We start from the raw sequence: 53,301 nt of genomic DNA, 5'->3' as shown, positions 1-53,301 counted from the left end.
TCCGGTGTGGACTACCTCTCCGTCGGCGGGCTCACGCATTCCTCGCCCGCTCTCGATCTCGGGATGGACCTGCGCTAACCCTGTCGCCGCGGCCCGCTCTCCACTAGAATCTCCTTGTCCGACAAGGGGAGGGGGTCGCGGTGCGGGGAATTGCCGCCGGAGCGGTGGCCGTGCTCGTGGCGCTCGGCCTGCCTGGCACGGCGACCTCGGCCCGGGCGGCCGCGTGCGCGAATCCGTCCGATCCGTACACCGGGCCGGTGCCCTGGGGCCAGCGGCTGGTGAACCCGCCGCGGCTGTGGGCGCTGACCAAGGGCGAGGGGCAGACCGTCGCGGTGATCGGCACCGGCATCGACAAGCAGAACGCGCAATTCGGGCCAGGACAGGTGCTCGGCGGCGCGGGCACCGCGGATTCCGACTGCGACGGCCGCGGCACGATCGCCGCGGGCATCGTCGGCGCGCAGCCGGCGAACCAGACCACGTTCACCGGCGTCGCACCCGGGGCGAAGCTGCTTCCCTTGCGCTACACCGAAAGCAACGGCTCCTCCTCGGACGGCGGCGGCGATCCCGGTGCGCTGGCGGGGGCGATCGACACGGCGGTCGACCGCGGTGCGGGAGTGATTCTCGTGGCGGTCCCGGCGGGTTCGGACAGCCCGGCGCTCGGTGCGGCGCTTGAGCACGCGAAGTCGCGCGGGGCCGTCGTGATTTCGGCCGCGGCGGCGACTCAGCAAGGGGCGCACACCTATCCGACCGCTTCGAAGGGCGTGCTCGCGGTCGGTTCGACGGACGAATCCGGCGCGCCGGTGCAGTCCGAAGCCGGGGATTACCTCGGAATCGCCGCGCCTGGCGCGAATCTGGTGAGCACTTCGGCAGGCGGCGGGGGCGCGGTCGCGCATCGCTGGCCGATTACCGACCCGAGCCTGGCCGCGGCGTATGTCGCCGGCGTGGCGGCGCTCGTGCGTTCGGCGCATCCGGAACTGAAAGGCGAGGAAGTGGTGAACCGGTTGATGCTCACCGCTTCCCGCCCGCCGTCCGGAGCGCACGATCCGCGCCGCGGCTGGGGAATGCTCGATGCGTACGCTGCGGTGTCTTCGACGTTGCCCGCTGACGCGCCCGGTCCGAGCGCGGCTGCGGTGCGGTCTGAGCTGCCCGCGGTGGTTCCGGCCGCCGCGGCGGCTCGGCCGACGTCGGATGTGGCGGCGGGAGTCGTTGCGGTGGGCGGGGTCGCGGCGGCTGCGGCGGCGGGAATTGGGGTGGCGGCGTTCCGGCGGGGGCGGCGGCGCGGGTGGCGGCCGTCGCGGTTTCGGGCTTGAACCTCGTGAGTGGCAACGCCGGTTCTAACCGGGATCAGCACTCACGAGTCGGGCGTGCGAGGGGTTGGCTGCGCTGTTTCGGCGGCGGGTGGTGCGGGAGGTCGTGAGTGGCAATGCCGGTTCTAACCGGCAGCAACACTCACGAGGCGCGTCGAGCCGATGATCGCCACGCCGCGTCCGTCGCGCGCGATGTGCACGCTGAAATCCGCGCCCTCACGGGAAAACCGGGCGATCACTTCGCGGTAAGTGCTGCGGTCGTACGATTCCCAGCCCGCCGCTTCCAACGTCGGCCGCACCGCTTCGGCCAGCACCCGCGTAGCGGCCGGGCTGTCCTCCAGCCGGACCCCGTACTGCCAGCACACCGAATGCCCCGGCTGCGCGGGATCGCAGTCCAGCTCACCGTCCACTGTGGGCACTGCGCGAGGGCCGAACGCTTCGGCGACACTGTCGATGACGTTCGTCAGCTCGGCAGCCAGATCCTTCAGTTCGCGCGTGATCACGGCAGCACCGCCGGAACCGGCACAGGCGCCTCAGTGACGTGACCGCCGGTCAGGACCCCGTAGATGTTCTCCCACGAATCCGAACCCGGTTTCAGCACGCCGCTGTGCGAGGACAAGCCCCACTGCACGTTTCCGGCGGCGTCGCGGCCGGTGGTGAGCTCGGTGACGCCGGGGAAGGTGTCCGGGTCGGCGCCGTGGCCGATGCCGGTCCATTCCAGTGCCCCGGCGTTGCCCTGGGCGAGGATGATCGGGTCCAGCGGGGCGGTCATCGAGTACCGCTGCACGCCCGCCTGGCTCGGCGGCAGGTCCGCTGGGCTCCATACGCCGTGTCCCATGCCCGCCGACTCTACGTGCAGCACCCGGTCCACTGGCAAGCCTTGCTGGTCAGCGAGCCCGACGGTGGCGCCGCCGTAGCTGTGGCCGATCGCGGTGATCGTGGCCGCGCCGCCGGTCCGGGAGTCGACCTGGCCGCGCAGTTCGTCGCCGAACGCCTTGAGGTTCGGGGCCATCGTCTGCGCGTAGCCGGCGTCGGCGCCCTCGGTGGTCACGTTCTGCGGGAACACGCCGTCGGCCCAGACGACCATCGCGGTCCGGCCGCTCGGGTCCGCGGCGACGAGGCTGCGGCCGAGGTCGGCGTAGGACTGGAAGGTGTCCATCCGGGTGTGCACGCCGGGCACGAACAGCCCGACGTTGCGCGTGCCCGGCTGGATCGTGCCGACCAGTTCGGCGATCCGGCCGTTGCCGGACGGATCGAACCGCAGGATCTGCCGGTGGTCGTCGATAATGCTTTGGTACAACGCGATTCGCCGCTTCGAGCGGGCGATGGCGTCCGGATCGGACAGTCCGGCCAGGCGGGTCCGTTCGGCGGCGAGCGCGTCGGACACCTTCATCCGGTTGGCCGCGATGGTCCCGGCCCAGCCGCCGCCGGCCGCGGATTTTCCGGCGGACGGCACCGGGTCTTCGGGCAGCAGCGAACGGTACATCGCCGCCACCTGCTCGTCGGCGCGCCGGTAGCCCGCTGACGAAGCCGTGAGTCCGTCGCGAAGGACCTGGGCGCGAACGACGCGCTGGTCGACGTCCGCCGCGAGTGCGCCGAGCGTTTTCGCGAGCCCGGCAGCACATCCGGAGGACGCGGACATCTGGCCGAACGCCGCGGCGGGCACTCGTTCGCCCGCCACGGCCTGCTGCACGGTCCGGAGCGCGCCGGCGCGAGCGTCCAATTCGGACGCCGCGCTGGCGAGTTTCGCCGGGGCGACCCGGTAGCCGTCGGTCACGGCTGGTCGGTCGGCTCTTCGCCGATGACCGAGGGCGCGACCGGAGCCTGCTGGCCCCACACGTTCTCGGTTTCGACGAGCCACGCGGGAATCCGGCGCCCGGAGCCCATGTCGCCGCCCGCTCCCATGCCGCCCATCGGCATCATGGGCATCATCGGCATGGCGCTCTTGGCCGCCGCGCCCGCCGCGCCGGCGGCACCGCCCGCGAGTCCGCTGAGGACGTTCGACTGCGCGTTCCCGGCGAGCCCGGAGTGCGCGGCCGGAGCTTCCCCGGCGCCGCTGAGACCGCCGCCGGAGGGAATGCCGCCGCCGTCGATCGACGGGGCGTCCCCGCCGCCGACCGGGATCCCGCCGCCGCCACCGCCCGCGGGACCGGCCCCGCCGCCGAGCTTCGTGCCCGGAGGCGCGTCCTGCTCCTTGTCCTTGCCGTCCTTGTCTTTGTCCTTGCCCGAGGCCCACGGCGGAACCTTCGGCATGATCGAGCCGAACCGGCCGAACGCCGCCGCGGACGCGGCCGCGAGACCGGCGGTGAACATGTCGCCGAACAGCGGGCTGCCCGGGTTCTGCGCCGGGTGCCCCGGTTCGGAGCCGGGAACCTGCGTGCCGTCGGCAGGCAGTGGGTGCGAATCGACCGGGGTGCCGACCGCGGTGCCGCCGTCCGGGCTGTTGCCGATCGGGCCGGTGGCGCCACCGGTGGAAGCGCCGCCGCCGGGGACCGGCTTGGGCGGCGGGGCGGCCGCGTTCGGCGAGACCGGGATCGAGTCCTCGGCGGTGTCGTAGTTCGTCGCGAGGTTGTTCATCACGACGATCGCCTTCGCGTGCGCGGAGCCGGCGGCGTTGGCGGCCTGCTGCTGCGCTTCGACGTTGGCGATCGCCTGCTGCCGCTGCTGCGTCGCGGCGATGATCGTGGCGGGCGGGGTGTCCGGCGGAAGCAGCGGCGGGTTGACCGCGAGCGCGACGTCGGCGGGGGAGACGTCCGGCACCGCGACCGGCGGCGGCATCTCGGCCTTCGCCTTGACCAGCGCGTCCGCGGCGTCCTCCAGCATGTCGCGCATGCCCTGCGCGGTGACCGCGACCTTCCGGATGCCGCCGACCAGGTCGGTCATCATGGTCCGGTACTGGTCGGCCGCGCCGCCGGTCCACGAACTGGAGAAGTCGGTGAGCTGGTCCGACAGGTTCTCGGCCTGGTCGTACAGCCCGCGCGAGGCCGAATTCCACTGTTCGGCCGCGGCGCGCGCAGTGGTCGGGTCGCCCGCCTGCAGCATCGCGTAAAGCTGCTGATGGGTGTAGCCGGCGAAATTGGTGCGAGGCCCGCTCATGCGTTCTTACCCCCTGCGGAATCAAGGCCCAGCAACGAAAAAAGCGGGTCCAGCAGACCGGTCTGCTGACCCGATTGGTGCAGATCGCCCGCGACCGACTGGTCGGCCTGGGCGTATCCGTCGGCGACGGTGGTGGTGACGTCCTGAGCGAACGTGATCGCCCCGCGGACCTGCTCGAGCAGGCCCTGCATCTCGGCGACCGCGGCGCGGTGGGCGTCGGCGAGCGAAGCGGCTTCCCCGAACTCCCCGAACAGCAGCGGATGCTCCCCGAGGGTGCGCAGGAAGTCGTTCGGCCGGGACATCGCGTGGATCTGGGTTTCCAGCTCCCGGACGAAGTCCGTCAGCGATTCCAGGTGGACGTAGTACGACTGGTCGGGCATCGGCCGGTGACCTCTCGTGCGGCAGGACGCGGGAAAGCCGGCCGTCCGGAGCGGGCGGGGGGTGGTCCCGCCCCGGACGGCCGGCGTCGGGGCCGGATCAGGCGAACAGGCCCTGGTTGCGGTTCTCCAGCTGGTGCTGGAGATCGTGGGCGTCGCCGACCTTGGTGCCGAACTGCGCGATGATCGCGACGATGTCGGCGGTCGCCTGGCGGAGCCGGGTCTCGGACGCGCGCGCCGCTTCACCGGCGGAGCTGCCCGAGGCGTACCAGGTCTGGGTGATCGGCTGCAGGTTCTGGTGCAGCTGCTCCAGCTGGGAGGTCAGCGCCTTCGCCTTGGCGGCGAGCGACGCGGAGCTGTGCTGCAGGGCCCCGAAGCTGATTTCTACGACGTCAGCCATGGTGTCTTGTCCTCTCTCAGGGGTTGAGGCGAGGGATCACATTGCCCTCGACGGTGTGGCTGACGCTCTGGAAGCTCTGGTGCACGTCGGAGTCGCCCGAGTTGTAGTTCGCGTGGCTGGTGTGCACGAGCTGCGACATGGTGTCGAGCTCCCGGACGGCGGCGCCCATCTTCTCCTGGAGCCTGCGCTGCAGGTCCCAGAAGGCGACCGCCTGGTCGCCCTTGTAGTTCCGCAGCGTCTCGGTCAGCTCGGACTCCAAGCTGGCCATGGTCGTCTTGGCGTTCGAAGCGGTTTCCTCGAAGCCCTGGACGGCGCGCGTCATGGCAGCGGAATCTGCCTGGAATCCCGGACTGGACATCTGACGGGCCACCTCCTTCCCTCTCGTGGAAAATCCCGGTGCGCGGCGGGCCGCGCGGTGTGAATGTCACGCTAGAAAAAGAGCGGGTGTGGTCAAACGGCACAACTGCCGGTCGCTTTGACGGCACTATTACCCACAGGTGGGGTGCTCCCTACCCCCAAGACGGGGGACGACGCCAGTGTTCGCGCCCCCGCGCGCGGCCAGGCTGTCCCCATGACTTCCTGGGGATTGCGACTGTTCCGGCTGCACCGCCCGCTCGGCGTGCTGGCCGGGGCGATGGCGGTGCTGCTGATCGCGTGCGTGTTCGGGCTGCTCCTGGATGATCGCACGCTCGTCAACGCGCCGCTGTGGGCGAAGCCGTTCAAATTCGCGGTTTCGGTGGCGTTGTACGCGCCGACGCTCGCGTGGCTTCTCTCGCTGGTGAAGCGCGGCCGCCGGGCCGGCTGGTGGATGGGGACGGCGTTCGCGGTGGGCATGGGCACGGACATGGGCCTGCTGGTGTGGCAGGTGCTCGTTCAGGACCGGCCGCTGCACTTCAACCACGCGACGCCCGCCGACGTGACGATCGGCAACATCCTGGCCACCGGCGCGTTCACCGCGTGGGGCGCGACCGCGGCGGTGGTGATTCTGCTGCTGTTCCAAAAGCTGCCGGACCGCGCGCTGACGTCCGCGCTGCGGTGGGGAACCGCGCTCGCGGCGGGCGGAATGGGCCTGGCGCTCATGATGTTCTCGGCCAGCCCGGCGCAGCAGCGGGTGCTGGACGGCGGCGGCAAACCGGCGATGATCGGCGGGCACACGATCGGGCTCGAGGACGGCGGGCCGGGGCTGCCGCTGCTGGGCTGGAGCACGGTCGGCGGGGACCTGCGGATCACGCATTTCGTGGGGATCCACGCGATCCAGGCGTTGCCGCTGCTGGCGCTCGCGCTGGTCGCGCTGTCCCGGCGGTATCCGGTGCTGTCGAACGAACTCGTGCGGCGCCGGCTCGTGTGGACCGGTGCAGCCGGGTACGCCGGGGTCATCGTGATCACCGCGTGGCAGGCGATGCGGGGGCAGTCGATTGTGCGGCCGGACTTGTGGACGCTGGCCGCGGCCGCGGGGTTGGTCGCGGTGGTGGCGCTCGGCGGCTTGGTGTCGGTTCGCGCGGCGAGCGTTCCCGATGAGCGGCATGCGCTGAGGGGATTCTGAGATCTCTCCGGTAGGCCTTGGCGGGTTGGCCCGACGGGAGGACGGTGTGATGGCTTTTCCCCAAGACCTGCTGGATTCGCTGCGGCGCGCGCCGGACGCGATCGCGTTCGAGCACGGGGACCGGCGAATGCGCCGGGGCGAGGTGCTCGACCTGATCGGCCGGTTCGCCGCCGGGCTGAGGGCGGCCGGGATCCGGCCGGGGGACGGCGTCGGGCTCGCGACCGGGGTGACGCCGGAAGGCTGGGCCGCCCAGATCGCGGTGCAGACGCTGGGGGCTCGGGCGGTGGGGGTGCGGGCCGGGTTGCCCGCGGCGCATCTCGACGCGGTGCTGGACGGAGTGGCCGCGGTGGTGACCGACGCGGAACCGCCGGAGCCGGCGGGAGCGCGGACGCTTCCGATCGGCCCGGAACTCCTTGCCGCGTATGAAGAACCGGTGCCGTGCGGGAAACCGTCGGACATCGGCTGGGTGGTATTCACGAGCGGGAGCACGGGGGTGCCCAAGGGGGTCGCGTACCGGTTCGACGCGTTGGGGGAGTTCGGTCTTGAACAGCGGGCGGGGGATTCGGCCGAGGACTATCGGCGGTTTCTGCTGTTCGGGACTTTGAGCAGCGCGGTGATGGTGTTGCATGTGCAGGCTTGTTTGCTCGCCGGCGGCACCGCGGTGATCCCGGAGGGGTTGCCGGACTTTCCCTGGATTCTGCCGCGGCTGGACATCACGGCGGCGCTGGTGACGGTTCCGCGGTTGTATCGGATGCTGGATGTGCTGCGCGAGGAGGAAATCGATCTTTCCGGGCTGCGAATGCTGACGGTCGCCGGGTCTCCGGTGGAACCCGGGTTGCTGGCTGAGGGATTCGCGCGCATCGGACCCGCGTTGCGGCAGGGGTACGGGCAGACCGAGACCGGGAAATTGACGGTGCTGGACACGGCGGACGTGTCTGCGCGTCCGGAGGCGATCGCTTCGGTCGGATTGCCGGTCGAGGGGGTCTCGCTGGAGGTGCGGGACGCTTCGGGCCGTGCGGTTCCGGTGGGGGAGACGGGGGAGGTTTTCGCCCGTACCGCAAGGGCTTTCGCGGGGTACTGGCGCGATCCCGCGCTGAGCGCGACGGTGCTGGCCGACGGCTGGGTCCGCACTCAGGACATCGGGCGACTCGACGAGCACGGTTTTCTGTATTTGACCGGTCGCGCCCGGGACGTGGTGATCGTGAACGCGGTGATTCATTACACCGGGCCGATCGAACGTGCGCTCGCTGCGCACTCCGCGGTGGACCAGGCGTATGTCGTCGCGGTTCCGGACGAACGGACCGGGGAAGCGGCGCACGCGTTCGTGGTCGCCGCTCCGGGGCGCGATCCGGATCCGGGGGAATTGCGGGCGGCAGTGGCCGCGGAGTTGGGCGAGGCCGCGGTTCCGGCTTCGTTCACGGTGCTGGACGAGGTTCCGGTCGCGGAGTCAGGAAAACCGGACAAGGCCGCGCTGCGCGCCCTCGCCGGGTGATCGCCGCGGGGTTCCGGCCTGCCGTGCAAGGGGGCGGCAGGCCGGAACGCGCGGATCAGACGCCCGCGGTCTGCTTGATCCAGTCGCGGCTGTTGGCGACGCTGGCGTAGTTCTGGGTGCCGTGCTCGTCGCTGCCGGAGTTTTCGCCGGTCGAGCAGACGCCCACCTGGACGCCGTCGGCCAGCTGCGGGCCGCCGGAGTCTCCGTGCCACGAGGATCCGGTGACGCCCTTGCTGGCGATGGCCTTGCCGTTGAAGGCGTCCGTGCTTTCGCCGGTCACCTGGACGTCCGCGGTCTTGAGGGTGTCCGAGGGCGGGCTCTGGTCCTTGGTGCGGCCCCAGCCGTAGATCTGGTTGGTGGCACCGTTTTCCGGGTCCTTGTCGGCCAGCTTCATGAACGTCGTGTCCACAGCGGACTTCAGGTGCAGCAGGGCGATGTCGCCGTTGGGGGAGGCCTTCTGCTCGTCGACCGCGGCCTCGGTGCCCTTGCCCAGCGCGACGTCGCCGACCTTGACGTGCATGCCGCCCTTGTTCAGGCAGTGCTGCGCGGTGAGCACCCACTGCGAGGCGATGATCGTGCCGGAGCATTCGAAGCCGCCGTAGTCGGTGACGTCGTCCCAGAACACCTGGGCGCCCCACGGGGCCGATTTCACAGTGCCGCCGCCGATGATGTGCGTGTCGGCACTCGCCGGGACTGCCGCCCCGGCCCCGAACGCCATCGCAGCCCCAGCGACTACGGCCGCCGCTTTCGCGTAACGCATGGAAAATCCCTCCGCCTCGGTGGTGATTTCCCGACCGTAGGCGGCATCTGGAAATCCGGTAACCTACGGAAGTCGGTCTTCGAACCACGTTTCGCGGAGCGTGCCGTCCGGGTCAAGCCGCCGATGGAGGGTCTCGGCTTGCTCCGCACGGGTGAGCGCGGCGACGGCCTCCTCCTGCTGAAGGTGCAGCGCGTGCACGGCGACGCGGAGCTGGCGGATCCGGCCGGGGGTGCGGAGCCGGGCCCGCCACGGATGCCAGAGGACGGCGAGCAGGAGGCCGGTGGTTTCGGCGCGGTAGGACTGGGCGGCTTGGGTCAGTTGCTCGGCATTGGCGCCGGGGACGCCGCCGAGCCGTCGGTCGACGGTGGTCGCTGTCGCGGCTTCCAGGACGCGTTCGTGCGCGCCCGCGGCGAAATCGGCGACGCGGCGGGGAATCCCGGCGACGAGCACCGCGGTGAGCAGTTCGGAGAGGGCTTCGCGGAGGGCGCGGTGGGCGTCGGTTCCGTCTTCGAGGACGGCGACGATCCCGAGCGCGTCGGCGAGGGTTTTCCGGCTGGGCAAGGTGTTCGGGGGCAAACCGATCCGGATTTCGCGCACCCCGCCGGAGACCGCACGGGCCGCTTCGAGCCGCCGGTAGACCTCGGCCCGGAGCTGGCGGCGTTCCTGGACCTTCGTGAAGTAGTTCGTCAGCGCGGCGCCGACGACGCCTCCGCCGGTGGTGTAGGCCAGTTCGACCAGACCGGGCATCAGGGCTCCCCTCGCTCGTGGACTGCATATGCTGGCAGCAGCAGACATACCAGGGAGCGGGATGCACACGGTGACGTTCGGCGCGGCGCGCGGAGATCGGCTGGTGATCGCTGTGCACGGGCGGATGCACCCCGGCGCGGACGATTTCTGGGACGGAAACTGGCTCATCAGCCCGATCGAGATCGTCTCGGGCGGGTTCACCGCGCGGCTGGACGCTGGGTTGCGGGCCAATGAACTGCAGGAGTTCCGGCAGCAACTGGCGACGTGCCCGAAGTCCGGCGGCAGCGCGCGGCTGACTTCGCTGGAGGATTGGCTGGACTTGACGGTGACCGTCTCGGACGGACGGGTCGAGGCGGAAGGCGTCGCGGTCGCGGATCATTCGAGCGGGAACCGGTTGTCGTTCCGGCTTGAGGGGCTTGAGTACGCGCAGCTGGCTGAGGTGGTGGCTGGGTTGACGGAGATCGAGGCCGGTTATCCGGTGCTGGGGCTTCCCGGCGAGGTCCCGGGTTGACTTCCGCGGCAGTGCCATGGCCCGGCGAAACTGTGCTCGACTGCCCACGGCGTTTTGCCGACGAATGGCTTGCGGCGGACGAGAAGTCCGTCGCTCCGATCGCCGCCCCGTCGAGAGTGGACGACGCGGTTCTGGACCGGCTGCGTACGGGCGCGCGATTCGTCGGCGCGACGGAGGTGCTCCGCTGCGGTCTCGGACCAGGGTCTGTTACGGAGCCGCTGGCAGTGGGCTCCATGCTGACGAGCAGTGGTTCAGTGCTGTTCGTCGTGCCTGACTTGTCCGGCGCGGTTCTCGCTGGCGGCGGGGGATATGCGCTGGTGGCGGGCACCCGGTTGGTTTTCTCCGGTGCCGTGCCCGGAGGCGTCGACGACGCCCGGGCCCGGTTCGGGCGGACGGCGCGGCGGAGTACCCGCCGGTGGAGCATGCTTGGGCGAAGCGGAGCGAGGCGCCTGCGGAATCGGGAGTGGGACGGCAGGTGGCGGCGATGGAGTCGTTCGCTCGCGGGGAAATGACCGGGCCGGAGTTCGCGAAGACTTGGCATGCGGCCCGGAGGCTGTCCCCGGAACGGAACGAGCGGTGGCGGGATCCGCTCGGGCAGGTGCTGAATCACCTCTTCTTCGTGCTGGAGGACTTTCCGATCGACCCCAAGCTGCGCGAACCAGGCGACACGACTGACGACGAACTGCTCGCCGAGGCACGTGCGGCCCTGCATCGGCTCGCGTGATGGGGTACGAGATCCGGTTGTACTGCCGGACCGGCGGGCTCGGCGCCGCGGCCGGGTTCGAGGCGTTGACGGCGGAGCTCCCGGTCGAGGATCGGTGCGACGGCGAGGGATGGGTGTCTGCTGACGTCGGCTGCCAGCTCGAGTTTTCCGCGGGGGCACCGTTGGTCGCGACGATGATCGCGGAGGCGTCGGACCGGGTCGCCGCGGCTGACGCGCTGGTGACGCTGACGCTCAGCGGCGACGTCGCGTGGTCAGCGGTAACGGCGGTGTGGCGGGCGGCGAAGTCGTTGTGGGACGTGGTTCCGCACGACGACGGCTCCGGCTTCGCGGTGGACCTCGACGAGAGGGGGACAGAGTGAGCTACATCTTCGACGTCGGCGACGAGACCGTCTGGAGTCCGGCGCTTCGGGTCGGCCGGCTGTTCGTGAGCATGGCGGAGACGCTGGCGGTCAACTTCGACATCGACCTCCGCACCGCCGGGTTCACGGCGACGGCCAGCGACTTCTGCTCCGTCGACCCGCCCCGGCTCGCCCTGTTCGTCCGGGCGATGCTCGACAGTTCTGTGCTGACGCATTCGGAATACCGGGAACTCGCGCGCGGGTTTCTCGGGATCTGCCTGGCCATGCTGGAATGGTCCGGCCGTCCGGCCGAGGACGTGCCGCCGGATCTGGCCGAGGCCCGCGACGCGGTGCGGATGAGGTCCCGGTGACGGGCTGGACGCGGCTGGAGCGAGTTCCTGCGACTGCTGTTCAACGGGTCGCGAGCCGGACTCGGCCCGGACGGGAGCGACGATCCGCCGTGGTCGGAGGCGGAGAAGGAACAGTATCTGCGCATGGCCTGCGACGTGCTTTCGTTCGCGGAGGCGTGCGAGCTGATCGGGGCGGACGAAATGCTGAACCGGCAGCTGTTCCTTTCGATCTGGCTCGTCGAGTTCGGGTTTTTCGTTGCCGGACAAGGGGTATGGTCCGGAGGCCGCCGTTCGGCGGATCATGACTGTGCCCGAGCCTGAGCGGCCCGTCAGTTTCTGGGATTTCCACCGGATCTCGGACATCTTCGCCTGGCCCACGCGCCGGAAGTCGCTCCCGGTGGAACGGCCGGAGATCCAGTGGCGGTCCCTCAAGATCATGGCGGAATGGTGCGCCCATCCGGTGTGGTTCTTCAATCCGTACACGCACGACGTGACCACCGCTGTCGACCCCGCGTCGCCGGAGCTGGGGCTGAGCCCGGAACTGGCTCGCGACCTGTCCGCGTGGCAGGACGAATGGGACGCCACCCTGGACAACGCCGACCCGGTGCCCGCGTTCCCCTCGGAGGAAGCCGGGCGGCGTTTCGACGAGCGGGGCTGGGAACTCGCCCGGCGGGTGCGCCGTGAAGTGCCCGCGGACTGGGACGTCTCCTACCTGAGCCATCTGACCCGCCGAGAGGTCTTCCTCGACTGAACCCGCTCAGTCCTCCACCGGCTTGGTCCACGCCACCTGCACCAGCTCCGTCCCGTGCCGGCGCGACACCAAGGTTCCCCGGCCAGCAGGCTGCGGCGAAGGCTTCACATCGCCCAGCAGCGCGCCTTCCTCCTTGCCGCCGGACATGACCAGGCCTGGCGAGCCCAGTTCCCGGACTCGCTGGATCACCGCCTCGTACAGACCCCGTCCGGCGCCGCCGGAGGAGCGGGCCAGGATCAGGTGCAGGCCGATGTCTCGTGCTTGCGGGAGGAATTCCAGCAGGGGCAGCACGGGGTTCCGGCCCGCGGTGGCGACCAGTTCGTAGTCGTCGATGACCACGTACAGGTCCGGGCCGCGCCACCAGGAGCGGTTGCGCAGTTGGTCGGGCGTGACGTCCGGGCCGGGGAGGCGGTTGCGCATCGCGGTCGCGCATTGGTTCACCAGGTCGGTCAACGTGTTCTCGGCGCCGGCGTAGCCGAGCAGGTGCGGTTGGTCCACCACGCCGAGCAGGCCCCGCCGATAGTCGCCGACCAGGATCAGGGCTTCGTCGGGGGTGTGAGTCGCGCAGATTCCGGTGACGATCGCACGCAGCAGCGAACTCTTGCCCGATTCGACGTCGCCGAAGGCCAGGAAGTGCGGGTCCGTCCGGAAGTCCAGGTGGACGGGGCGCAGCGTCGACTCCGCCAGGCCCAGGGTGATCCGGCCGTGCGGGGCGGCGGGGAAGGAGTCCAGCGGGACTTCCGGCGGGAGCAGGCGGACCTGGGGAGCGCGCGGGCCGGTCCAGGCGGCGGAGACTCGGCGGACCAGGTCCAGGCCGCCTGCGCCGACGGTTTCCGGGCGTTGGTCGGAGTCGATGCGCGGGAGGGCCGCGAGGAAGTGCAGTTTGTCCGCGGTCAGGCCGCGGCCGGGGCGGTCGGCGGGAACGTTTTGCGCCACCTTGCGGTCGATCGACGAGTCCGCTGGGTCGCCGAGACGCAGTTCGAAGCGGGTGCTGATGGCGTCGCGGAGCTGGGCGCGGGCGCCGATCCACTGGTTGAGCGAGACCAGGACGTGGATGCCGAAGCCGAGACCTCGTTGGGCGAGCGCGGTGATTTGTTCTTCCAGGCGTTCGTATTCGGACCGGATGGTGGTCCAGTTGTCCACGAACAAGAACACGTCGCCGAATTCTCGGTCGTCGTTGCTTTCGGTGAACTCGCCGCGGCGGCCGCGGAAGGCGGCCATCGACTCGATTCCGTGCGCGGCGAAGAATTCTTCCCGCTGTTCCAGCAAAGTCACGAGTTCCGCGACGACCCGGCGGCAGCGTTGCGGGTCGCGGCGGGTGGCGTAGCCCGAGACGTGCGGGAGACCCGCGATCGGGGCCAGTGCGCCGCCGCCCATGTCGAGGATGAAGAACTGCACCTCGGCGGGGGTGTGGGTGAGGGCGAGCATCGCCGCGATGTCCTTCATCAATGTCGACTTGCCGCTTTGCGGTGCGCCGACGATCACCGCGTTGCCCGCCGCGCCGGAGAAATCCGCCCACAGCATGTCACGGCGCTGTTCGAAAGGCTTGTCCACCAACGCGACCGGGATGGTCAGCTTGCCGTTGCCGCCCCAGCCGAGCGGGCACAAACCGCGGCGCGGGTCTTCGCCGATCGGCGGCAGCAATTGGTCCAAAGTGGGCGGTTCGGCCAGCGGCGGCAGCCAGATCTGGTGCGCGGCCGGGCCGCGTCCCTCCAAACGGGACAGCATGGCGTCGATGATCGTTTCGCCGGTGCCCTTCGCGGGAGCTTCGGCGGCGGGTTGTTCGGCGACGGGGACCTCGACCGGGCCCAGGGTGAAGGGCAGTACGCCGAGTTGCTGCCCGTCCGAACGCACGATGCGGCTGCGCGGCGGCAATTCGCCGGACACGTAGGCGGCCTTGAGCCGGATCAGCGTGTCGTTGTCGGACTTCAGGTAAGCCGAACCGGGTACCGGCGGCAGTTGGTAGGCATCGGCGACGCCCAGTACCGCACGGCTTTCCGCGGCGGAGAACGTGCGCAGGCCGATCCGGTACGACAGGTGCGAGTCGAGCCCGCGCAACCGGCCTTCCTCAAGCCGCTGCGACGCCAGCAGCAGGTGGATCCCGAGCGAACGGCCGAGCCGGCCGATCGCGACGAACAGATCGATGAACTCCGGCCGCGAGGACAGCAGTTCGGAGAACTCGTCGATGATCACCAGCAGTGAGGGCAACGGCTGCAGCGGCGTGCCGTCCGCGCGCGCCTTCTCGTAGTCGCGCACCGACGCGTAGTTCCCGGCTGCGTGCAGAAGTTCCTGCCGCCGCAGCAGTTCGCCGTTCAACGCGTCCGCCATGCGGTCGACGAGCGCGAGGTCGTCGGACAGGTTCGTGATCACCGCGCAGGTGTGCGGCAGGTTGGTCATGCCGGCGAACGTCGCGCCGCCCTTGAAGTCGATCAGCGCGAGGTTCAGCTTCTCCGACGAATGCGTGACGGCCAGCGCGGTGACCAGGGTGCGCAGCAGTTCGCTCTTGCCGGACCCGGTCGCGCCGATCACCAGCCCGTGCGGTCCCATGCCGCCCTCGGCGGATTCCTTGAGGTCCAGTTCGACCGGGCGGCCGTCGGGGTTCACGCCCAACGGGATCCGCAGCCGGTCGCGCGCCGGGCGCGGGGCCCAGGTGACGGTCGTGTCGGTGTCGCGCGGGTCGCCGATGCCGAGCAGCCCGGCGAGCCCGAACGTCGAGGACATCGGCTGTTCGCTGACCACCGCGCCGCCTTGGTGCAGCGGCGTCAGCATCCGGGCCAGCGCTTCGGCCGCGCCGTGGTCGAGCCGGTCCGGCAGGCCGAGGAACCCGAGCCGCGCTTCGGTGCCGTCGAGCACCACCATGCCGAGCTGGTCCGGTGCGACGTGCAGGCTCAGCAACCGGTCGGTCGACGTCGCGCGCGGCTGGTCGCCGCCGATCTCCAGCACCGTGACGCCCAGCCTGCCTTCCTCGGCCAGCAGCCGCGGTTCGCCGTGGGAGTCGCCGCCGTCGACGACGAGCACGATGTGCGGCAGATCCGCGGCCGCGCCACGACGCGAGAACGCCGGGCGGTCGCCGAGATCAGGGCCGAGCAGCTTCGCGAGTTCCGCGGCGCTGTCGGCGAACAGCCGCCGCGGGCCGGTCGCGTCGGAGTGCACCGGCGCGGTGGCGTGCGGCAGCCACTTCGCCCATTCCCAGTCGTGCGAACGGTCCGGCGCGACGCAGAACGCGACGCGCAGGTCGGTCGGGGAGTGGAACGTCACCAGCTGCGCCAGCACCGCGCGCGTCATCCCGAGCACCTCGAACCGGCGGCCGGACAGCGTCGCGGCCGCGTACGAGCGCAGCGAGATCGAAACCGGCAGGCCCTCGACGGTGGAGAACGTCTGGATGAAGTGCTTGAGGTTGGTGGAGGAAACCGGGTCCAGCTCTTCCAGCGGCGCGATCTGCGGCGCGCGCAGCGGAGTCGCGAGCGGCTGCGGGCCGGTGGCCGCGCGCACCATCGCGAACGAGCGGTCGCCGCGGCGGCGGTCCCAGTGCTGGTCGGTTTCGACGTACGCCCACAGGTCCGCCGGATCCGGCTGCTGCGCGATCAGCGTGGCGCGCTGGGAGTCGGCGACCGCGCGCACGCGCGTGCGCAGACCGGCGAGATACCGCTGGTAGTCGCGGCGTTCCTCGTTGATCTGGGCCTTCTTCGCCATGCCGCCGCGGCCGAGCGACATCACGATCATGCCGCCCATCGCGGTGACGAACAGCGCGCCGAAGATCCAGGTCATCACCCCGCCGTCGCGTCCGATGTAGACGAACGACATCGCGCCCATGCCGAGCATCATCGGCAGGAACATCATGAGCTGCATCACGCCGCCGGAGCCGCTCTTGGGCAGCATCGGCGGGGACTGCAGCATGATCTCCCCAGGCTGCTCGCCGAGCAGGCCGAGGCGGTCGCGGGTGGAACTCATGCCCCGTATTTTGGCCGCCCGTTGTCCGGTCGCGGTGGGTACTTTTGCCGTCCGCTCGCCCGGCGGCGCGAACTTACGCTCTGCGCAGACGCCCCGCACCGGTGCGTCGTTCGCGGGAGACCGGGAGGGAGCGCCATGGGCACGACCGGCGAGTACCGGGCCGAGCCGGAGGCCATGCGCTCCACCGTCGGCAACGTGGGCGGCATTATCGCCCACGGCATCAACGCCGTCGCAGACCTGGAAAAACTCGTCCTTCAGCCGACGACGTTCGCCAGTTTCGGCAGTGTGGTCGCGGCGGCGAACGAGGCGCTGCACTCGCAGCAGGTGACCGCGGTGCGCTCGCTGCTGCAACTGCTGCAGGAGATCAACGGCCTGGTCAAGCACAGCGCGGACGCTTACCAAAGCGCCGACGAAGCGGTTTCCGACGGCTACGGCGGGGGCGGAGGGCATTCGGCGCCGTCGCAGACGTCGATCTGGGGCACCCCGCACGCGGCGCACCTGGCCGAGGCGGCGATCACCGACAGCGCCGGCGCGCACGGCGAACCCTCGTCGGTCGGCAACGTGCTGCGGTACCTCGGCGACGCGGACCTCGGCAGGCTCGCCGAGCATCCGCTGACCGACGCCCGGTTCCACGGCGTCGCGGACTTCAACGACTGGCTCGCCGGCGACGCCGACAACCAGGCTCGCGTCGGCCTGATCGAGGTTTATTCGGGCACCGCGCGCACCTTCGGCGACGTGCCCGGCGGCGTGCACAGCGGCGACGTCGTCGTGGTGGAACCGCTGCTGCTCGCCGACCACCATCCGGTGATCGGCGTCGCCGGGGACGGCGGCGCCCTCTACAACCATGGCCTGCTCGATCCGGGCCTCGGCGGACTGGCCAAGGTCAGCGTGTACCGGCCCGCCTCCGTCTGACCCCGAACCCCGACCAAGTGAGGTCCGATGCTCTTCCCGAACTCCAGCGCGATGGACGCCACCGCCTCCGGCGGGGGCCCGATCACCGTGCTGCCGCAGATCGTCACCGGCCAGCCGGAGCAGATCGCGAAGCACGTCCTCGACCTGCTGCACAAGGCAGCCGAGCTGACCTCGCTCTACACCGAGCTCAGCAAGGCCGCCGATCAGCTCGGCAAGGTCTGGTCCGGCGGGGCGTCGGAATCGGCGCTGCAGAAGATCTCCCACTCGCTCGACCAGCTCACCAAGATCATCAACGTGATCGAGAAGGGCGCTGAACTGCTCGGCGTCTCGGGCACACTGGTGAAGGCGGCGCAGGAGGCGTACCGGTCGGTGGTCGCCGCGGTGAACCCGACTGTCGCGTCGCTGATGTCGAACTGGTGGACCTACGGGGCCGCGGTCGCGCTTTCCACTGCCACGAGCGCCACGCTGCGCGGATTCATCACCGCGGTCGGCGGACTGCTGAAGGCGCTCGGCGCCGGCGACCTCGCGAACCAGATCAGCCAGGTCGCGACGATCATCGGCGACATCGAAAAGCTGTTCCACCACGGTTCTTCCGACGCAGGCGGCGCGGCGGGCAACGCGGCGGTCTCCGGCACGCCGGTCACCGCGCCGCAGATGCCCGCGCCGGTCGCGAGTGCGTCCGGGCAGGCGGCGATCGGCGGCAGCGGCGGGGGAGTGCCCGGAGGCAATCCGTCGTTCACGAACTACACGCCGCCCGCGCTGTCCCATGGCGGCGGATGGCCGACTGGCAGCGGGACCGGCACTGGAGCCTGGCCGTCCGGCGGCGGTGCAGGAGCGGGTGCGAACCCGGGCAACAGCTGGATCCCGGTGGACCCGGCTCCGGCGCCCGCGCCTTCGGTGCCCGCTCCGTCGACCGGTGCGCACGAGGTCGTGATCCACACCGACCTGAACACCGGCCAGTCGACCGTCGAAGCCCCGGCCGGGCAGGACGTGGACATCGATGTCGACGTCACCTACCAGGGCAAACACTTCCAGCAGCACGTCGACATCGACGCGAAGGGCGCGTAGCCGGTGGCCGTGGACGCGTCCGGAGTCGTCAGCTCGGTGCTGTCGAACTACCGGCAGGTGCTGGTCGAATACCAGCGCCGGGTCACCGGCGACCCGGCGGCGCTCGAGGCGGCGGCGAACCGCTGTGGCACCAGCGCGTCCACGATTACCGGCAAAGCCACCGAAATCGCGGACGCTGCCACGGCATTGCACGCTGACTGGGACGGTGCTGCGTACGCCGCATATGCGACAGCAGCGTCCGATGTCGCACACGCGTTGACCGAAGACGGCACGAAGCTGGCTGAGCAGAGCAAGCGGCTGTCGATGGCTGGACAGCTATTGCGATGGGCGCGTTCCGGGGTCGATTCGGTCATCTCGCAGTTCGATCAGTACGGCGCGCAGCTGATCAACCAAGCACGGTCGGCGGATCCGAACGCGGTGGGCGCTTTTATCGCCGCCGCAAGGGATTTGGGCGAGCAGGCGGTCGCAGCTGCCGGGCAGGTCGCGGACGAGCTGTCGGACGCGCTGGCGGAGTTGTTCCCCGCGCCGTGGGCCGGGCCGATGAGCAAGCCGGGCAAGCTGGGCAAACGCGGCTACGGCCCGTTGTCCTGGGTCAACGGCGACACGCTCGACGGACGGAAGCGGCCGCGTTCGGCGCCGTCGTGGTTCGGCAATTCCGGCTGGAAGAAGCTGACCTGGAACGGCCTCGAAGGCACCCGCGCACCGAAGAAGGCGGACACGCCGTTCGGGCAGCCGAAGCTGAAGAGCGAGATCGCCCGCGCCACCGAGATCACCTACCTCAAGACGGCGCACGAACAAGACGGCTTCATTCCGGAGTACGACGGGAAAATCTCGTCGCAGGGCTGGGACGCGAAGGCGTCCGGCCACGCGGAACTGGGGTTCCGGGAGGACATCGGGACCAGCGGAAGCTACGGCGTCGCGCACGGCAGCGCTCGCGGTTCGGCTTTCGCGGGCGGCGAGGTCAGCGCGTCGGGACAGCTCGGGCTGCACGGGCTTGGCGTGCATGCCAACGCTTTCGCGGGCGGCAAGCTGGAGGGCCAGGTCGCGGCGGATGTCGCGGGGGTCGGCGTCGGCGCGAGCGGGAGTGTCCAATATGGAATCGGCGCTCAGCTCGACGGGCAGTTCGTGTATGACAACGGGCACCTGAAGATGAACTTCAAGGCGGGTGCCGCGCTAGGGCTCGGCGCCGGGCTCGGCGCGAAGATCGACATCGACCTGCCGAAGGTCGGCGCGGCGGTCAGCGAGTACGGCGGCGCGGCGATAGACGCGGTCGGCGACGCGGCGGGCGAGGCGGCCGACGCGCTGGGCGGGGCTTGGGACGACGCGGCGCAGTATGTGGGTTCCTGGTGAGCGCCATGGCCGATCTGGTGACGCTCCCGCTGGGCTTCGACGTCCCCGAGGGCTGGACGCCGGTGCCGCCGATCGCGCCCGGTCTCGTTTTCGTCGCCGTGCACCCGAATCCGAAGGCGGATTTCACGCCGAACATCACGCTCGGCATCCAGCAGCGCCAGGATTGCTTGCCGATGAAGGACATCGCGGACGAGGCCGTCGAACGGCTCGGCCGGACGATGGCGTTGCTGGACGTCGCCGACCGGCAGGAGGTCGGCGGCCCCGCCGCGCCCGGCTGCACCCAGACCTTGCGGATGCGCACCGGCGAAGGCCAGGATCTGCTGCAGATCCAGGTGTTCCTGACCGTGCCCGGCCCGGCCGGGCGGGTCGTGCTGGAACTGGTCTGCACGGCCGATCCGCAGGACGCGCGCACGCTCGTCCCCGACTTCCGGAAGTTCGTGGCCAGCGTGCACGTCCGCCGGGAAACCCCGCAGGAGAAGGAGAACGACGGTGACTGAACCGTATGCCGTGCCGGACATGGACGAATTGCTCGCGCAGGTCCGCAAGCAGACCGAAGAGGTGCAGCGGATCCAGCGCACGGTCGAGGCGATGGAGGTCAAGGCCGCCTCGCGGCAGAACGAGGTGACCGTGACGCTGCGCGGCGACGGCCGGTTCACCTCGGTCGACATCGACCAGCGCGCGATCCGCGAGTACGACGCGCGCACGCTGTCGGAGATCGTCCTCGAAGCGGTGAACGCCGGTCTGCAGAAGCTCGCCGAGGCGAGCAGCGCGAAGTTCGCCCCGGTGATCGAGGCGTCCAGGTCCCAGCAGTGAGCGCGCCGGCCGTCGCCGGGTCGACCCGGCGCGTCACGATCGTCACCCCGCGCGCCAGGGTGGACGTCGCGCTGCCGCAGCAGAGCACGTTCGCCGAACTGGTGCCGCAGCTGGTCCGGCTCGCCGGGGCGGCCGGGCAGGCGTCGGCCGAGCATCCGGGCTGGGTGCTGTCGCGGCTCGGCGGCGCGCCGCTCGCGCTCGGGCTCACCGTGGCCGCCGCGCAAGTGCGCGACGGCGAGGTGCTGCACCTGACCCCGCGCGAACGTCCGCGCGGCCCGCTGCTGTTCGACGACGTGGTCGACTCGATCGCGAGCGTCGGCGAATCCGCGTCGACCGCGTGGGGGCCGAAGGTCGCGCGGCGGGCCGGGATCACCGCGGCCGCTCTGCTGTTGTTCGCGGGCGGGCTGCTGATCCAGGCGTCGCTGGCGGGCAGCGTGCTCGCGCCGATCGGCACCGGGCTGCTCGCGATAGTGCTGCTGCTCGGCGGCGGTGCGCTGAGCCGCGCGTACGGCGACTCGGGCGCGGGCGCGGCCGGGGCGCTGGCGGGGGTCGGCGTGGCGTTCCTGTCCGGGATCTCGTTGCTGCCGCCGCATTCGGTGTTCTCGCTCTCCGCCGGACCGCTTGCCGCGGGGCTCGCCGCGGTGACTGTTTACGGAGTGCTGGCCGCGGTTTCGGTGGCGGACCGGCTGCCGTTCTTCGTCGCGGTCGTCGGTTCGGCCGGGATCGGCGCGATCGCGACTGGTGTCGTGCTGCTGACTGGCGCGAAGCCGGTTGCCGCCGCGGCGGTCGCGGCCGTCCTGGCGACTGCGTTGGCTGCCGTCGCGCCGATGCTCGCGCTGCGGCTGGGCCGGATGCCGCTTCCTCGGGTGCCGGACGACATGGAATCCTTCCGTGCCAACGAACAGCCGTCGCTCGGTGCCGAAATGGCCGGGCGGACGACGTACGCGCAGGCCTTGCTCACGAGCTTGCTGGTGGCGCTCGGACTCGTGGTCATCGGCTCGTCGATCGTGCTCGCCACCGGCGGACCGTGGGAAGCCGGGCTGGCGGCGCTTGTCGGGACGGCGTGGATCCAGCGTTCGCGCGCGTACGCGGGCCGCACGCAACGGCTGGTGCTGGTCGGCTTCGGCCTCGTCGCGTTGCTGACCGCGGGTTTCTGGCTGATCGCGGACAACCAGCGGATCGCGCTGCTCGCGGCCGGGCTGGCATTGGTGCTGGCCGCGGTGGTGTCGTTGTTCTACGCGACGCGGGTCGCCCGCGGGGTGCGATCGCCGTATTGGTCGCGGTTGCTGGATATTTCCGAGTTCCTGGTGCTGCTGTCGCTGGTGCCGTTCGTGGCGTTGATCGCCGGGGTGTACGAGGCGGTCAGCGGCTGAGCGGACTGGCGGCTTTGAGCGTCCGCAGGACCGGCGCGGTTTCGCAGGAGCGGATGCCGGGCAGCGCGCCGAGCCGGTGGGTGAGGTAGCGGTGCAGGGCAGGCGGATCGGCGCAGAGCGCGTGCGCGAGGAGGTTCGTCGGCCCGGTGGTCGCGGCGACGACGGCTAGCTCGCGATGGGTGGTGAGTTCGGTGGCGACGGCGTCGAGATCGGCTGGGGCCACCGCCATCCACAGCAGCGCTTGCGTGGTCGCGCCGAAGAGCCGGGCGTCGATTTCCACGTCGAAGTAAAGGGTTTCCGCGGCGCGCAGGTCGGCGATCCGGCGGGCGACGGTCGCGGCGGACCAGCCGGTGACGGTCGCCAATTCGGTCTGGCCGAGGCGACCGTCTCGCTGCAACGCGGTGAGCAAGGGTTTGTCGGCTGCGGTCGCTTCGGCAGCTGTGGCGCGGGTTTCCGGTTCCAGCTGACGGCGTTGAGCGTCGGTGAGGACCTCGGCGCGACCTAGCCAGGCGGCAGGTCCGCCGTGGTACAGGTGCAGCAGCTGGTGCGCGGAGACGGCGGTGATGCCGGTCGTGCGCGGGATGTCGTGCAGCAGCAGGCCGTGCTCCGAGTTGTTCGCGCTGTGGACGATGACGCAGATTTCCGTGCCGCCGCCGGCGAGTTTGACCCAGGTCGTATCGGTGCGGCGGACGAGCGCGTCGGCGACCCGTTGCGCGACCGCCGGGACGACGGTGAGCCGCACGAGCCACTGCGTCTGCCCGGCGCGATGGGGTGCGGCCAGCCCGACGACGCGCAGTCCGGCTTCAGCACGCAGCCGCCGGTAGCGGCGCGCGACGGTCTGTGTCGAGACGCCCAGGACGGTGCCGATCCGCGCGAACGCGGCGCGGCCGTCGATCTGGAGCGCGTGGACGAGGGCGTGGTCAAGCTCGTCGAGCATGGCTTGATTCTGCACTAAGCTGTCCTGAGTGGAAGATTTCTGCTCGTTCGCGCTGGTGGCTGGAATGTTGCCTGGCCGCTGCCCAGGCTGGCAGCATGAACGATTCACGCCGCTGGGCCGCGCTGGCGGTCCTGCTCGTCGCGGAAGCGATGAACCTCCTCGACACCACGATCGTCCAGGTCGCCGCGCCCGCGGTGCACGCCGAACTGGGCGGCGCGATCTCCTTCTACACTGTCGGATACACGCTGCCTTTCGCGCTTTTGCTGATCACTGGCGGACGCCTCGGCGACGTTCTCGGCCGACGCCGCACTTTCCAGTTCGGCATGGCCGGTTTCGTCCTCGCCTCGGCCCTGTGCGCGGCCGCGACCACGCCCGGGTTCCTGCTTGTTTTCCGGGCCCTGCAAGGAGCTTCGGCCGCCCTGGTGATCCCGCAGACGATCGGGCTGATCCGCGTCCTGTTCGACGGCGCGGCCCGGGCCCGGGCGCTCGGCCTGATCGGCCCGGTGATGGGACTGGCCGCGGTGAGCGGTCCGGTGCTGGGCGGACTGCTGACCGACGCCTGGTCGTGGCGGTCGGTGTTCCTGGTGAACGTCCCGCTCGGACTCGCCGTGCTCGCCGCGTCCGGGCTGCTCGGGGAAGACCGATCCGCCGTCCGGCCGCGGCTCGACCTGCTCGGGACCGGCCTGGTGGTGCTGGGGGCCGGGCTCGTCGTCTATCCGCTCCTCTCGCAGTGGAACGGCTGTCTCGTCGCCGCCGGGGTGGTGGTGCTGGTGGTTTTTGCTCTGCAACAACGGTTTCGCGGCGGTCTGATCGAGCGCAGCCTTTTCCGCGGCTTGGGTTTTCCCGCCGGGTTGCTGACGTCGGTGCTGTTCTTCGCCGTGATGACCGGGCTGACCCAGGTCGTTGTGCTGTTCCTGCAATTGACCCAGCATGCCGACGCCCGGACCGCCGGACTCTCGTTGCTGCCGTGGTCGGGCGGGCTGGCGGTATCGTCCTTTGTGGCCGGACGCTGGTTCGTTCCGCGTTTCGGTACGCGGATTCTCTTTGCTGGCATGGTTTTCCTGGCTGCGGGGATCGCCGGGATCGCGCTCGGCTGGCCGCTGCTGCTCCCGCTGGCGATCGCGGGAACGGGAACGGGATTGTTCACCGTGCCGTTCTTCACCGCGGCGCTGGCGCTTGTCCGTCCTTCGGAGACGGGTTCGGCGGCTGGGTTGCTGAACGCGGTGCAGCAACTCGGCGGAACTGCCGGAGTCGCTGTGCTGACCACGGTTTTCCTCGCCACTGACGTGACGGTCGCGTGCTGGACCGCGGTCGGCCTGACTGCCGCGGCGGGGTTGGCCGCGCTCGGGCTCATCCGCGGAACGCGCGCCGATAGTCCGTCGGAGCGGTCCCCAGCCGGAGTGTGAAGTGGCGGCGCAGGTTGGCCGCCGAACCGAGGCCGCTGCGTTCGCCGATCAGGCCGATCGGCAGGTCGGTGGATTCCAGCAGGCTGCGGGCGCGCAGGACGCGCTGGTCGAGCAGCCATTGCAACGGCGTGGTCCCGGTGGCCTCGTGGAACCGGCGGACGAACGTGCGCGGGCTGACCCCGGCTCGGCGGGCCAGCTGCTCGACCGTCAGCGGCTGGTCGAGGTTGCGCGTCGCCCAGTGCAGCACCGGGCCGAGGCCGGCGTCGTCGGTTTCCGGCACCGTCGCGGAGACGTACTGCGCCTGCCCGCCGCCGCGATGCGCGGGCAGCACCATCCGGCGCGCGACCTCGTTGGCGACGTGCGCGCCGAGGTCGCTGCGCACGACGTGCAGGCAGAGGTCGATGCCCGCGCTGCGCCCGGCGCTGGTGAGCACCTGCCCGTCGTCCACGTAGAGCACCGACGCGTCCACCTCGACCCGCGGATGCAGCATGGCGAGCGCGGCGGCGTACATCCAATGCGTCGCCGCGCGGCGGCCGTCCAGCAGCCCCGCAGCCGCGAGCGCGAACGCGCCGGTGCACAGCGAGACAATCCGCGCGCCTTGGGCTGCTGCTTCCTGCACGGCGTTCACCAGGGGCACCGGGATCGGTTGTCCAGTTTGGACACACGCATACGGCAGCGCGGGAACCAGCACGGTGTCGGCGTCCCTGAGCGCGTCGAGCCCGTGACTGGCGTGCTGGCGGAAGCCGAATTCGGTGCGGGTTTCCGGCTTTTCCGCGCAGAACCGCAGCTCGTACCAGGGGTCGGCGAGGTCGGTCTGGGACGGCCCGAACACCTCGGCGGCGATGGCCAGCTCGAACAGCGGCATGTCGTCGACCAGCGCGACCGCGACGGTTCGCATGGATCCGAGGATACGGCAGGAATTGTGCGGAAGGTGTCAGTCCTGCCACTCGATCTCGCCGCGGCGGGGTGGCAGATTCGCTGCCGTGACCGTCGTGGAACTCCGCCAGTACACCCTCCGGCCCGGGCAACGGGACGTCCTGATCGACCTGTTCGACCGCGAGCTGGTGGAACCGCAGGAGGCCGCGGGCTGCACCGTCGTCGGCCAATTCCGCGACGAGGACGACCCGGACCGGTTCGTGTGGTTCCGTTCCTTCCCGGACATGACGGCCCGGCACGCCGCGCTGACGGCGTTCTACCTCGAAGGCGAGGCCTGGCGGACACACCGCGACGCCGCGAACGCCACCATGCTCGACAGCGACGACGTCCTGCTGCTCCGCCCCGAAACCGACTTCCCGCCGATGTCCCGGCCACTCGATCCCGTCGAGTCGTCCTCGCGAATCCTGGTGCTGATCGGCCCGCCTGCCGCGGATTTCGCCGAGCCGTTCGCTTCCTTCGTCACCGAACCCGCGGAGAACACCTTCCGCGCGCTGCCGGTGCGGGAAGGGGAGAACGTCCGGGCCGGGGTCTGGGTTTTCCCGGATCTTGAGTCGTTGCGGGCGTTCGAATCCCGGCTGGCTACCGCTGACTACGTGCAGCGGCTTCGCTTGGCTCCGACGTCGCGTTCTTCGCTTCGCTGATCCGCCGCGCGACGAGCCGGTCGATGCGCTGCCACGCGGGGCTGTCGAGATGCGCGGCGAGAAGCTCGACGACCTGGCGGGGCACCTTCCGGAAGTCCGGCAGATCAGACGGCAACGTCATCCGCTGGCCGAGCTCGGCGGCCGCGTCGGCGATCGCTTCGAGCCTGGGATCGTCGGGACTCCACTCGATCGCCTCGTCGTACGCGCGGAGAACGGCGACGTACTCCGGATCGTCCAGCAACGCAGTGCGGCTGACGACAATGGCGCGGGCGACCTCCGGGGCGAGCGCGCAAGCAAGGATCCAGCCGTCACGGATCGCGTTCTCGTGGCGCGCGGAGAGCCCGAGCGGCTTCAGCCGGTCCATGAACGCGATGGCTTCGGGCGGCAGACAGAGCCGGTCGGGCCGATCGAGGTCCCGCAGCCGGGCACGGCGTTGTTCGAGCTGCCGGATCCGGTCGCGCAACTCGGCGTCGATCCGGGCGAGCGCGGTCTCGTCGGCGTCCAGCACCTCCGGGATGCGCGCCAACGGGACCCCGGCCTTGGCGAGCGTGACGATCCGGGCCAGGTCGACGACCGCCTGCGCGTCGTAGCGGCGGTATCCGGAGGCGTCGCGCACGGGCTCGGGCAGGAGCCCTTTGGCGTGGTAAACGCGGACCGCCTTGGCCGAAACCCCGGCTTGGCGCGCGAGCTGGCCGATGGTGAGCATGCCCCAGTATCGCGCTTGACCTTGTCCCAGGGGCAAGGTCGGAAGCTGGCCGCATGCACGATTACGACACCCTGCGCGCGCTCGCCGACGAGGGGAACGAAACCGCACTGGACCGCCTCGCCGACCTCGCCGACGGCCGCGGCGACCTGGCCGAACTGTCCGAACTGCTCGACGAGGGCAGCGAACACGCCGGACGCTTGCTGACCCGCAGGGCGGTGGAGAACCGCGATCTGCGGGAGCTGCAACGGCTCGCGGACGCGGGAAGCGACGATGCGGGCAACGAACTGGAACGACTTCTCCGGGGCGATTCCTCGATCTCGTGAGGGAATTCCCTCGCGAACTTCCCTCGGGCTTGGGGCTCAGGTGAGCGCGAGCGGCAACGTTCGCCGCACCGCGGCCCCTTGCTCGCCGTGCAGCGGAACCACCGAAACCCCTTGCGGCACCGGTGCTTCCTCCGCCCGCGTGCCGACTCGGATGGTCAGCTCGAGCTTCTCCCGCCCACCCGGCGTCCGCCGCAAAGTCGCGGACGTCGCGGTGAACGCCGTTCCCGGCACCGCCACCGCCAACGTCCGGGCGAGGCCGCGCGAAGACCGCGGCGAGTAGCACGTCTGCGTGAGCCCGCCCCACTTCCACGCGCGCCAGAAATCCCCGTCGGCCTCCGGGTTTCCGGTCGAAACGCCCAGCGCCACCCGAAGCTCGTTGGTCAGCTCGCCTGCCTCCAGCACGGTCGACGGATAGCCCGCCTCCGCCAGCGCCACCATCAAGCTCAACGCCGCACTCGCCGTGCTCCGCAGCGCTCCCAGTTCGCCGCCGCCGCGGGCGAGGGCGGCGATAGGCGCGTCTTCCGGCCGGTAGCGCACCGCTAGCCAGCGCACCCGATACACCCGCGAATCCCTTGGCACCGCCCACGTCAGCAACTGCACGGCGGCCAGCGGGATGTCGGTGTTCTGGAAAGTGGTGCGGAGGATGGCCAGCAGTTCGTCGGTCGAAGGCTCCCCGGCGCCAGGTGTGAGACGGACGATCGCGCTCCAGTCGCCGTCGACCTCGGCGACGCCGAAGCGGTTGCCCGCGCGGTCGACGTGCTGCCGCACCTTCACCGGACCGGCGATACGCAGCAGCGCGTCCGGACTGTCGCGGCGGCTGTCGTGGCGACGCAGGCGATGCGCGAGCCACGTCCACGCCCAGCCGGCGAAATGCCGTCCGGAGACCCGTACCGACGTCGTCGCCACCAGCAGTCCGGCCAGCGCGGCGATGGTGATCCGCATCGGCTGGGCCAGGCCGTGCACGGTGAACGCGAGCAGCAGCGCCAGCGCGGCGATCTCCCATCCGGCAGCCTGCAACGGGCGGATCGGCAGCAGCCACGGCCACGGCGCGGCGCCTGAGATCCCGGGCGTCCCGGGAGCGCGGGCGTGAGCCGGGGCAGGCGGCGCGGACACGGACAACGCATTCCCCTCTTCCCCGGGCAGCGACCCGGCCCCGCGAACGCTAGCGTCCCCGCGCGGGCGCGTGGGCGTAAAAATTACCCTCGTGCGCCTCTCGGGAGCTGTCTAGCCTGCGCGAGAAGCGGATGTGATCTCCAGGGGGCCGGGACAGCGTGTGGACGCAGCGGGACCAGATCCAGGCGTACCAGTTCCTGCGCCGCCGTCTCGTGTCCGCGCTCGTCGCGGCGGACGCCAACCATCCGGTGTCGCCCAGCCGCCGTCTCGTGCTCGGCACGCTGCTCGGCGTCGGCGCGGCCCTGCTCGTGACCGCGGTGTTCGGGGTGATCGGCCTGGTCAGCCCGTCCGGCGGGAAGGACTGGCTGGCCGGCGGCAAGGTGATCGTCGAGGAGGACAGCGGGGCGCGCTTCGTGCTCGGCGCGGACGGCGCGGTGCACCCGGTGCTCAACTACGCTTCCGCGCGGCTGCTCGCGGGCGGCAACGGCCAGGAGACCGTCACGGTGCCCGCCGAGAAGCTCGGCACGGCCCCGCGCGGCACCCAGATCGGCATCGTCGGCGCGCCGGATTCCTTGCCCAGCACGCTGATCACCACCCCGTGGACCAGCTGCAGCCGCACCACCCAGGACGCGCCCGCGTCGGCGGAACCGCTCGTCGCCGTGCTGCTGGAACCGGCCGCTTCCGGGGTCGAGCTGCCGCGCGATTCGGGCGTGATCGTCCGCGTCCCGCAGGGCGGCCGGTTCCTGCTCGCGGGCGGCCACCGGTACCGGCTGAGCGACGAAGCCGCGGCGGCCCTGCAATTCGACAGCTACCCGACGATCACCGTGTCCGCGCGCTGGATCGACACCGTGCCCGCCGGCCGCGACCTCGGCGAGATCCCCGTCGACGGCGCGGGAAACCGCGGCCCGCGCGTCGGAACGCAGGAGACGCGCGTCGGCCAGGTGCTGTCGGTCGTCGACCCGATGGCCGGGCCCGCCAACGCCTCCACCTACTACCTCGTCCGCCCGGACGGTCTCGAACCCGTCGGCCAGACCGAGGCCGCGCTGCTCGTCACGACCCCGGCGAACGAACCGGCGTACTCGGGCCGTCCGGAACCGGCACGGGTGCGCGCCGCGGACGTCGCCTCGGTGAAGAAGGTGAGCGAACCCCGCTCCGGCGGCGCGGATCCGGCGGCGTACCCGGACCGGATCCCCGGGAAAGCGCCGATCACCGGCAGCGCGGTGACCCTGTGCGCGCAGAACGGCCGCGTGACGGTCTCGGCGGACCTGCCGGTCCCGCCCGGCGCCCGCGCGCTGCCGGTGCAGAGCCGGACCGACGCCCGGGTCGCCGACGTCGTCTACGTTCCGCCCTCGCGCGGCGCGGTCGCGACGGACCCCGGGTCCGGCACGATTTATCTCGTCACGGACACAGGACGAAAATATCCGGTGGCGAACGGGACGGCGCTCACGTCGCTGGGCTACGGTTCTGGGTCCGGGCATCCGGTCGCGGGCGGGCTTCTCGCGCTGATGCCGACCGGTCCCGCGCTCGATCCCGCCGTGGCCGGGCAGCCTGCGGGAACGGGGTGAGCGAGCCGGTGACCACGACAGCGCAGCGACCCAGCGACGTGCCGGACCGCCCCGACTCCCCGGCTCCCGGCGCCGTTCAGGTCGCCGTCATCGAAGACCATCCGCTGTACCGCCGCTCGGTGGAACGCGTCCTCATCGAGGCCCCGGACGTCGAACTGGGCGCGGTGGTCGATTCGGTCGCCCGCTTCCACGTCGCGCGCCAGCCCGCCGGAAGCGTCGTCCTGCTCGATCTCGGCCTGCCCGGCGTCGCCGGCGCGGCCGCCGTGCTGGAGGTCGCCGAACTGGGCCATCACGTGCTGGTCGTGTCCGCGCAAGCCGAACCGGAGACGGTGCTCGCCGCGATCGCCGCCGGGGCAAAGGGATTCCTGTCGAAGGACGTCGACGTCGACGAACTGCTGATCGCCATCCGCGCGGTCGCGGGCGGCGGCGCGTACGTGTCGGCCGTGGTCGCCGGAATGATCATCAAGGACAACACCGACCGCCCGGTCACGCGGCCGGAAATGGAACTGTCGCCGCGCGAAGTGCAGGTGCTGCGGCTGGTCGCGGCGGGCGAACGGGACGTCGACATCGCGCGGATCCTCGGCATCGGCGTGCGCACCGTGCGCGGCTACCTCGACCGGATCCGCGACAAGACCGGCGAACGGCGGCGCCCCGGCCTCGTGAAGGAAGCGATCCGCCGCGGCCTGGTGGGGAAGGAAACAGTGACGTGAAAGCCGACGAGGGGCGGCGCCGGAGCGGACCCATCCAGGTCGGGGTGATCGAAGACCACCCGCTGTACCGGGACGCGGTCGCGCGCGTGCTGAACGAGGCCCCGGACATCGAACTGGGCGCGGTAGCCGACTCGGTGGCGCGGTTCGCGGTGCAGGACCAGCCGAAGGGCAGCGTGGTCGTGCTCGACCTGAAACTGCGCGGCGTCCAGGACGCGGCGGCGGTGCTCGAGGTGGGGCAGATGGGGCACAAGGTGCTCGTGGTGTCCGCACACGCGGAACAGCCCGAGGTCCTCGGCGCGATGCAGGCCGGTGCCAAGGGTTTCCTGTCGAAGGACGTCGACGGGGACGAACTGCTGCGCGCGATCCGGACCATCGCGGAGGACAACGCGTACGTCTCGCCGACCTTGGCCGGAATGATCATCCAGGACAGCGACGAACGGCACGCGGGGCCGAAGATCGTGCTGTCGGAACGGGAAAAACAGGTCCTGCGCCTGGTGGCGGCGGGGGAGCGGGACGTCGACGTCGCGGAGATCCTGGACATCAGCGTCCGGACGGTGCGGTCGTATCTGGACCGGATCCGGGACAAGACGGGGGAACGGCGAAGGGCGGGGTTCGTCCGGGTGGCGATCCGGGAAGGGCTGCTGCGCTGACCGCGAGAGAGCCGGCCCGGGCCTACGACTACGACGTCGCGGTGTCGTTCGCCGGAGAAGACCGCGAGTTCGTCGAGGCTGTCGTCCGCGAGGTGAACGCCGCCGGGTACAAGGTGTTCTACGACCAGGACGAGCAGGTTTCGCTCTGGGGCGAAGACCTGACCGAGTACCTGCCGAAGATTTACGAAGAACGCGCACGGTACGCCGTGATGTTCGTTTCCCGGCATTACGCGGCCAAACCGTGGACGAGGTTCGAGCGGCGAAGCGTGTTGTTGCGGGCGATCAATCAGCCGGAACCGTATTTGCTTCCGGTGCGTTTGGACGCGACCCAGCTCGACGGCGTCCGGGACAGCATCAGTTACCTGGACGGGAACATCGTCGGGGCGAGCGGCATCGCGGGCGCCATCTGCGAGAAACTGGGCAGCGCCGCCGCGGTGGGCGGAGGCGGGTTCAACGGGTACGTTCCGCGCAACGAGCACGAAGCCACGGTGCTGATCGGCGAACGTCCCGCGGGCTGGGAGTATCTGCTCTTTTCTTACGAGCTGGTGCGCGGGGTCGAGCGGTTGCACGACGCCTATCTCGATCATCGCATGGGCTTTTCCCATCCGGCCGAGTACGTGCCGGTCGACCAGGTTCTGCCGATCATCAAACGAGAACTCGCGACAGTTTTGAGTGTGATCAGGAACTTCGGCGCGGTGCTTTCCGGCGACGCGCAAACGGCCGCGTTCGGGGCGGTCGGCGAAGCCGGGGACGTCCCGCGCATAATCCACGTGGCGAGCCGCTACGTCGCCGTCTACGAATCATTCCTGGAATGGTCCTACCGGCTCCGCGGCTACGCGACACCGTCGGACGAGGTGCACGAAGTCTTCGCAGCTCTCGCCCGATACGCGGATCTGCCTGTGGAACGGCTGAGGTCGTTCGTGTACGAGTTCCGCGAGCGCGCGGACCCCCTGCACGCGCGACTGCTCAGCGGCGAGAACGTCACGGTCCAGATGACCCTTCCGCTGGAAATCGCTCCCGAAGCGTCGGCCCAGTTCGACCAGGCACTCGACGACTTCCAGCGTCACCTGCAGAGCTGACCCCTACAACCGCCGGTTCGCCAACGCCCCGGTAGCCGTCCGGGCCTTCCCCGCGACCTCCGGGTCGACGTCCACCACCAGCATCTCCGCCCCGGCCCCGGCCTGCGCCTCCACGCGCCCGAACCCGTCCGCGACCAGCGAGTACCCGATCCCGGTCGGCGCCTTCGGATTGACCTCCGCCCCGGTCGCCGCAGGATCAGCCTGCCCGCAAGCCGCGACCCAGCAGCCCGAGTCCAGCGCCCGCGCCCGCACCAGCACTTCCCACTGCTCGCGTTTCCCGGCCCCCGCGCCCCACGACGCCGGAACCGCCACCACATCCGCCCCGTCGTCGGCCAGGCGCCGGAACAGTTCCGGGAACCGCAGGTCATAGCAGGTAGCGACCCCGAACACGGTCCCTTCCGCGGAGAACGTCACGACCTCCGAACCCGGCGCGACGGTGTCCGATTCGGCGAATCCGAACGCGTCGTACAGGTGGATCTTGTCGTAGCCGAGATGCTGCCCCAGCCCGGTGATCAGCAGCGTGTTCCGCACCCGCCCGTTGTCCGCCGGCGTGAACATCCCGGCGATCACCAGCACGTCGTGCTCAGCGGCGATCGACGCCACCGCCGACGCCCACGGGCCGTCCAGTTGCTGGGCGACGGGGGCGAGCGGGCGGCCGAAGCGGGCCATCGCCGCCTCCGGGAAGACCACCACGCGGGCTCCGGCGGCCGCCGCGGCCTCCACGCCGGAGCGAACCGTTTTCAGGTTTTCTTCCGGGTCGTCGCCCGAGTTGAGCTGGCACAACGCGATCCGGGGCACACGAGCCTCCCTGGTCCGGGGACAGCGGGTCGTCACCGAGTATCCCTGCCGGGAGCGCGCGGGCCACCTCGTACCCTGGTGTCCATGTTGAACCGCACCGACCTGCGCGGGCAGGTCCCCTCCGCTGCCGAGCTCCGTGCCGCGCTTCCGCGCGCCGAGTACGACGTGGACGCGGCGCTGCATCAGGTCCGGCCGGTGGTCGAGGCGGTCCGCGACCGCGGGGTCGAGGCGGTCCTCGAGTTCACCGAGCGGTTCGACAAGGTGCGCCCGGAGACGGTCCGGGTGCCCGCCGAGGAGCTCTCCAAGGCGCTGTCCGAGCTGGACCCGCAGGTCCGCGCGGCGCTGGAGGAGTCCATCAAGCGCGCCCGGAAGGTGCACGCGGACCAGCGTCGCCAGGACGTCACGACGCAGGTCGTCCCGGGCGGCACGGTCACCGAGCGCTGGGTGCCGGTCGACCGCGTCGGCCTGTACGCGCCGGGCGGGCTGGCGGTGTACCCGTCGACCGTGGTGATGAACGTCGTCCCGGCGCAGCTGGCCGGCGTGCGTTCGCTGGTCGTGTGCTCGCCGCCGCAGGCCGCGTTCGGCGGGCGGCCGCACCCGACGATCCTGGCCGCGGCCGCGCTGCTCGGCGTGGACGAGGTCTGGGCGGTCGGCGGCGCGCAAGCGGTCGCGCTGGTCGCCTACGGCGGCGTCGACACCGACGGCGCCGAACTGGCCCCGGTGGACATCGTCACCGGCCCCGGCAACATCTTCCTCACCGCGGCCAAACGCCTGGTCCGCGGCGTGATCGGGATCGACTCCGAGGCCGGTCCGACCGAGATCGCGATTCTCGCCGACGAGACGGCCGACCCGGCGCACGTCGCCGCCGACCTGATCAGCCAGGCCGAGCACGACCCGCTGGCCGCGAGCGTCCTGGTGACCACCTCCGAGGAACTGGCCGACGCCGTCGAGGCCGAGCTGGCCGGCCGCGTCGCCGCGACGAAGCACTCCGAGCGGGTCGGCCAGGCGCTGGGCGGCAAGCAGTCCGGCGTCATCCTGGTGTCCACTGTGGACGACGGACTGCGCGTCGTGGACGCGTATGCCGCCGAGCACCTGGAAATCCAGACCGCGAACGCCCGCGAGGTGGCCGCGCGGGTGCGCAACGCCGGAGCGGTCTTCGTCGGCGCGTACGCCCCGGTTTCGCTGGGCGACTACTGCGCGGGCTCGAACCACGTGCTGCCCACCGGCGGGTTCGCCCGGCACTCCTCGGGCCTGTCGGTGCAGAGCTTCCTGAAGGGGATCCACGTCGTGGACTACTCCGAGGACGCCCTGCGCGAGATCGCCCCCCGCGTCGTCGCGCTCGCGGACGCCGAAGACCTGCCCGCGCACGGCGAAGCCGTCACCGCACGTTTCGAAGGAGACGGCCGATGAACGAAGCCACCCCCGGCGGCGAGGTCACCCTCGCCGACCTCCCGCTGCGCGAGGACCTGCGGGGCCGCACCCCGTACGGCGCGCCGCAGCTGGAGGTCCCGATCCGGCTCAACACCAACGAAAACCCGTACCCGCCGCCGCCCGAGCTGGTCGACGACGTCGCCGAGGCCGTGCGTGCCGAAGCCGCGTCGCTGCACCGGTACCCGGACCGCGACGCGGTGGCGCTGCGCACCGATCTGGCGGACTACCTCACCGTGTCCACGCGGGTCGTGCTGTCCGAGGCGAACGTGTGGGCGGCGAACGGGTCGAACGAGATCCTGCAGCAGATCCTCCAGGCGTTCGGCGGTCCCGGCCGCACCGCGCTGGGCTTCGAGCCGTCGTACTCGATGCACCCGATCATCGCGACCGGCACGCGTACCGACTGGCTGCCGGTGCCGCGCCGCGCGGACTTCTCGCTCGACACCGCGCGGGCGGCCGAGGCGGTCGCCGAGCGGAAGCCGGACATCGTGTTCGTGACCAGCCCGAACAACCCGACCGGCGGGTCGATCCCGCTGGACCAGTTGCGCGGCGTGCTCGACGCGGCGCCGGGGATCGTCGTGGTGGACGAGGCGTACGCGGAGTTTTCGTCGCAGGCCAGCGCGATCGAGCTGATCGCGGAGTACCCGGCGAAGCTGATCGTGTCGCGCACGATGAGCAAGGCGTTCGCCTTCGCGGGCGGGCGGCTGGGCTACCTCGCCGCCGCGCCCGCCATCGTGGACGCCCTGCAGCTCGTCCGCTTGCCGTACCACCTTTCCAAGGTCACCCAGGCGGCCGCCCGCGCCGCCCTCCGGCACGCCGACGCCACCCTCGCGTCGGTGCACCGGCTCTCCGCCGAACGCGACCGCGTCGTGGAAGCCTTGCTGGGCCTGGGATTCACCCCGGTGCCGAGCGATGCCAACTTCGTCCTCTTCGGACAGTTCAGCGACGCGCCGGCCAGCTGGCAGTCCTATTTGGACCACGGCGTGCTGATCCGGGACGTGGGCATCGAAGGCCACCTGCGGGTGACCGTCGGCACCCCGGAGGAGAACGACGCCTTCCTCGAGGCGAGTAAGGAAATCAAGCGATGAGCCGCGTCGGCAAGGTGGAGCGCACCACCAAGGAATCGTCCATCCTGGTCCAGCTGGACCTCGACGGGACCGGGCAGGTGGAGATCGCCACCGGAGTGCCGTTCTACGACCACATGCTGACGGCGTTCGGCGTGCACGGCTCGCTGGACCTGAAGGTCGAAGCGACCGGCGACGTCCACATCGACGCGCACCACACCGTCGAGGACACCGCGATCGTGCTCGGCCAGGCGTTGCGCCAGGCCCTCGGCGACAAGAGCGGCATCCGGCGCTTCGGCGACGCGTGGATCCCGATGGACGAAACCCTCGCGCACGCCGCGATCGACGTCTCGGGCCGCCCGTACTGCGTGCACGTGGGCGAACCGGAGCAGTTCAACACGTTCACCATCGGCAACAACTACCCGTTCGTCCTGACCCGGCACGTCTTCGACTCGCTGGCGTTCCACGCGCAGATCGCCCTGCACGTCCGCGTCATCCACGGCCGCGACCCGCACCACATCGCGGAGGCGGAGTACAAGGCCGTGGCGAGGGCGTTGCGGGCGGCTACGGAGCCGGATCCGCGGGCAGGCGGGATTCCGTCCACGAAGGGCGTGCTTTAACGGCTATGGACGTGCGCGGTTCTCTGAAAGAAGTACTGCGCTCTTCCGATGAGCAGGCCGCGGCACTGGCGACGGAGCTTGTCCGAGCGGACGGACCGGGAGTCGACGACGCGATCCTCGCGGTGGCGACCTGCGGGACCCGGTCTGGCGCGGTGATGACACTGGCGATCCGGATCCTCGTGGAGCGCGATCGCGATCGTGATCCGGAACCGCTGCTCGCCCTCGTCCCGGACGGGCAGGTCAGAGCCGCGGACCGCCGGCCGTCCTGGCCGGTCAAAGCTCCGATCGTCACCCGGTACCGATTCGGTTTCGGCCGGCTCCGGCAGCTCGACCCAGTCGGCCAGTACGAAAGGGTTCTCGACTGCTATCCCACTGTGGTGCGGATGGACGCGGCCGTCGGACTGGGGGATTCCGGGGAGAGCAGCGCTCTTGATCCCTTGGCGAAGGCGTTGAAGGACCGCTTTGCCGCAGTGCGCACGCTCGGTGTGCACGCGGTCCGCAGGCTTGGCAACGCGGGATTGCGCGAAGCGGCGCGGGAACACCCCGTCCGGGATCTGCTGATCGATCTCCTCCAGGACACCCTCCGGGAGACGCGGATCGCCGCGGCGCGAGCGCTCGGTTCGCTGGGGGAGCTGGCGGTTCTGGAGGAGCACCGTCCGAAGTCGTCTCGGGATCAGCGTGAATGGGCGCGGATCATGCAGGGCGAGATTCCGCCGCTGAAGCGAACCTGGCCCGGGGACCGCACGATCTGATTCACACGCGGAACACCGTGCGCGGCGCGGCATACGCCACCGGCCCGGGAAAGTGTTCGGCGGCAAGGCGAACCGCGTCGCGCGGGGTGACCGTGTGACCGAGATGCGTGAGCACCAGCCGCGCGGCTCCAGCGGCCGCGCGGCCCGCTTCTGCCGGAGTCAGGTGTTCTGCGGACGGCTCGATGCTGTCCGCCTCGCACAGGAACAGATCCGTCCCCTTCGCCAGCGTCGAGAGCGCCGAGCACGGTCCGGTATCCCCGGAGTACGCGAAAGTCCGCTCCCCGTCGGTGATCCGCACCCCGAACGCCGGAAAGCCGTGCGACACGGCCACCGTCTCCAGCCGCAGCCCGCCGACGCGGGTCCGGTGTCCGTCGTGCAGTTCCCGGACGGCGAACGCCTCCTCGATCGGCGCGCGCCCGGTGTTGCTCAGGAACGCGGAGATCCGCGCCGCTGTCCCGGGCGGGCCGTAGAGCGGGATCGGCCGCCGCGGGGTGAGGTCCGCGAACAACAGCGCGTACACCGCCGGCAACAGATCCGCGACATGGTCCGCGTGCAGATGCGAGATCCAGATCGCGTCCAGCTCCGCCGGCGAGACGTGTTCCTGGAGGGCGGCGAGGGTGCCGGGTCCGGCGTCGAGCCAGATCGCGGTGTCCTCGTGGCGCACCAGGTACCCGGAGCAGGGAGCGTCCGGGCGCGGGTACGGCGTCGCGCTGCCCAGTACCGTCACGGTGAAAGCCATGTGGCACGCTAACCCCTGTGAGCAAAGAGCTGATCGCGGTCCTGCTGCTGGCCCTCGGCGGCTTCCTGGCCGGCGGGGTCTACTCGCTGTGGAAGACCGCGAAGTTCTTCGCCGTGGTGCTGGGCATCGCGGCGGTGCTGGCGATCGGCGGGGCCATCGCCTGGCTGGTCAGCTGACCACTGCTCCGGCATCCTTCGTCAGGATGAATGCCCGCTGGCGCGCGCTTTCCCGCGGCCTGGCGGGGGCCTGAATTGCTCCTGACGGATGCCTCCCCACGATTGACGCGGCCTTCCCGCCGCGTGTCGCCCGCAGCCAGCGCGAGCCCCTTCCCGCAGCGAGCACGTGACTGACTCGCGGCGACCCGGGTAGTGCTGACGCTCCCGCTGCGCGCCTTCCCGCGCGGACGTCCTCGCAACTAACGCGTGCCTCCCGGCAACGAACCACCCCCAACCCTTGCCGCACGGCCCGCGACTACGCCGCCAACGGCTGATAAATGCACTCAGCCAACGTCGCGTGCTTCTTCCACCCCAACGTCTCGTACAGCGCCCGCCCGGCATCGGTCGCCCCGAGGACCCCGAGCACGGCGCCGTCGGCAACCGCGCGGTCGGCGAGCGAGCGCATCACGAAGCCGCCCAACCCGCGGCGCCGGTGGGCTTCCTCGGTCACCACCCGGTCCACGATCACCGCGTCGCCGACCGCCGCCATCTGGCCCTTCGCCGCCTGCTCGCCCGCGCCGTCCAGCACCCGGAGGAACGTGACGGCACCGCTGATTTCCACGCTCACCGTGTAGCCCTCCGGCGCGACCGGGTCCGTGGCCAGCAGATCCGTCGCCATCAGGTGCCCGGTGTGCTCCCAGGCGACTACCCAGCCGCCGGGGATCCATGGCTCGACGGTCTCCGGCTCGGCAGGCGTCTTCAGCCACGTCCGAGGTTCGCTGACCGCGCCGGCAGCGGCGCGGACCAGCGATTCCTCAGCCTCCGGCAGGACATGCCTGCCCACTTCCGCGGGGTTGTCCGGCACCTCGACGAAAAGCCCCCATGGCTTCTCGACCGGCGCGGGCGTCTGCCGCGACAACGCCCATCCCGCGACCCAAGTTCGTACCGTGTCTTCGATCATGAAATGAAGGGTACGAACCACCACCGACAAAAATCAGACTCGAGTCAGTTCGCGTTCGTCGTCGCCGGGCGCGCCGAGTTCCCGGACCAGGCCTTCGCCCTCGACGTCCACGTTCGGCAGGATCCGGTCGAGCCACTTCGGCAGCCACCAGGCGCCGCGGCCGAGCAGGGACATCACCGCGGGCACGATGGTCATCCGGATGACGAACGCGTCCACCAGCACGCCGAAGGCCAGCGCGAACCCGATCGACTGGATCAGCGTCGATTCGGCCAGGACGAACCCGGCGAACACCGAGATCATGATCAGCGCGGCCGCCACGACGACGCGCGCGCCGTGCCGGAATCCGGTCACCATCGCTTCCTGCGGTTCGGCTCCGTGCACGTGTTCCTCGCGCATCCGGGTCACCAGGAACACCTGGTAGTCCATCGCGAGCCCGAACAGGACGCCGATCAGCAGGATCGGCAGCATGCTCATGATCGGGCCGGTCGAGGCGACGCCGAGCAGATCGGTGAGCCAGCCCCACTGGAACACCGCGACCACCGCGCCGAACGTCGCGACCACCGAGCCGAGGAACCCGAGCGTCGCCTTCAGCGGCACCACGACCGACCGGAACACCAGCATCAGCAACAGGAACGCCAGCCCGACGATCAGCGCGAGGTAGGGCAGCATCGCGTCGGACAGCTTCTGCGACACGTCGATGTTGGCCGCGGTCTGGCCGGTCACCGCCAGGCTGCCGCCGGTGCTTTCGGCCAGCGGACCGGATTGTGCGCGGATCGCCGACACGAGGTCCTCGGTCTGCGTGCTGCTCGGCCCGCTCTTCGGGATCACCGTGAGCACCGCGGTGTCCCCGGCCGGGTTGACCTTCGGCGGCGTCACCGCGGCGACGTCCGGCAGCTTGCCGATGTCCGCGGCGGCCTGCTTCAGCGCGGCCGGGTTGTGGTTCGGGCCGGTGTCGACGACGACCAGCAGCGGTCCGTTCGCGCCCTCGCCGAAGCCCTTGCTGACCAGGTCGTACGCCTTGCGCTGCGTGGTGTCCGGCGCGGCGGTGCTGTCGTTGGGCAGGCCGAGTTGCATGCTCAGCGCGGGAATCGCGACCACGGCCAGTCCGACGAGGGCGGTCAGCAGGACCGGAACCCGGTGCCGCGCAACGAAACGAGCCCAGCGTTCGCCGTGCGTCGGTCCTTCGCCGCGGCGGCGCACCCGGATCTTGTTGTTGCCGACCCGGGCGCCGGCGAAGCCGAGCACGGCGGGCAGCAGCGTCAACGCGATCAGCACGGCGATCACGACGGTCGCCGCGGCGGCGATGCCCATCTGGCCGAGGAACGGAATCCCGACCACGGTCAGCCCGGCGAGCGCGATGATCACGGTGAGCCCGGCGAACACCACCGCGGAGCCAGCGGTGCCGACCGCCCGGCCGGCGGCTTCTTCGGGTTCGCGGCCCTCGGCCAGTTCGTGCCGGTACCGGGAGACGATGAAGAGCGCGTAGTCGATGCCGACCGCGAGCCCGATCATCAACGCCAGCACCGGGGTGTTGGAGTTCAGCTCCAGCGAACCGGACGCCAGCATGATGCCCGCCATCCCGACGCCGACCCCGATCAGCGCGGTGAGCAACGGAATCCCGGCGGCCAGCAGCGAGCCGAAGGTGATGATCAAGACGACCGCCGCGACCGCGACGCCGAGTCCTTCGGTGGCCCCGGTCGCCGGAATCCCCTGCACCGCGTCGCCGCCGTACTCGACCTGATATCCCGATTGCTTCGCGTGATCGCCGGTGGCCAGCAGCGCCTGCCGGTCGCTGTCGGACAGTTCGAAGCCCTTGACCTGGTAGCTCACCTGTGCGAGCGCGACCCGGCCGTCGGGGGAGACCGACTTCGCCTGGAACGGGTCGACCACCGCGGCCACCTTCGGCGCGGACTTCAGCTTGCCCACCACGGACTCGACGGCCGCCTGGCCCGCCGGGTCGGTGACCTTGTGCCCGTCCGGCGCGGCGATCGCCACGCGCGCGGTGCCGCCGCCCGCCGCGGCCTGCGGGAAGTGCTCGGCCAGCCGGTCGATCGCCTGCTGGGATTCGGTGCCGGGGATGGTCACCGAATCGGACAGCTTGCCCGACAGCGTGAGCGCGCCCGCGCCCACCGCCGCGAGGACAAGCGCCCAGACCGCCGCCACGAGGGCCCGGCGGCGGAACGACAGCCTGCCGAGCCGATACAGGAAGGGTGCCACGAGTCGTCTCCGTTTCGCGCCCGAAGCGGGCTCTCCGCACTGGGAATCGCCCTTTCGAAGCTAGCCGTTCGGCAAGGGACTGCCAAGCCGATCGGCTAGGATGTGACTAGCCGCACGGCAAGTTTCGGCCTAGTCGCTCGGCAAGTACCATGATGTGCTGCGGAGCAGCGCACTCCGCTCGATGAGGAGGGCGCGATGACGACCGTCGAACCGGTCGCGGACACCCGGACCAGGCTGCTCGCCACTGCGCTGCGGCTGTTCTCGGAGCACGGCGTCGAGGGCACGTCGCTGCAGATGATCGCCGACGAGCTGGGCGTCACCAAGGCCGCGGTGTACTACCACTTCAAGACGAAGTCGGAGATCACCGAGGCGGTCGCGGAACCGGGAATCCGGGAACTGGACGAACTGGTCGTCGAGGCGGCGAAGCACCGCCGCCACGGTGCGCGCGTGGACCATCTGCTGGACGGTTTCGTCGATCTCGTGGTGCGGCACCGGGTGCTGGTCGCGCTGTTCTCCAGCGATCCGGGCATCGACGCGGCGCTCGCGAAATCGAAGCACGGCGTCGAAGGGTTCAAACAGGCGCTGATCTCGATCGTGGCCGGCGGGCCGGAGCTGGACGTGACCGCTCGCGTGACGGCGATCGTGGCGTTCACCGGCATCGCGATGGCGGGCGGGGCGCCCGATCTGGCCGAGGTGGACGACGAAACGCTGCGCCAGGAGCTGATCGGAGTGGGCAGGCGGCTGCTGGGCAGGCCGCGCCGCCGGGTCTGCTGAACTCGCGTCTCAACTACTGAGAGTCCTGTTGCAGTATTTGGGACAGGACTCTTAACCTCGAAGCATGTCTTCGGATAGCGCTTACGGGCAGGGGCACGCGGAAAGCGTTGTACGGTCTCAAGTTTGGCGTACCGTCGACAATTCGGCGGCTTATCTCGCGCCGGAGCTGCTTCCCGGGCGCAGCGTGCTGGACGTCGGCTGCGGGCCCGGGACGATCACGGTCGACCTCGCCCGCCGGGTGGCTCCGGGCGAGGTCGTCGGCATCGACGTGTCGGAAGCCGTTCTGGAGCAAGCGCGGGCGCACGCGCGGAGCGAAGGCGTGTCCAACGTCCGGTTCGAGCGCGCCGACATCACAGCGGCCCCAGCGATCGGCCAGTTCGACGTCGTGCACGCGCACCAGGTGCTGCTGCACCTGACCGAGCCGGTGGAAGCGCTGCGGCACATGCTGGCCCTGGCCAAATCCGGGGGTGTGGTCGCCGCCCGCGACACTGACTACGCCGCGGCGTTCTGGTGGCCCGCGGACTCGCGGCTGGACCGCTGGCTGGAGGTGTACCGCGCGGTCGCGCACGGCAACGGCGCCGAGCCGGACGCGGGACGGCGGTTGCTGGCCTGGGCGCACGCCGCGGGCGCTCGCGACGTCACGCCGAGCGCGTCGATCTGGTGTCATTCCACCCCTGAGGAGCGCGCGTGGTGGGGCGGCATGTGGGCGGAACGGATCCTGGATTCCAAGATCGCCGAGCAGGCCGTGGCGGGCGGACACGCGTCCGTCGAAGACCTCCGCGAGATCTCCGCCGCGTGGCGTGCGTGGGCGGCCGACCCGGACGGCTGGTTCTCGATCCCGCACGGGGAAATCCTGTGCCGCGTAGCCGAAACCGGCTGAAGCGCGGCTCCCTAAAGGTGCGTGCGGGCCATCCCGCGGGAATCAGATTCGGTCAGGGTTCCCCTCACGGACCTTCGCAACGCCTACGGCAGCCGAGAGTCTTTCAGCGCTTCGGCCGCGTGCAGTTCCTCGGCGGTGAGCTGGTCCGCGGAAACCCGGACGACGGAGCGGAAACGGCGGCACACCGGGCATCGCTGCAGCCGGCGGTCGCCGAGCCGGATCGCCTTGAACGACACCAAGGGCAGCCAGATCGTGGAGAAATAGTGGCCTTCGCCGCACTGGACGATCGTGTAGTCAGCCATGGCCGCCTCCTTCGGTGCGACGGACTCAGTATGCGCTACCCGGCCAGAAACTCCGCGGGAACCGCCGAAGTCAGCCACACCCCGTTGTCGCTCACCTGAAACACGTGGCCGCGCGCGGCCATTTCCCCGGCCGCGACCGTCAGCACCACCGGTTTCCCGTGCCGCGATCCGACCTTCCACGCCGTTTCGCGGGTCGCCGACAAATGCACCGCGTGCCGCTTCATCGGGCGCAATCCCTCCGCCCAGATCGACGGCAGGAACCGTGTCGCCGTCCCGTGGAAGAGGATTTCCGGCGGCACCGCGTCCGACAGTTCCAGATCCACGCGGACGCTGTGCCCCTGGCTGGCGCGGATCAACGTCCTCGTCTCGTCGAAGGCGAACCGCTGTTTGGCGCAGTTCGCGACGACCTCGTCCAGTTCCGCGCGGCTCACCGGGAACCGGTTCCGGGCCAGCGCGGCGAGCAGTTCGTCGACGGAGACCCAGCCGCCGGGGGAGAGCGTGAGGCCGATCCCGCCGGGGTCGTGGCGCAGGTGCCGGGACAGCCGTTTGGATACTCGGGTTCGATATTTCTCGTTCATTTCTGCCCGCAGTAACCCACACCGAAGCCCTGCCGCGCAACGGAATTCAGATGCCGCCCTCCAGGACGGGACGGAGCTTGCTGGCCCCGGGCCCGAAGCGGGAGAGCTCGTCGTCCGCGTTGTACAGGCCGCAACTGCGCAGCGACAGGCATCCGCAGCCGACGCATCCGGTCAGCCGGTCCCGCAGCCGCTGCAGCGCGTCGATCCGGGCGTCGAGTTCGGTCTGCCATTCGCGCGACAGCCGGGCCCAGTCCGCCTTCGTCGGCGCGTGGTCGGCGGGGAGCGTCTCCAGCGCCGCGCTGATGTCCTCCAGCGACAGCCCGACCCGTTGCGCGGCGCGGATGAACGCGATCCGCCGCAGCACCGAACGCGCGTAGCGGCGCTGGTTGCCCGCCGAGCGCTCGGAAGTGATCAGGCCGCGCTCCTCGTAGAACCGCAGCGCCGTGTGCGGGACTCCGCTGCGTTCCGCGACCTGCCCGATGCTCAGCTTGTCCGCCAACCTCGTCATAAGTCCAGGTTAGCGCTTGACCTTCAGTTTGGTCGAGGTTGCATGGTCGCAACCATGACCACGACGACCTCCGAGCCGGGCTACGCGGACCTGCCCCGGCTGATCTCGCTGATGACCGGCGACGACAAACACCACGCGGCCGCGGAGTCCACAGTGGACGTCCTGTGGGTGCTGTTCGACCGGGTGCTGGACCTGGGCCCGGACACCGCCCGCAACCCCGGGCGCGATCGGTTCCTGCTGTCCAAGGGGCACGGGCCGATGGCGTACTACGCGGTGCTCGTCGCGAAAGGCTGGCTGGACGAGGACGAACTCGCCGGCTGGAGTTCGGCGCGGTCGCGGCTCGGCCACCATCCGGACCGCCTCCGCGCACCCGGCGTCGAAATCTCCAGCGGCTCGCTCGGGCACGGCCTGCCGATCGCCGTCGGCACCGCCCTCGGCCTGCGCGCCCGCCGGTTCCGCTCGCGGATCGTCACGCTGGTCGGCGACGCCGAACTCGACGAGGGCTCCAACCACGAGGCGATCGCCGTCGCCGCTCGCCTCGGGCTCGACAAGCTGACCGCGGTGGTCGTGGACAACCAGTCCTCGACGCACGGCTGGCCGGGCGGCATCGCGCGCCGCTTCGAAACCGAGGGCTGGGCCGTGCGCACGGTTTCCGGCCGCGACCACGAAGCGCTGTACGACGCGTTCACCACCCCTCATCCCGGACGGCCGCTCGCGGTCGTCGCCGTCGTGGAACCGAAAGGCGCGCACTGATGCCGAACATGCGGGACACCTTCCTGGCCACCGCCGAGGAAATCGTCAACACCGACCAGGACGTGGCGATCGTCCTCGCCGACATCTCCGCCGCGGCGCTCGCCGAGGCCGCGCGACGGCATCCGGACCGGGTGATCAACGTCGGGATCCGCGAGCAGTTGCTCGTGAGCACCGGCGCCGGCCTCGCGCTCGCCGGGCTGCGGCCGATCGTGCACACCTTCAACGCGTTCCTCGTGGAGCGCGCGTTCGAACAGATCAAATTGGACCTCAGCCACCAGGAACTCGGCGCGGTGCTGGTGTCGTACGGCGCTTCCTACGACATGCCGATGGAAGGCCGGACGCATCAGGCTCCCGGCGACGTCGCGCTGATCGATTCCCTGCCCGGCTGGTACGTGCACGTGCCCGGCCATCCCGAGGAGGCGCGGCGGCTGCTGCTCGATTCGGTGCCCGGGGACAGCCGGACGTACCTGCGGCTGTCCGCGCAGGAGAATTCCGAGCCGCACCTGGGCGTCGGGCTCCAGACGATCCGGCAGGGCACGCGCGGCGTGGTGATCGCGGTCGGGCCGATGCTGGACCGGGTGCTGGAGGTGGCCGAGGGCATGGACGTGACGGTGCTCTACACCTCGACGGTGCGTCCGTTCGACGCCGAGGGACTGCGTGCCGCGGTGACCGGCGTGGCCGACGTCGCACTGGTGGAGCCGTATCTCAAGGGAACTTCCGCGCATTGCGTCGCCGACGCGCTCGCGGACCGGCCGCACCGGCTGCTGAACCTGGGCACCCGCCGGGACACCGAGGTGCGGATCTACGGCACGCTCGCCGACCACGATCTCGTGCACGGGCTCGACGCGGGTTCGATCGCGTTGTCCCTCAAGGAATTCTTCACGAGATAAGGAGGGATTTCGGCAGCGGGCAACCGCCCGGGGTCACCAGCCGCTGTCGGCGCGCCGCACGGGATTCGCCGCGCGCGCGGTCGACCGGCGCGCGAGATCGATCTCCGCGCGGGTCTTCTGCAGCGGGATGGTCAGCTCCCTGAACTGCGGAAACGGCACGCTGTCGATGTCTTCCCGCCATGCTTGGAACATCCGGCAGAGCAGATCGGACTCGGACATTTCGTCCTCTTTCCGGGTCCGGGGGCGCCGGCCGCGCCCGCACATAGCCGAGTGGGTACCCGTTCGGGGCGAGAACGAAACGGGCTCGGAACGAAATTGTCCGGGAGGCTAGGCTCGGGGTGTGTCTCGTGTGGTGATCCTCGATTACGGCTCCGGAAACCTCCGCTCCGCCGAACGCGCCGTCGAGCGCGCGGGCGCCGAGGTGGAGGTCACCGCCGACCCGCAGGCCGCGCTCGAAGCCGACGGCCTCGTGGTGCCCGGCGTCGGCGCGTTCTCGGCGTGCATGAGCGGGCTGCTGGGCGTGCACGGGCACCGGATCATCGGCAAACGGCTGGCGGGCGGACGCCCGGTGCTGGGCATCTGCGTCGGCATGCAGATCCTGTTCTCGCGCGGCGTCGAGCACGGCGAGGAGACCGAAGGCACCGGCGAATGGCCGGGCACGGTCGAGCGCCTGCACGCCGACGTGCTCCCGCACATGGGCTGGAACACCGTCCGCGCCCCCGCCGATTCGCAGCTGTTCGCCGGGATCGACCCGGACGAACGGTTCTATTTCGTGCACTCGTACGCGGCGCGGAAGTGGGAACTGGAGTCCGGCCTCGCCAACATGCAGCCCAAGGTGACCTGGGCGAACCACGGCGAGGACTTCGTGGCGGCAGTGGAGAACGGGCCGCTGTGGGCGACCCAGTTCCACCCGGAGAAGTCCGGCGACGCGGGGGCGCAGCTGCTGCGCAACTGGCTGGGCACGCTCTGAGCAACCCTCGTGAGTGCTGGCGCCGGTGAGAACAGGCGCCAGCACTCACGAGGCCCCAAGCATCCCCCGGAAGGTGCGTCCGGTCCCGCCGCTTAGGCTGTGCGCGTGACTTTCACGCTCCTTCCCGCAGTTGATGTTGCCGACGGCCAGGCGGTCCGACTCGTCCAGGGCGAGGCGGGCACCGAGACCTCCTACGGCAGTCCGCTCGAGGCGGCGCTGCAGTGGCAGCGCGACGGCGCCGAGTGGATCCATCTCGTGGACCTCGACGCGGCGTTCGGCAAGGGCAGCAACCGCGAACTGCTCGCCGACGTCGTCAAACGGCTCGACGTGCAGGTGGAGCTGTCCGGCGGCATCCGCGACGACGCGTCGCTCGAGGCGGCGCTCGCCACCGGGGCCCGCCGGGTCAACCTCGGCACCGCGGCGCTCGAGGACCCGGACTGGACGGCGAAGGTCGTCTCCGAATACGGCGACCGGGTCGCGATCGGGCTCGACGTGCGGATCACCGAGGCCGGGCACCGGCTGTCCGCGCGCGGCTGGACCTCCGACGGCGGCGACCTGTGGGAGGTCCTGGAGCGGCTCGACCGCGACGGGGCCAGCCGGTACGTCGTCACCGACGTGAGCAAGGACGGCACCCTGCGCGGCCCGAACCTCGAACTGCTGCGCGAGGTCACCGCCCGCACCGACGCGCCGGTGATCGCTTCCGGCGGAGTGTCCAGTGTGGACGATCTGCGTGCGCTCGCCGGGCTGGCGTCGGACGGCGTCGAAGGCTCGATCGTCGGGAAGGCGCTGTACGCGGGCGCCTTCACCCTGCCGGAGGCCCTCGCCGCCGTTCGCTGACCGTCGGAATCGGTGCCAGGAAACGGAAATCACGCGGCCCGGTCGAGCGCGAGCTGCCCGGCCGGCCGCATCCGGCCTTCCTTCCGGAGCAGCTCGGCCCGGGCGAGATTTCGCGGCGACCACGGGCTTTTCGGCCGTCGCGGCGTGTACCGCTGGGTGTAGGCCGAGTCGTCGCGGCGGCGGGTCAGGCCGTCGATCCAGCCGTAGCAGAGCGCTTCTTGCAGCGCCTGCTCATAGGTGAGGCCGGGCGCGCCCTTCTTCGCCAGCACCAACCAGACCTCGGTGGCGGAATCGTGGTGCTCGGCCAGCCAGTCCCGCCACGACGCGGCGTCGGTGAAGACCATCATGCCTGCACCATCGTTTCGCGGACCGAGACGTAGTGCGGGTTGTACATCAGCCCGAGGACGTTGCCCCACGGGTCGATCACCGACGCGGTGATGAACCCGGTGCCGCGGTCGCGCGGGGCGTCGTGGACCTTCGCGCCCATCGCGACGACGCGCTCCAGCGTCGCGGGGACGTCCTCGACGTGCCAGAACACGACCGCGCCCGCGGGCTGTCCGACGGTGGCGAGATCGGCGGTCCGGGACAGTTCGCTGGTTGCGTACGAGCTGTGCACGATGCCGAATTCGTGCTGGTAGTCGCCGATGCGCCACTCCAGGTACGCCGGGGTGTCCAGGTACGGCGCGACGCCGAGAAGGTCGGTGTACCAGCGCTTCGCCGCGTCGAAGTCGGGGGAGTAGAAGGTGACGGTGCTGAGTCCTCGAAGCATCTCTGAGTCCTTGTCTGCTCGGTTGTGGGACTAGCTTGTCCTTCAAAGTGCTCATCTTCTGAGCACTTTTGGAGAGAGAATCGAAAACATGCGAGCTGACCGTCTTGTCGCTGCCGTCCTGCTGCTTCAGGCCCGCGGCCGGGTGACCGCTGCCGAACTGGCCGAGGACCTGGAGATCTCCGTGGCCACCGCCCGCCGCGACCTGGAGGCGTTGTCGGCGGCCGGGATCCCGGTCTACCCGCAGCCCGGACGCGGAGGCGGATGGTCGCTCGTCGGCGGGGCCCGCACCGACCTCAGCGGGCTGACCGCGGCCGAGTCGCAGGCGTTGTTCCTGATGCTGGGACCGGCGGCGTCCGGCGGTCCGGAACTGTCGTCCGCGCTGCGCAAGCTCGTCCGCGCGCTGCCCGCTACGTTCCGGGCCGACGCCGAAGCCGCCGCGCGAGCTGTCGTGTCCGATCCGGCCGGGTGGGGCGAGCAGGACCGCGAACCGCCCGCCCCCGTCCAGTCTCTCCAGCAGGCGGTCGTGCGGCGGCGCAAGGTGCGGTTCGACTACAGCGGCAAAAGCCGGTTAGCCGATCCGTACGGCCTCGCCGACAAGGACGGCGTCTGGTACCTCATCGCTGGAACCCCTGCGGGACAACGGACTTTCCGCGTCGACCGGATCTCGGCGGCGGAAACCACGGACTTGCCCTCGCAACTGCCGGAAGACTTCGATCTCCGGGAACAGTGGGCGCGGGTCGTGGAGGAGATGGAGCAGCGGCGTTCGCTCGTGTCCGCGACGGTGCTGATCGACGCGCGGTATCTGTCCGTGCTGCGGTCGCGTTTCGGGCGGCATTGCGAAGTGGCCGGGGAGCGGGACGGCCGGGTCGAGGTGAAGGTGGCGGCGCACTGGGCGCGTTCTGTCGCGGAGCAGCTGGCGGGGTGGGGCGACCTGGTCGAGGTGACGGAACCGGAGCCGGTCCGCGCCGAACTCGCCCGTATCGGACGGGAGCTGACGGCTCGCTACGGGAGCTGAACGGTTACCCGCGAGGTAATCGACTCCATGCGCGGGAGCGGACAGGATTGGTTGGCAGGCAACGAAATCGACCCCGAGGAGCCGGACGTGACCGCTTACGCCATCGCCCACCTGCGCCAGCCCGGAGCCGTGGACGCCGAGGTCTGCGAGTACCTGGAGCTGATCCAGGCGACGCTCGACCCGTTCGAGGGCCGGTTCCTGGTCCACGGAGGACAGACGCGCGTGCTGGAAGGCGCCTGGCCGGGGGCGACCGTCGTGCTCGAATTCCCGGACTTGGCCGCGGCCGAGGAGTGGTACGCGTCGGCGGAGTACCGCAAGATCCTGCACCTGCGCACCGACCACCTGGTGGGCGACGTGATCCTCGTCGAGGGCTGCGGCCCGGACCACGATTCGGCCGCGATGGGCGCGCGGCTCCGCGCGGAGGCGGCTCGGTGACTTACTCGGCGAGCTTGACCGCGATCCCGATCGTCCGCTCCGGTCCGCCGCGGAGCCGGCTGAAGAACATCGTCACGCGTCCGATGATGCCGTAGTCCCGTGCGATCACCCCGCGGACGCGCTCGGTGTCGGCGGCGTCGAGCAGCCGGGCGGTCCCGCTCACCTCGGCGCCGTGCACCCGTCGGCCGCGGACGTCGCACGCCTGCAGCCGAACCTCGCCGTTGTTGCGGATTCGCTTGACCTTGCCCGCGTTGCATTCCGAAAACAGCACCAGTTCGCCGCCGTCGCGGGAGGCCCACACCGGGGTCGGGACCGCGCGGCCGTCGCGGCGGAAAGTGGTCAGCACGACGTACTTCTCGGCGCCGAGACGCTCCAGTTCGGACATAGCCCTACGGTAGACGGCGTCACAGCCCTTGGCAGCGGTCGGCGGGCCGCGGCGAGCCGGGCGTCGTCGGCATGGCGACCGATGTGCCGTGATCGGCCACCTTCTGCATCGCCACGTGAGTCGCCGCGACGTAGCCCCAGGTGAACAGGACGACCAGGGCCGCGCACACGCCGAGCGTCGCCTTTCGCAGCCCGATTCGCCCCAGCAGCGCGGAAATCCCGGCTCCGGCGAGGAGGAACAGCACGAGCGAACTGATCTGCCACAGCGTCACGCCGAGACCCGACCACGGCACGAGTTCGCTCAACCGGCAGGTCAGCTGCTCGCCCGCGGTGAGCTGGGCGAGGTAGTTGGCGCCGACGCACCAGGCCACCAGTACGGCGATGATCGCGGCGCCGATCCCGAAGGCGTACGCCACTCGCGAAAGCCTGCTCCGAGACTCCCCCAGTTCGGACATGGCTGCACGGTAGCGGTCAGCGGGTCCCCAGCCAGGCGTATTCCGGCGCCGAATCGAGCACGATCCCGTCCGCCACCGCGACCAGCTGCTCGCGCGGCAACCGGCCGGAGACGCTCAGCCAGCGCCCGTCCGACAATCGCACGGCGACCTGTGCGTCGGCCGGCCCGGAGGCGGGCACGTAGGCACCGGGGAGACCGCGCACCTGCACCGGCCCGGAACCGCCGAGGGCCGGGGAACCGCCGCTGATCGTCGCGCGCACCTTGCCGTTGGGGCCGCTGGCGTCGAGCACCGTCGTCGCGTTGCCGGAACTGCTGCCGCGCACCGTCGTGGCCTCTTCGCGCAGACCGGCGGGCAGCGGGCCGAACCGTGCCTCGCCGCGAATCCGGACTGGTTCGACGGTCACGGAATCGGCTACTTGCTCGGCCACCGAGCGTGCGTCCGGGACGCCTTCGACCTTGGCGGTCAGCACGTAGCGGTTGTCCGGCATCCAGGTCAGCGTGGCGATCGTGTCGTTCGGGCCGGTCACCATGCCGATCCGGCCGTGCACCACGACCTGGTCCCGCACCGCCGAGATGCGCAGTGCGGTCTGCGCCCATTCCGGATCGGCCGTGGAGTGCGCCGCGAGTTCCACCCGGCTCGCGCCGGACTGCCATTGCCGCACCTGCGCGGTGGTCCCGGGCCCGCCGGAGCGGTACTGCTCGGTGAAGCCGTCCGGCAGCCAATCCGGCGTGTACGCGAGCACCGGCCGTCCGGCGGCGGGTGTGAGCTGCGCGGGCGCTTCGGCGACCGTGTCGACCACCAGCGGCACCCCGGCGGCGACGGCGATCACCGCGGCGGCCGCGGCGGCGAGCGCGAGGCGAGGACGGCGTCGGCGTTGCCGGGCCCGTGCGAGCGCGTTGAGCACTTCATTGCCGTCCGGCGCCCGCTCGGCGAGCCGTTCGAGGCTGTCGCGCACCAGCGTCTCGGTCTCGTTCGAGGGGGTCATTCTCCTGCTCCGGTGGTGAGGGCGGCCGGCAACGAGGGCATTCCGGCGCGCAGGGTCGCCAGCGCGCGCGAGATCTGGCTGCGCACGGTCGAGACGCCGCAGCGGAGGAAGTCGGCGATTTCGGCGTCGGTGTAGTTCTCGTAGTAGCGCAGGACGACCGCGGCGCGCTGTTTCCGCGGCAGCGTGGCCAGCAGGGCGAGCATTTCGTCGCGTTCGTCGTAGGCGGTGCTGGGATCGGCGGTCGGCGGTCCGAGCGCGTCGAGCACCGTATGGTTCGACGGCACCACGCGGCGGGCGGCGCGGCGGCGCCACGACAGGTACTCGTTGGTGATCATCCGGCGGACGTAGGTGGGCGGCGATTCGATCTTCGACCAGCGTTGCTGCGCGCGCAGGAGCACGTCCTGCACGATGTCCTGCGCCAGATGCGGGTCGTCGGCGAGGACGGTCGCGTAGCGCAGCAGCCCGTCGAGGCGTTCCGCCACGAAATCGTCGAAACCGGTCGTCACGATCATCAGACGCGCGAGGGGCGGGTTTTGATGCTTCGGATCCGAAAATTGTCGGCGAAGCCGTCGCGGCGGGCTTGACCGAGCGGCCGACTAGGCTGGGGGCATGGCTGTGGCGGTTCGGGTGATTCCCTGTCTCGACGTCGACGCGGGCCGGGTCGTGAAGGGCGTCAACTTCGCCGACCTGCGCGACGCGGGCGACCCGGTGGAGCTGGCGCGCCGGTACGACGCCGAGGGCGCCGACGAGCTGACCTTCCTCGACGTCACCGCGTCCTCAGGCGACCGCGAAACCACCTTCGACGTGGTCCGCCGCACCGCCGAGCAGGTCTTCATCCCGCTGACCGTCGGCGGCGGCGTGCGCTCCACCGACGACGTCAACCGGCTGCTGCGCACCGGCGCGGACAAAGTGAGCATCAACACGGCCGCGATCGCCCGCCCGGAGCTGCTGCGCGAGGCGTCGCGCCGGTTCGGGGCGCAGTGCGTCGTGCTGTCCGTCGACGCGCGGCGAGTGCCCGAAGGCAGCGAACCGACGGCGTCCGGCTTCGAGGTCACCACGCACGGCGGCCGCCGCGGCACCGGCATCGACGCGGTGGAGTGGGCCGCGCGCGGCGAGGAACTCGGGGTGGGCGAGATCCTGCTCAACTCGATGGACGCGGACGGCACCAAAACCGGCTTCGACCTCGAACTGATCGACCTGGTCCGCAAGGCGGTGCGGGTCCCGGTGATCGCCAGCGGCGGCGCGGGCGCGACCGAGCACTTCCTGCCCGCTGTGCGAGCGGGCGCGGACGCGGTGCTCGCGGCGAGCGTATTCCACTTCGGACAGTTGACGATCGGCGACGTGAAGGGCGCGCTGCGCACCGGCGGGGTGGTCGTGCGATGAGCCTCTCGCCGGAACTGTCCGCCCGGGTGAAATGGAACGCCGACGGGCTGATCGCCGCGGTCGTGGTGGACCACGCGACGTCCGACGTGCTGATGATGGCCTGGATGAACGACGACGCGCTGGAATCCACGCTCACCACCCGCCGCGGGACCTATTGGTCGCGCAGCAGGCAGGAACTGTGGGTGAAGGGCGAGACCTCGGGCCACGTCCAGCACGTCCGCGAAGTCCGCATCGACTGCGACGGCGACACGGTGCTGCTGCGAGTGGACCAGACCGGCCCGGCTTGCCACACCGGGACGCACACCTGCTTCGACACCGACGAACGGCTCCTGCTCGCCGACGAGAGCGCGTGATGACCGTCGTCGCGAACGTGCTGATCGGGCTCGTCGCCCTGATCCACCTGTACATCGTGGTGCTGGAGATGGCCCTGTGGACCACGCCGCGGGCGCGGGCGGCGTTCGGCACCACCGAGGAATTCGCCCGCGAGAGCAAGACGCTCGCGGCGAACCAGGGGCTGTACAACGGATTTCTCGCCGCGGCGCTGATCTGGGGGCTTATCGCGGCCGATCCGGCGGGTTTCCAGCTGAAGCTGTACGGGCTGGCGTGCGTGATCGTGGCCGGGCTGTACGGCGCCGCGACGTCGTCGAAGCGGATTTTGCTGGTGCAGGTGCTGCCGGGCGGGCTCGCGCTGGTCTTTCTGCTGCTGTCGCGCTGAGGAGG

Annotated in this window: 65 protein-coding genes (1 of these 65 only partly in view); 38 read left to right on the top strand and 27 right to left on the bottom strand. The window is 70.6% G+C overall.

The features are described 5' to 3' along the window. Together nadC and H4281_RS44160 are read left to right on the top strand one after the other, a co-directional pair. Window positions 1–78, top strand: the 3' portion of a protein-coding gene (gene nadC, locus H4281_RS44165) for a carboxylating nicotinate-nucleotide diphosphorylase (protein ID WP_182896803.1). Its footprint begins 816 nt before the window's first position; only the last 78 of its 894 coding nucleotides appear in the window; its start codon lies off the left edge, out of view; it ends in the stop codon at window positions 76–78. A 62-nt stretch (window positions 79–140) separates the two neighbouring features. Continuing rightward, the gene (locus tag H4281_RS44160; protein WP_182896802.1) at window positions 141–1,310 is read left to right on the top strand and encodes a S8 family serine peptidase; all 1,170 of its coding nucleotides are present in this window, start codon (window positions 141–143) and stop codon (window positions 1,308–1,310) included. A gap of 122 nt (window positions 1,311–1,432) precedes the next feature. Here the strand turns inward: H4281_RS44160 and H4281_RS44155 are convergent, their stop codons facing one another. The 6 genes from H4281_RS44155 to H4281_RS44130 form a co-directional block, all read right to left on the bottom strand. Next, complete coding sequence (locus H4281_RS44155; RefSeq protein WP_182896801.1) at window positions 1,433–1,810, bottom strand: hypothetical protein; 378 nt, start codon at window positions 1,808–1,810, stop codon at window positions 1,433–1,435. Beyond that, entirely contained in the window at window positions 1,807–3,084 is a 1,278-nt protein-coding gene (locus H4281_RS44150; RefSeq protein WP_182896800.1) for an alpha/beta hydrolase, read from the bottom strand. Before H4281_RS44150 ends, H4281_RS44155 begins: the two co-directional genes overlap by 4 nt. Further along, a complete protein-coding gene (locus tag H4281_RS44145) occupies window positions 3,081–4,403 on the bottom strand; it encodes a WXG100 family type VII secretion target (RefSeq protein ID WP_182896799.1) in 1,323 nt (440 codons plus the stop codon). The genes H4281_RS44150 and H4281_RS44145 overlap by 4 nt, the downstream gene beginning before the upstream one ends. Then, window positions 4,400–4,783, bottom strand: coding sequence for a hypothetical protein (locus H4281_RS44140; RefSeq protein WP_182896798.1), 384 nt, complete (start codon window positions 4,781–4,783; stop codon window positions 4,400–4,402). The genes H4281_RS44145 and H4281_RS44140 overlap by 4 nt, the downstream gene beginning before the upstream one ends. A 97-nt stretch (window positions 4,784–4,880) precedes the next feature. Beyond that, window positions 4,881–5,180 carry a hypothetical protein gene (locus tag H4281_RS44135; RefSeq protein ID WP_037809581.1) on the bottom strand — a complete coding sequence of 100 codons (300 nt, stop codon included), beginning with the start codon at window positions 5,178–5,180 and terminating at the stop codon, window positions 4,881–4,883. A 16-nt stretch (window positions 5,181–5,196) separates the two neighbouring features. Next, window positions 5,197–5,538 (bottom strand): WXG100 family type VII secretion target, encoded by a 342-nt coding sequence (locus H4281_RS44130; protein WP_078870305.1) that lies wholly within the window; start codon window positions 5,536–5,538, stop codon window positions 5,197–5,199. 213 nt (window positions 5,539–5,751) lie between these two features. Here H4281_RS44130 and H4281_RS44125 point away from each other — a divergent pair, with 213 nt between their 5' ends. Together H4281_RS44125 and H4281_RS44120 are read left to right on the top strand one after the other, a co-directional pair. Beyond that, a complete protein-coding gene (locus H4281_RS44125) occupies window positions 5,752–6,723 on the top strand; it encodes a hypothetical protein (RefSeq protein WP_182896797.1) in 972 nt (323 codons plus the stop codon). A 49-nt stretch (window positions 6,724–6,772) separates the two neighbouring features. Beyond that, window positions 6,773–8,215, top strand: coding sequence for a class I adenylate-forming enzyme family protein (locus tag H4281_RS44120; RefSeq protein ID WP_182896796.1), 1,443 nt, complete (start codon window positions 6,773–6,775; stop codon window positions 8,213–8,215). A 55-nt stretch (window positions 8,216–8,270) separates the two neighbouring features. Here the strand turns inward: H4281_RS44120 and H4281_RS44115 are convergent, their stop codons facing one another. After that, window positions 8,271–8,975: a S1 family peptidase gene (locus tag H4281_RS44115; protein WP_182896795.1), complete on the bottom strand. Its 705-nt coding sequence runs from the start codon at window positions 8,973–8,975 to the stop codon at window positions 8,271–8,273. 63 nt (window positions 8,976–9,038) lie between these two features. Beyond that, entirely contained in the window at window positions 9,039–9,722 is a 684-nt protein-coding gene (locus H4281_RS44110; protein ID WP_182896794.1) for a hypothetical protein, read from the bottom strand. Between the two features lie 61 nt (window positions 9,723–9,783). Here H4281_RS44110 and H4281_RS44105 point away from each other — a divergent pair, with 61 nt between their 5' ends. The 5 genes from H4281_RS44105 (at window position 9,784) to H4281_RS44085 (ending at window position 12,396) form a co-directional block, all read left to right on the top strand. Continuing rightward, window positions 9,784–10,233 (top strand): WapI family immunity protein, encoded by a 450-nt coding sequence (locus H4281_RS44105; protein ID WP_182896793.1) that lies wholly within the window; start codon window positions 9,784–9,786, stop codon window positions 10,231–10,233. Window positions 10,234–10,717: 484 nt separating this feature from the next. Continuing rightward, window positions 10,718–10,957, top strand: a complete 240-nt coding sequence (locus H4281_RS44100) for a colicin immunity domain-containing protein (RefSeq protein ID WP_182896792.1) — start codon at window positions 10,718–10,720, stop codon at window positions 10,955–10,957. Continuing rightward, window positions 10,957–11,316: a hypothetical protein gene (locus H4281_RS44095; protein WP_182896791.1), complete on the top strand. Its 360-nt coding sequence runs from the start codon at window positions 10,957–10,959 to the stop codon at window positions 11,314–11,316. The genes H4281_RS44100 and H4281_RS44095 overlap by 1 nt, the downstream gene beginning before the upstream one ends. Continuing rightward, window positions 11,313–11,666, top strand: coding sequence for a DUF6086 family protein (locus H4281_RS44090; protein ID WP_182896790.1), 354 nt, complete (start codon window positions 11,313–11,315; stop codon window positions 11,664–11,666). Before H4281_RS44095 ends, H4281_RS44090 begins: the two co-directional genes overlap by 4 nt. A 286-nt stretch (window positions 11,667–11,952) precedes the next feature. Further along, window positions 11,953–12,396 carry an immunity protein CdiI family protein gene (locus tag H4281_RS44085; protein WP_182896789.1) on the top strand — a complete coding sequence of 148 codons (444 nt, stop codon included), beginning with the start codon at window positions 11,953–11,955 and terminating at the stop codon, window positions 12,394–12,396. 6 nt (window positions 12,397–12,402) lie between these two features. Here H4281_RS44085 and eccCa read toward each other — a convergent pair whose 3' ends face one another. After that, window positions 12,403–16,347 (bottom strand): type VII secretion protein EccCa, encoded by a 3,945-nt coding sequence (gene eccCa / locus H4281_RS44080; RefSeq protein WP_182896788.1) that lies wholly within the window; start codon window positions 16,345–16,347, stop codon window positions 12,403–12,405. A 135-nt stretch (window positions 16,348–16,482) separates the two neighbouring features. Here eccCa and H4281_RS44075 point away from each other — a divergent pair, with 135 nt between their 5' ends. The 6 genes from H4281_RS44075 to eccD are packed head-to-tail and all read left to right on the top strand — an operon-like array spanning window position 16,483 to window position 21,863. Further along, window positions 16,483–17,259 (top strand): WXG100 family type VII secretion target, encoded by a 777-nt coding sequence (locus H4281_RS44075; protein ID WP_182896787.1) that lies wholly within the window; start codon window positions 16,483–16,485, stop codon window positions 17,257–17,259. Between the two features lie 27 nt (window positions 17,260–17,286). Then, window positions 17,287–18,327, top strand: a complete 1,041-nt coding sequence (locus H4281_RS44070; protein ID WP_182896786.1) for a WXG100 family type VII secretion target — start codon at window positions 17,287–17,289, stop codon at window positions 18,325–18,327. A 3-nt stretch (window positions 18,328–18,330) separates the two neighbouring features. Then, a complete protein-coding gene (locus H4281_RS44065; protein ID WP_182896785.1) occupies window positions 18,331–19,677 on the top strand; it encodes a WXG100 family type VII secretion target in 1,347 nt (448 codons plus the stop codon). Window positions 19,678–19,682: 5 nt separating this feature from the next. Further along, the gene (locus tag H4281_RS44060) at window positions 19,683–20,174 is read left to right on the top strand and encodes a hypothetical protein (protein WP_182896784.1); all 492 of its coding nucleotides are present in this window, start codon (window positions 19,683–19,685) and stop codon (window positions 20,172–20,174) included. Further along, window positions 20,167–20,490 (top strand): YbaB/EbfC family nucleoid-associated protein, encoded by a 324-nt coding sequence (locus H4281_RS44055; RefSeq protein ID WP_037809598.1) that lies wholly within the window; start codon window positions 20,167–20,169, stop codon window positions 20,488–20,490. Before H4281_RS44060 ends, H4281_RS44055 begins: the two co-directional genes overlap by 8 nt. Then, window positions 20,487–21,863 (top strand): type VII secretion integral membrane protein EccD, encoded by a 1,377-nt coding sequence (gene eccD / locus H4281_RS44050; RefSeq protein WP_182896783.1) that lies wholly within the window; start codon window positions 20,487–20,489, stop codon window positions 21,861–21,863. The genes H4281_RS44055 and eccD overlap by 4 nt, the downstream gene beginning before the upstream one ends. Here the strand turns inward: eccD and H4281_RS44045 are convergent. Further along, entirely contained in the window at window positions 21,853–22,800 is a 948-nt protein-coding gene (locus tag H4281_RS44045; RefSeq protein ID WP_182896782.1) for an Lrp/AsnC family transcriptional regulator, read from the bottom strand. The genes eccD and H4281_RS44045 overlap by 11 nt on opposite strands. Before the next feature lie 95 nt (window positions 22,801–22,895). Between H4281_RS44045 and H4281_RS44040 the strand changes: the two genes are divergently transcribed. After that, window positions 22,896–24,206, top strand: coding sequence for an MFS transporter (locus H4281_RS44040; protein ID WP_182896781.1), 1,311 nt, complete (start codon window positions 22,896–22,898; stop codon window positions 24,204–24,206). On the opposite strand, the gene H4281_RS44035 is transcribed toward H4281_RS44040, so the two are convergent. Then, a complete protein-coding gene (locus H4281_RS44035) occupies window positions 24,151–25,104 on the bottom strand; it encodes a GlxA family transcriptional regulator (RefSeq protein ID WP_182896780.1) in 954 nt (317 codons plus the stop codon). The two genes, H4281_RS44040 and H4281_RS44035, sit on opposite strands and share 56 nt — an antisense overlap. Before the next feature lie 85 nt (window positions 25,105–25,189). On the opposite strand from H4281_RS44035, the gene H4281_RS44030 reads away from it, so the two are divergent. Further along, window positions 25,190–25,783, top strand: coding sequence for an NIPSNAP family protein (locus H4281_RS44030; RefSeq protein ID WP_312872294.1), 594 nt, complete (start codon window positions 25,190–25,192; stop codon window positions 25,781–25,783). On the opposite strand, the gene H4281_RS44025 is transcribed toward H4281_RS44030, so the two are convergent. Further along, a complete protein-coding gene (locus tag H4281_RS44025; RefSeq protein ID WP_182896778.1) occupies window positions 25,722–26,489 on the bottom strand; it encodes a MerR family transcriptional regulator in 768 nt (255 codons plus the stop codon). The genes H4281_RS44030 and H4281_RS44025 overlap by 62 nt on opposite strands. A gap of 53 nt (window positions 26,490–26,542) precedes the next feature. Here H4281_RS44025 and H4281_RS44020 point away from each other — a divergent pair, with 53 nt between their 5' ends. Beyond that, complete coding sequence (locus H4281_RS44020) at window positions 26,543–26,812, top strand: hypothetical protein (RefSeq protein ID WP_182896777.1); 270 nt, start codon at window positions 26,543–26,545, stop codon at window positions 26,810–26,812. A gap of 36 nt (window positions 26,813–26,848) precedes the next feature. On the opposite strand, the gene H4281_RS44015 is transcribed toward H4281_RS44020, so the two are convergent. Further along, entirely contained in the window at window positions 26,849–27,931 is a 1,083-nt protein-coding gene (locus H4281_RS44015; protein WP_182896776.1) for a type VII secretion protein EccE, read from the bottom strand. A 152-nt stretch (window positions 27,932–28,083) separates the two neighbouring features. On the opposite strand from H4281_RS44015, the gene eccB reads away from it, so the two are divergent. From eccB to H4281_RS43995, 4 genes are read left to right on the top strand one after another with little or no spacing between them, the layout of a single operon-like run. Then, window positions 28,084–29,490: a type VII secretion protein EccB gene (gene eccB / locus H4281_RS44010; RefSeq protein ID WP_182896775.1), complete on the top strand. Its 1,407-nt coding sequence runs from the start codon at window positions 28,084–28,086 to the stop codon at window positions 29,488–29,490. A gap of 38 nt (window positions 29,491–29,528) precedes the next feature. Then, the gene (locus tag H4281_RS44005; RefSeq protein WP_182896808.1) at window positions 29,529–30,200 is read left to right on the top strand and encodes a response regulator transcription factor; all 672 of its coding nucleotides are present in this window, start codon (window positions 29,529–29,531) and stop codon (window positions 30,198–30,200) included. Next, the gene (locus tag H4281_RS44000; RefSeq protein ID WP_009074915.1) at window positions 30,197–30,850 is read left to right on the top strand and encodes a response regulator; all 654 of its coding nucleotides are present in this window, start codon (window positions 30,197–30,199) and stop codon (window positions 30,848–30,850) included. Before H4281_RS44005 ends, H4281_RS44000 begins: the two co-directional genes overlap by 4 nt. A gap of 41 nt (window positions 30,851–30,891) precedes the next feature. Then, window positions 30,892–31,929 carry a TIR domain-containing protein gene (locus H4281_RS43995; protein ID WP_182896774.1) on the top strand — a complete coding sequence of 346 codons (1,038 nt, stop codon included), beginning with the start codon at window positions 30,892–30,894 and terminating at the stop codon, window positions 31,927–31,929. 3 nt (window positions 31,930–31,932) lie between these two features. On the opposite strand, the gene H4281_RS43990 is transcribed toward H4281_RS43995, so the two are convergent. Then, entirely contained in the window at window positions 31,933–32,727 is a 795-nt protein-coding gene (locus H4281_RS43990; RefSeq protein ID WP_182896773.1) for a carbon-nitrogen hydrolase family protein, read from the bottom strand. Between the two features lie 84 nt (window positions 32,728–32,811). On the opposite strand from H4281_RS43990, the gene hisD reads away from it, so the two are divergent. From hisD to H4281_RS43970, 4 genes are read left to right on the top strand one after another with little or no spacing between them, the layout of a single operon-like run. After that, entirely contained in the window at window positions 32,812–34,137 is a 1,326-nt protein-coding gene (gene hisD, locus H4281_RS43985) for a histidinol dehydrogenase (RefSeq protein WP_182896772.1), read from the top strand. Next, on the top strand, window positions 34,134–35,243 hold the full coding sequence (locus H4281_RS43980; RefSeq protein ID WP_182896771.1) for a histidinol-phosphate transaminase: 1,110 nt from the start codon (window positions 34,134–34,136) through the stop codon (window positions 35,241–35,243). Before hisD ends, H4281_RS43980 begins: the two co-directional genes overlap by 4 nt. Continuing rightward, window positions 35,240–35,839, top strand: coding sequence for an imidazoleglycerol-phosphate dehydratase HisB (gene hisB / locus H4281_RS43975; protein ID WP_037367102.1), 600 nt, complete (start codon window positions 35,240–35,242; stop codon window positions 35,837–35,839). The genes H4281_RS43980 and hisB overlap by 4 nt, the downstream gene beginning before the upstream one ends. An 11-nt stretch (window positions 35,840–35,850) precedes the next feature. Continuing rightward, entirely contained in the window at window positions 35,851–36,591 is a 741-nt protein-coding gene (locus H4281_RS43970) for a HEAT repeat domain-containing protein (RefSeq protein WP_182896770.1), read from the top strand. A gap of 1 nt (window position 36,592) precedes the next feature. On the opposite strand, the gene H4281_RS43965 is transcribed toward H4281_RS43970, so the two are convergent. Next, window positions 36,593–37,330, bottom strand: a complete 738-nt coding sequence (locus H4281_RS43965; protein ID WP_182896769.1) for an MBL fold metallo-hydrolase — start codon at window positions 37,328–37,330, stop codon at window positions 36,593–36,595. Between the two features lie 17 nt (window positions 37,331–37,347). Between H4281_RS43965 and H4281_RS43960 the strand changes: the two genes are divergently transcribed. Next, on the top strand, window positions 37,348–37,506 hold the full coding sequence (locus H4281_RS43960) for a CG2302 family histidine operon protein (RefSeq protein ID WP_162836028.1): 159 nt from the start codon (window positions 37,348–37,350) through the stop codon (window positions 37,504–37,506). A gap of 295 nt (window positions 37,507–37,801) precedes the next feature. Here H4281_RS43960 and H4281_RS43955 read toward each other — a convergent pair whose 3' ends face one another. Together H4281_RS43955 and H4281_RS43950 are read right to left on the bottom strand one after the other, a co-directional pair. Continuing rightward, window positions 37,802–38,446: a GNAT family N-acetyltransferase gene (locus tag H4281_RS43955; RefSeq protein ID WP_182896768.1), complete on the bottom strand. Its 645-nt coding sequence runs from the start codon at window positions 38,444–38,446 to the stop codon at window positions 37,802–37,804. A 33-nt stretch (window positions 38,447–38,479) separates the two neighbouring features. Continuing rightward, the gene (locus tag H4281_RS43950) at window positions 38,480–40,663 is read right to left on the bottom strand and encodes an MMPL family transporter (protein WP_182896767.1); all 2,184 of its coding nucleotides are present in this window, start codon (window positions 40,661–40,663) and stop codon (window positions 38,480–38,482) included. A gap of 195 nt (window positions 40,664–40,858) precedes the next feature. Between H4281_RS43950 and H4281_RS43945 the strand changes: the two genes are divergently transcribed. Together H4281_RS43945 and H4281_RS43940 are read left to right on the top strand one after the other, a co-directional pair. Beyond that, complete coding sequence (locus tag H4281_RS43945) at window positions 40,859–41,437, top strand: TetR/AcrR family transcriptional regulator (protein WP_182896766.1); 579 nt, start codon at window positions 40,859–40,861, stop codon at window positions 41,435–41,437. Between the two features lie 64 nt (window positions 41,438–41,501). Further along, window positions 41,502–42,317, top strand: a complete 816-nt coding sequence (locus tag H4281_RS43940) for a class I SAM-dependent methyltransferase (protein ID WP_182896765.1) — start codon at window positions 41,502–41,504, stop codon at window positions 42,315–42,317. 83 nt (window positions 42,318–42,400) lie between these two features. Here the strand turns inward: H4281_RS43940 and H4281_RS43935 are convergent, their stop codons facing one another. Genes H4281_RS43935 through soxR form a run of 3 tightly spaced genes read right to left on the bottom strand, consistent with a single transcriptional unit; the run spans window position 42,401 to window position 43,705 of the window. After that, on the bottom strand, window positions 42,401–42,619 hold the full coding sequence (locus tag H4281_RS43935; RefSeq protein WP_182896764.1) for a hypothetical protein: 219 nt from the start codon (window positions 42,617–42,619) through the stop codon (window positions 42,401–42,403). A 35-nt stretch (window positions 42,620–42,654) separates the two neighbouring features. Further along, entirely contained in the window at window positions 42,655–43,197 is a 543-nt protein-coding gene (locus H4281_RS43930; protein WP_182896763.1) for an RNA 2'-phosphotransferase, read from the bottom strand. Window positions 43,198–43,243: 46 nt separating this feature from the next. After that, entirely contained in the window at window positions 43,244–43,705 is a 462-nt protein-coding gene (soxR, locus tag H4281_RS43925) for a redox-sensitive transcriptional activator SoxR (protein WP_037809633.1), read from the bottom strand. A gap of 54 nt (window positions 43,706–43,759) precedes the next feature. On the opposite strand from soxR, the gene H4281_RS43920 reads away from it, so the two are divergent. Beyond that, window positions 43,760–44,458, top strand: a complete 699-nt coding sequence (locus tag H4281_RS43920; protein ID WP_182896762.1) for a thiamine pyrophosphate-binding protein — start codon at window positions 43,760–43,762, stop codon at window positions 44,456–44,458. Next, window positions 44,458–45,348 (top strand): transketolase family protein, encoded by an 891-nt coding sequence (locus H4281_RS43915; RefSeq protein WP_182896761.1) that lies wholly within the window; start codon window positions 44,458–44,460, stop codon window positions 45,346–45,348. The genes H4281_RS43920 and H4281_RS43915 overlap by 1 nt, the downstream gene beginning before the upstream one ends. 33 nt (window positions 45,349–45,381) lie before the next feature. On the opposite strand, the gene H4281_RS43910 is transcribed toward H4281_RS43915, so the two are convergent. Then, window positions 45,382–45,567, bottom strand: coding sequence for a hypothetical protein (locus H4281_RS43910; protein ID WP_182896760.1), 186 nt, complete (start codon window positions 45,565–45,567; stop codon window positions 45,382–45,384). A 130-nt stretch (window positions 45,568–45,697) separates the two neighbouring features. On the opposite strand from H4281_RS43910, the gene hisH reads away from it, so the two are divergent. Further along, entirely contained in the window at window positions 45,698–46,318 is a 621-nt protein-coding gene (gene hisH / locus H4281_RS43905; RefSeq protein ID WP_182896807.1) for an imidazole glycerol phosphate synthase subunit HisH, read from the top strand. Between the two features lie 105 nt (window positions 46,319–46,423). Beyond that, on the top strand, window positions 46,424–47,155 hold the full coding sequence (gene priA, locus H4281_RS43900; RefSeq protein WP_116202272.1) for a bifunctional 1-(5-phosphoribosyl)-5-((5-phosphoribosylamino)methylideneamino)imidazole-4-carboxamide isomerase/phosphoribosylanthranilate isomerase PriA: 732 nt from the start codon (window positions 46,424–46,426) through the stop codon (window positions 47,153–47,155). A 29-nt stretch (window positions 47,156–47,184) separates the two neighbouring features. On the opposite strand, the gene H4281_RS43895 is transcribed toward priA, so the two are convergent. Continuing rightward, window positions 47,185–47,502 (bottom strand): YdeI/OmpD-associated family protein, encoded by a 318-nt coding sequence (locus H4281_RS43895; protein ID WP_182896759.1) that lies wholly within the window; start codon window positions 47,500–47,502, stop codon window positions 47,185–47,187. Next, complete coding sequence (locus H4281_RS43890) at window positions 47,499–47,924, bottom strand: VOC family protein (RefSeq protein ID WP_182896758.1); 426 nt, start codon at window positions 47,922–47,924, stop codon at window positions 47,499–47,501. The genes H4281_RS43895 and H4281_RS43890 overlap by 4 nt, the downstream gene beginning before the upstream one ends. Window positions 47,925–48,012: 88 nt before the next feature. On the opposite strand from H4281_RS43890, the gene H4281_RS43885 reads away from it, so the two are divergent. Next, window positions 48,013–48,939 carry a helix-turn-helix transcriptional regulator gene (locus H4281_RS43885; RefSeq protein WP_182896757.1) on the top strand — a complete coding sequence of 309 codons (927 nt, stop codon included), beginning with the start codon at window positions 48,013–48,015 and terminating at the stop codon, window positions 48,937–48,939. 87 nt (window positions 48,940–49,026) lie between these two features. Then, window positions 49,027–49,374, top strand: coding sequence for a DUF1330 domain-containing protein (locus H4281_RS43880; protein WP_182896756.1), 348 nt, complete (start codon window positions 49,027–49,029; stop codon window positions 49,372–49,374). 1 nt (window position 49,375) lies between these two features. On the opposite strand, the gene H4281_RS43875 is transcribed toward H4281_RS43880, so the two are convergent. The 4 genes from H4281_RS43875 to H4281_RS43860 are packed head-to-tail and all read right to left on the bottom strand — an operon-like array spanning window position 49,376 to window position 51,710. Continuing rightward, window positions 49,376–49,759: a PPOX class F420-dependent oxidoreductase gene (locus tag H4281_RS43875; RefSeq protein ID WP_182896755.1), complete on the bottom strand. Its 384-nt coding sequence runs from the start codon at window positions 49,757–49,759 to the stop codon at window positions 49,376–49,378. Window positions 49,760–49,778: 19 nt separating this feature from the next. Continuing rightward, on the bottom strand, window positions 49,779–50,213 hold the full coding sequence (locus tag H4281_RS43870; protein ID WP_182896754.1) for a hypothetical protein: 435 nt from the start codon (window positions 50,211–50,213) through the stop codon (window positions 49,779–49,781). Between the two features lie 16 nt (window positions 50,214–50,229). Next, on the bottom strand, window positions 50,230–51,198 hold the full coding sequence (locus tag H4281_RS43865; protein WP_182896753.1) for a hypothetical protein: 969 nt from the start codon (window positions 51,196–51,198) through the stop codon (window positions 50,230–50,232). Next, the gene (locus H4281_RS43860) at window positions 51,195–51,710 is read right to left on the bottom strand and encodes a SigE family RNA polymerase sigma factor (RefSeq protein WP_037809651.1); all 516 of its coding nucleotides are present in this window, start codon (window positions 51,708–51,710) and stop codon (window positions 51,195–51,197) included. The genes H4281_RS43865 and H4281_RS43860 overlap by 4 nt, the downstream gene beginning before the upstream one ends. 97 nt (window positions 51,711–51,807) lie before the next feature. Here H4281_RS43860 and hisF point away from each other — a divergent pair, with 97 nt between their 5' ends. Genes hisF through H4281_RS43845 form a run of 3 tightly spaced genes read left to right on the top strand, consistent with a single transcriptional unit; the run spans window position 51,808 to window position 53,296 of the window. Next, window positions 51,808–52,581, top strand: a complete 774-nt coding sequence (gene hisF, locus H4281_RS43855) for an imidazole glycerol phosphate synthase subunit HisF (RefSeq protein WP_182896752.1) — start codon at window positions 51,808–51,810, stop codon at window positions 52,579–52,581. After that, window positions 52,578–52,934, top strand: a complete 357-nt coding sequence (hisI, locus tag H4281_RS43850; RefSeq protein ID WP_182896751.1) for a phosphoribosyl-AMP cyclohydrolase — start codon at window positions 52,578–52,580, stop codon at window positions 52,932–52,934. The genes hisF and hisI overlap by 4 nt, the downstream gene beginning before the upstream one ends. Beyond that, complete coding sequence (locus tag H4281_RS43845; RefSeq protein ID WP_182896750.1) at window positions 52,934–53,296, top strand: DUF1304 domain-containing protein; 363 nt, start codon at window positions 52,934–52,936, stop codon at window positions 53,294–53,296. The genes hisI and H4281_RS43845 overlap by 1 nt, the downstream gene beginning before the upstream one ends. Window positions 53,297–53,301 lie beyond the last annotated feature (5 nt).

The sequence above is a fragment of the Amycolatopsis dendrobii genome (genome assembly GCF_014145675.1).
Classification (GTDB): domain Bacteria; phylum Actinomycetota; class Actinomycetes; order Mycobacteriales; family Pseudonocardiaceae; genus Amycolatopsis; species Amycolatopsis dendrobii.
The sequence above is the reverse complement of the archived record's forward strand: the minus strand, read 5'-3'. Positions and strand labels throughout refer to the sequence as shown.

Bases quoted from the DNA above. Each gene is read 5' to 3' on its own strand.
- H4281_RS44145 (WP_182896799.1), bottom strand. From the start codon at position 4,403: ATGAGCGGGCCTCGCACCAATTTCGCCGGCTACACCCATCAGCAGCTT.
- H4281_RS44140 (WP_182896798.1), bottom strand. From the start codon at position 4,783: ATGCCCGACCAGTCGTACTACGTCCACCTGGAATCGCTGACGGACTTC.
- H4281_RS44135 (WP_037809581.1), bottom strand. From the start codon at position 5,180: ATGGCTGACGTCGTAGAAATCAGCTTCGGGGCCCTGCAGCACAGCTCC.
- H4281_RS44130 (WP_078870305.1), bottom strand. From the start codon at position 5,538: ATGTCCAGTCCGGGATTCCAGGCAGATTCCGCTGCCATGACGCGCGCC.
- H4281_RS44125 (WP_182896797.1), top strand. From the start codon at position 5,752: ATGACTTCCTGGGGATTGCGACTGTTCCGGCTGCACCGCCCGCTCGGC.
- H4281_RS44120 (WP_182896796.1), top strand. From the start codon at position 6,773: ATGGCTTTTCCCCAAGACCTGCTGGATTCGCTGCGGCGCGCGCCGGAC.
- H4281_RS44115 (WP_182896795.1), bottom strand. From the start codon at position 8,975: ATGCGTTACGCGAAAGCGGCGGCCGTAGTCGCTGGGGCTGCGATGGCG.
- H4281_RS44110 (WP_182896794.1), bottom strand. From the start codon at position 9,722: ATGCCCGGTCTGGTCGAACTGGCCTACACCACCGGCGGAGGCGTCGTC.
- H4281_RS44105 (WP_182896793.1), top strand. From the start codon at position 9,784: ATGCACACGGTGACGTTCGGCGCGGCGCGCGGAGATCGGCTGGTGATC.
- H4281_RS44100 (WP_182896792.1), top strand. From the start codon at position 10,718: ATGGAGTCGTTCGCTCGCGGGGAAATGACCGGGCCGGAGTTCGCGAAG.
- H4281_RS44095 (WP_182896791.1), top strand. From the start codon at position 10,957: ATGGGGTACGAGATCCGGTTGTACTGCCGGACCGGCGGGCTCGGCGCC.
- eccCa (WP_182896788.1), bottom strand. From the start codon at position 16,347: ATGAGTTCCACCCGCGACCGCCTCGGCCTGCTCGGCGAGCAGCCTGGG.
- H4281_RS44075 (WP_182896787.1), top strand. From the start codon at position 16,483: ATGGGCACGACCGGCGAGTACCGGGCCGAGCCGGAGGCCATGCGCTCC.
- H4281_RS44070 (WP_182896786.1), top strand. From the start codon at position 17,287: ATGCTCTTCCCGAACTCCAGCGCGATGGACGCCACCGCCTCCGGCGGG.
- H4281_RS44060 (WP_182896784.1), top strand. From the start codon at position 19,683: ATGGCCGATCTGGTGACGCTCCCGCTGGGCTTCGACGTCCCCGAGGGC.
- H4281_RS44045 (WP_182896782.1), bottom strand. From the start codon at position 22,800: ATGCTCGACGAGCTTGACCACGCCCTCGTCCACGCGCTCCAGATCGAC.
- H4281_RS44040 (WP_182896781.1), top strand. From the start codon at position 22,896: ATGAACGATTCACGCCGCTGGGCCGCGCTGGCGGTCCTGCTCGTCGCG.
- H4281_RS44035 (WP_182896780.1), bottom strand. From the start codon at position 25,104: ATGCGAACCGTCGCGGTCGCGCTGGTCGACGACATGCCGCTGTTCGAG.
- H4281_RS44025 (WP_182896778.1), bottom strand. From the start codon at position 26,489: ATGCTCACCATCGGCCAGCTCGCGCGCCAAGCCGGGGTTTCGGCCAAG.
- H4281_RS44020 (WP_182896777.1), top strand. From the start codon at position 26,543: ATGCACGATTACGACACCCTGCGCGCGCTCGCCGACGAGGGGAACGAA.
- hisD (WP_182896772.1), top strand. From the start codon at position 32,812: ATGTTGAACCGCACCGACCTGCGCGGGCAGGTCCCCTCCGCTGCCGAG.
- H4281_RS43980 (WP_182896771.1), top strand. From the start codon at position 34,134: ATGAACGAAGCCACCCCCGGCGGCGAGGTCACCCTCGCCGACCTCCCG.
- hisB (WP_037367102.1), top strand. From the start codon at position 35,240: ATGAGCCGCGTCGGCAAGGTGGAGCGCACCACCAAGGAATCGTCCATC.
- H4281_RS43965 (WP_182896769.1), bottom strand. From the start codon at position 37,330: ATGGCTTTCACCGTGACGGTACTGGGCAGCGCGACGCCGTACCCGCGC.
- H4281_RS43955 (WP_182896768.1), bottom strand. From the start codon at position 38,446: ATGATCGAAGACACGGTACGAACTTGGGTCGCGGGATGGGCGTTGTCG.
- H4281_RS43945 (WP_182896766.1), top strand. From the start codon at position 40,859: ATGACGACCGTCGAACCGGTCGCGGACACCCGGACCAGGCTGCTCGCC.
- H4281_RS43940 (WP_182896765.1), top strand. From the start codon at position 41,502: ATGTCTTCGGATAGCGCTTACGGGCAGGGGCACGCGGAAAGCGTTGTA.
- H4281_RS43935 (WP_182896764.1), bottom strand. From the start codon at position 42,619: ATGGCTGACTACACGATCGTCCAGTGCGGCGAAGGCCACTATTTCTCC.
- H4281_RS43930 (WP_182896763.1), bottom strand. From the start codon at position 43,197: ATGAACGAGAAATATCGAACCCGAGTATCCAAACGGCTGTCCCGGCAC.
- soxR (WP_037809633.1), bottom strand. From the start codon at position 43,705: ATGACGAGGTTGGCGGACAAGCTGAGCATCGGGCAGGTCGCGGAACGC.
- H4281_RS43920 (WP_182896762.1), top strand. From the start codon at position 43,760: ATGACCACGACGACCTCCGAGCCGGGCTACGCGGACCTGCCCCGGCTG.
- H4281_RS43915 (WP_182896761.1), top strand. From the start codon at position 44,458: ATGCCGAACATGCGGGACACCTTCCTGGCCACCGCCGAGGAAATCGTC.
- H4281_RS43910 (WP_182896760.1), bottom strand. From the start codon at position 45,567: ATGTCCGAGTCCGATCTGCTCTGCCGGATGTTCCAAGCATGGCGGGAA.
- H4281_RS43895 (WP_182896759.1), bottom strand. From the start codon at position 47,502: ATGATGGTCTTCACCGACGCCGCGTCGTGGCGGGACTGGCTGGCCGAG.
- H4281_RS43890 (WP_182896758.1), bottom strand. From the start codon at position 47,924: ATGCTTCGAGGACTCAGCACCGTCACCTTCTACTCCCCCGACTTCGAC.
- H4281_RS43885 (WP_182896757.1), top strand. From the start codon at position 48,013: ATGCGAGCTGACCGTCTTGTCGCTGCCGTCCTGCTGCTTCAGGCCCGC.
- H4281_RS43875 (WP_182896755.1), bottom strand. From the start codon at position 49,759: ATGTCCGAACTGGAGCGTCTCGGCGCCGAGAAGTACGTCGTGCTGACC.
- H4281_RS43870 (WP_182896754.1), bottom strand. From the start codon at position 50,213: ATGTCCGAACTGGGGGAGTCTCGGAGCAGGCTTTCGCGAGTGGCGTAC.
- H4281_RS43865 (WP_182896753.1), bottom strand. From the start codon at position 51,198: ATGACCCCCTCGAACGAGACCGAGACGCTGGTGCGCGACAGCCTCGAA.
- H4281_RS43860 (WP_037809651.1), bottom strand. From the start codon at position 51,710: ATGATCGTGACGACCGGTTTCGACGATTTCGTGGCGGAACGCCTCGAC.
- hisF (WP_182896752.1), top strand. From the start codon at position 51,808: ATGGCTGTGGCGGTTCGGGTGATTCCCTGTCTCGACGTCGACGCGGGC.
- hisI (WP_182896751.1), top strand. From the start codon at position 52,578: ATGAGCCTCTCGCCGGAACTGTCCGCCCGGGTGAAATGGAACGCCGAC.
- H4281_RS43845 (WP_182896750.1), top strand. From the start codon at position 52,934: ATGACCGTCGTCGCGAACGTGCTGATCGGGCTCGTCGCCCTGATCCAC.